The organism is Actinomadura sp. KC06, from assembly GCF_004348735.1.
Lineage (GTDB): Bacteria > Actinomycetota > Actinomycetes > Streptosporangiales > Streptosporangiaceae > Spirillospora.
Genome location: NZ_SMKT01000075.1, coordinates 1 through 41,273, shown reverse-complemented (window position 1 = coordinate 41,273; position 41,273 = coordinate 1). Strand labels below are relative to the sequence as shown.

General features: G+C 71.3%; 38 protein-coding genes. 21 read left to right on the top strand and 17 right to left on the bottom strand.

The window, feature by feature from the left end:
* Nucleotides 1-10: 10 nt before the first annotated feature.
* Nucleotides 11-1,258 (bottom strand): extracellular solute-binding protein, encoded by a 1,248-nt coding sequence (locus E1287_RS23530; protein WP_131967213.1) that lies wholly within the window; start codon nucleotides 1,256-1,258, stop codon nucleotides 11-13.
* A gap of 527 nt (nucleotides 1,259-1,785) precedes the next feature.
* On the opposite strand from E1287_RS23530, the gene E1287_RS23525 reads away from it, so the two are divergent.
* From E1287_RS23525 to hpnH, 13 genes are all read left to right on the top strand, one after another.
* Nucleotides 1,786-2,586, top strand: a complete 801-nt coding sequence (locus E1287_RS23525; RefSeq protein WP_131967212.1) for an SRPBCC family protein — start codon at nucleotides 1,786-1,788, stop codon at nucleotides 2,584-2,586.
* A gap of 14 nt (nucleotides 2,587-2,600) precedes the next feature.
* Nucleotides 2,601-3,680, top strand: coding sequence for an SRPBCC family protein (locus E1287_RS23520; RefSeq protein WP_243719363.1), 1,080 nt, complete (start codon nucleotides 2,601-2,603; stop codon nucleotides 3,678-3,680).
* 95 nt (nucleotides 3,681-3,775) lie between these two features.
* The gene (locus E1287_RS23515; protein ID WP_131967211.1) at nucleotides 3,776-4,621 is read left to right on the top strand and encodes a hypothetical protein; all 846 of its coding nucleotides are present in this window, start codon (nucleotides 3,776-3,778) and stop codon (nucleotides 4,619-4,621) included.
* A gap of 82 nt (nucleotides 4,622-4,703) precedes the next feature.
* On the top strand, nucleotides 4,704-5,144 hold the full coding sequence (locus E1287_RS23510; RefSeq protein ID WP_131967210.1) for a helix-turn-helix transcriptional regulator: 441 nt from the start codon (nucleotides 4,704-4,706) through the stop codon (nucleotides 5,142-5,144).
* 32 nt (nucleotides 5,145-5,176) lie between these two features.
* Entirely contained in the window at nucleotides 5,177-5,599 is a 423-nt protein-coding gene (locus tag E1287_RS23505; RefSeq protein ID WP_131967209.1) for a VOC family protein, read from the top strand.
* 522 nt (nucleotides 5,600-6,121) lie between these two features.
* Nucleotides 6,122-6,931: an SAM-dependent methyltransferase gene (locus E1287_RS23500; RefSeq protein WP_131967208.1), complete on the top strand. Its 810-nt coding sequence runs from the start codon at nucleotides 6,122-6,124 to the stop codon at nucleotides 6,929-6,931.
* Between the two features lie 158 nt (nucleotides 6,932-7,089).
* Nucleotides 7,090-7,974 (top strand): helix-turn-helix transcriptional regulator, encoded by an 885-nt coding sequence (locus E1287_RS23495; RefSeq protein ID WP_131967207.1) that lies wholly within the window; start codon nucleotides 7,090-7,092, stop codon nucleotides 7,972-7,974.
* Between the two features lie 283 nt (nucleotides 7,975-8,257).
* Nucleotides 8,258-9,115 (top strand): squalene synthase HpnC, encoded by an 858-nt coding sequence (gene hpnC / locus E1287_RS23490; protein WP_131967206.1) that lies wholly within the window; start codon nucleotides 8,258-8,260, stop codon nucleotides 9,113-9,115.
* A gap of 4 nt (nucleotides 9,116-9,119) precedes the next feature.
* Complete coding sequence (hpnD, locus tag E1287_RS23485) at nucleotides 9,120-9,980, top strand: presqualene diphosphate synthase HpnD (protein WP_131967205.1); 861 nt, start codon at nucleotides 9,120-9,122, stop codon at nucleotides 9,978-9,980.
* Nucleotides 9,977-11,347 carry a hydroxysqualene dehydroxylase HpnE gene (gene hpnE, locus E1287_RS23480; RefSeq protein WP_131967204.1) on the top strand — a complete coding sequence of 457 codons (1,371 nt, stop codon included), beginning with the start codon at nucleotides 9,977-9,979 and terminating at the stop codon, nucleotides 11,345-11,347. Before hpnD ends, hpnE begins: the two co-directional genes overlap by 4 nt.
* Entirely contained in the window at nucleotides 11,344-12,354 is a 1,011-nt protein-coding gene (locus E1287_RS23475) for a polyprenyl synthetase family protein (RefSeq protein ID WP_131967203.1), read from the top strand. The genes hpnE and E1287_RS23475 overlap by 4 nt, the downstream gene beginning before the upstream one ends.
* Before the next feature lie 29 nt (nucleotides 12,355-12,383).
* Entirely contained in the window at nucleotides 12,384-14,258 is a 1,875-nt protein-coding gene (gene shc, locus E1287_RS23470) for a squalene--hopene cyclase (RefSeq protein ID WP_131967202.1), read from the top strand.
* Nucleotides 14,255-15,259, top strand: coding sequence for an adenosyl-hopene transferase HpnH (hpnH, locus tag E1287_RS23465; RefSeq protein ID WP_131967201.1), 1,005 nt, complete (start codon nucleotides 14,255-14,257; stop codon nucleotides 15,257-15,259). Before shc ends, hpnH begins: the two co-directional genes overlap by 4 nt.
* A gap of 19 nt (nucleotides 15,260-15,278) precedes the next feature.
* Here the strand turns inward: hpnH and E1287_RS23460 are convergent, their stop codons facing one another.
* From E1287_RS23460 to E1287_RS23430, 8 genes are all read right to left on the bottom strand, one after another.
* Nucleotides 15,279-16,124: an SMP-30/gluconolactonase/LRE family protein gene (locus E1287_RS23460; RefSeq protein WP_131967200.1), complete on the bottom strand. Its 846-nt coding sequence runs from the start codon at nucleotides 16,122-16,124 to the stop codon at nucleotides 15,279-15,281.
* 106 nt (nucleotides 16,125-16,230) lie between these two features.
* The gene (locus E1287_RS23455) at nucleotides 16,231-16,638 is read right to left on the bottom strand and encodes a DUF1257 domain-containing protein (RefSeq protein WP_131967199.1); all 408 of its coding nucleotides are present in this window, start codon (nucleotides 16,636-16,638) and stop codon (nucleotides 16,231-16,233) included.
* Nucleotides 16,639-16,651: 13 nt separating this feature from the next.
* A complete protein-coding gene (locus tag E1287_RS23450) occupies nucleotides 16,652-18,262 on the bottom strand; it encodes an Hsp70 family protein (protein WP_131967198.1) in 1,611 nt (536 codons plus the stop codon).
* Entirely contained in the window at nucleotides 18,259-20,472 is a 2,214-nt protein-coding gene (locus E1287_RS23445; protein ID WP_131967197.1) for a hypothetical protein, read from the bottom strand. Before E1287_RS23445 ends, E1287_RS23450 begins: the two co-directional genes overlap by 4 nt.
* Nucleotides 20,473-21,273, bottom strand: coding sequence for an AAA family ATPase (locus tag E1287_RS44860; RefSeq protein ID WP_207934406.1), 801 nt, complete (start codon nucleotides 21,271-21,273; stop codon nucleotides 20,473-20,475). It abuts the gene before it with no gap.
* Nucleotides 21,195-22,037 (bottom strand): hypothetical protein, encoded by an 843-nt coding sequence (locus E1287_RS44855; RefSeq protein WP_207934405.1) that lies wholly within the window; start codon nucleotides 22,035-22,037, stop codon nucleotides 21,195-21,197. The genes E1287_RS44860 and E1287_RS44855 overlap by 79 nt, the downstream gene beginning before the upstream one ends.
* On the bottom strand, nucleotides 22,037-22,618 hold the full coding sequence (locus tag E1287_RS23435) for a 4Fe-4S cluster-binding domain-containing protein (protein ID WP_165969151.1): 582 nt from the start codon (nucleotides 22,616-22,618) through the stop codon (nucleotides 22,037-22,039). Before E1287_RS23435 ends, E1287_RS44855 begins: the two co-directional genes overlap by 1 nt.
* Nucleotides 22,615-22,818, bottom strand: coding sequence for a DUF2997 domain-containing protein (locus E1287_RS23430; protein WP_131967195.1), 204 nt, complete (start codon nucleotides 22,816-22,818; stop codon nucleotides 22,615-22,617). The genes E1287_RS23435 and E1287_RS23430 overlap by 4 nt, the downstream gene beginning before the upstream one ends.
* 212 nt (nucleotides 22,819-23,030) lie before the next feature.
* Between E1287_RS23430 and E1287_RS23425 the strand changes: the two genes are divergently transcribed.
* A complete protein-coding gene (locus tag E1287_RS23425) occupies nucleotides 23,031-24,143 on the top strand; it encodes a serine hydrolase domain-containing protein (RefSeq protein ID WP_131967194.1) in 1,113 nt (370 codons plus the stop codon).
* Here the strand turns inward: E1287_RS23425 and E1287_RS23420 are convergent.
* Genes E1287_RS23420 through E1287_RS23400 form a run of 5 tightly spaced genes read right to left on the bottom strand, consistent with a single transcriptional unit; the run spans nucleotide 24,121 to nucleotide 29,265 of the window.
* Nucleotides 24,121-26,322, bottom strand: coding sequence for a hypothetical protein (locus E1287_RS23420; protein ID WP_131967193.1), 2,202 nt, complete (start codon nucleotides 26,320-26,322; stop codon nucleotides 24,121-24,123). The two genes, E1287_RS23425 and E1287_RS23420, sit on opposite strands and share 23 nt — an antisense overlap.
* 57 nt (nucleotides 26,323-26,379) lie before the next feature.
* Nucleotides 26,380-27,159, bottom strand: a complete 780-nt coding sequence (locus tag E1287_RS23415) for an ABC transporter permease (RefSeq protein ID WP_131967192.1) — start codon at nucleotides 27,157-27,159, stop codon at nucleotides 26,380-26,382.
* Nucleotides 27,156-28,100 carry an ATP-binding cassette domain-containing protein gene (locus E1287_RS23410; RefSeq protein WP_131967191.1) on the bottom strand — a complete coding sequence of 315 codons (945 nt, stop codon included), beginning with the start codon at nucleotides 28,098-28,100 and terminating at the stop codon, nucleotides 27,156-27,158. The genes E1287_RS23415 and E1287_RS23410 overlap by 4 nt, the downstream gene beginning before the upstream one ends.
* A 29-nt stretch (nucleotides 28,101-28,129) precedes the next feature.
* Nucleotides 28,130-28,519 carry a VOC family protein gene (locus E1287_RS23405; RefSeq protein ID WP_131967190.1) on the bottom strand — a complete coding sequence of 130 codons (390 nt, stop codon included), beginning with the start codon at nucleotides 28,517-28,519 and terminating at the stop codon, nucleotides 28,130-28,132.
* Nucleotides 28,516-29,265 carry an ArsR family transcriptional regulator gene (locus E1287_RS23400; protein WP_131967217.1) on the bottom strand — a complete coding sequence of 250 codons (750 nt, stop codon included), beginning with the start codon at nucleotides 29,263-29,265 and terminating at the stop codon, nucleotides 28,516-28,518. The genes E1287_RS23405 and E1287_RS23400 overlap by 4 nt, the downstream gene beginning before the upstream one ends.
* Nucleotides 29,266-29,422: 157 nt before the next feature.
* Between E1287_RS23400 and E1287_RS23395 the strand changes: the two genes are divergently transcribed.
* Nucleotides 29,423-30,148: a trypsin-like serine protease gene (locus E1287_RS23395; protein WP_207934404.1), complete on the top strand. Its 726-nt coding sequence runs from the start codon at nucleotides 29,423-29,425 to the stop codon at nucleotides 30,146-30,148.
* A gap of 70 nt (nucleotides 30,149-30,218) precedes the next feature.
* Here the strand turns inward: E1287_RS23395 and E1287_RS23390 are convergent, their stop codons facing one another.
* Nucleotides 30,219-31,100 (bottom strand): helix-turn-helix transcriptional regulator, encoded by an 882-nt coding sequence (locus tag E1287_RS23390; RefSeq protein WP_243719361.1) that lies wholly within the window; start codon nucleotides 31,098-31,100, stop codon nucleotides 30,219-30,221.
* A gap of 468 nt (nucleotides 31,101-31,568) precedes the next feature.
* Between E1287_RS23390 and E1287_RS23385 the strand changes: the two genes are divergently transcribed.
* Nucleotides 31,569-32,912 (top strand): proprotein convertase P-domain-containing protein, encoded by a 1,344-nt coding sequence (locus E1287_RS23385; protein ID WP_207934403.1) that lies wholly within the window; start codon nucleotides 31,569-31,571, stop codon nucleotides 32,910-32,912.
* A 135-nt stretch (nucleotides 32,913-33,047) separates the two neighbouring features.
* A complete protein-coding gene (locus tag E1287_RS23380; protein WP_131967188.1) occupies nucleotides 33,048-33,902 on the top strand; it encodes a DUF6745 domain-containing protein in 855 nt (284 codons plus the stop codon).
* Between the two features lie 113 nt (nucleotides 33,903-34,015).
* On the opposite strand, the gene E1287_RS23375 is transcribed toward E1287_RS23380, so the two are convergent.
* On the bottom strand, nucleotides 34,016-35,671 hold the full coding sequence (locus E1287_RS23375; RefSeq protein ID WP_207934402.1) for a right-handed parallel beta-helix repeat-containing protein: 1,656 nt from the start codon (nucleotides 35,669-35,671) through the stop codon (nucleotides 34,016-34,018).
* Nucleotides 35,672-36,183: 512 nt separating this feature from the next.
* Here E1287_RS23375 and E1287_RS23370 point away from each other — a divergent pair.
* Together E1287_RS23370 and E1287_RS23365 are read left to right on the top strand one after the other, a co-directional pair.
* Nucleotides 36,184-37,398 carry a sensor histidine kinase gene (locus E1287_RS23370; protein ID WP_165969150.1) on the top strand — a complete coding sequence of 405 codons (1,215 nt, stop codon included), beginning with the start codon at nucleotides 36,184-36,186 and terminating at the stop codon, nucleotides 37,396-37,398.
* Nucleotides 37,395-38,081 carry a response regulator transcription factor gene (locus E1287_RS23365; RefSeq protein WP_131967186.1) on the top strand — a complete coding sequence of 229 codons (687 nt, stop codon included), beginning with the start codon at nucleotides 37,395-37,397 and terminating at the stop codon, nucleotides 38,079-38,081. Before E1287_RS23370 ends, E1287_RS23365 begins: the two co-directional genes overlap by 4 nt.
* Nucleotides 38,082-38,091: 10 nt before the next feature.
* On the opposite strand, the gene E1287_RS44850 is transcribed toward E1287_RS23365, so the two are convergent.
* Nucleotides 38,092-38,910, bottom strand: a complete 819-nt coding sequence (locus tag E1287_RS44850; RefSeq protein ID WP_207934401.1) for a hypothetical protein — start codon at nucleotides 38,908-38,910, stop codon at nucleotides 38,092-38,094.
* Nucleotides 38,911-39,078: 168 nt separating this feature from the next.
* Between E1287_RS44850 and E1287_RS23355 the strand changes: the two genes are divergently transcribed.
* Entirely contained in the window at nucleotides 39,079-39,624 is a 546-nt protein-coding gene (locus tag E1287_RS23355; protein ID WP_131967185.1) for a hypothetical protein, read from the top strand.
* A gap of 197 nt (nucleotides 39,625-39,821) precedes the next feature.
* On the top strand, nucleotides 39,822-41,273 hold a 1,452-nt coding region (locus E1287_RS23350; protein WP_207934400.1), incomplete at its 3' end, for a Gfo/Idh/MocA family oxidoreductase.

Genomic DNA, 41,273 nt, shown 5'->3' with positions numbered 1-41,273 from the left:
GGTCCTGCACTCAGCCGGCCTTCTCGGCCGTTTCCTGGATCTTGTCCAGGACCTTCTTCGGGTCTTCGTCCGCCACCGAACTGCCGAGGTCCTGCTTGACCGCGCCCGCGACCGCCGACCACGCCGGGTTGGACGTCGGCGCGAACTTCGACGTCGGGAGCGCGTCCACGAACTGCTTCATGTAGGGGTCGGCGCTGAGCGCGTCACCGGCGGATTTGGTCACCGGCAGGAAACCCTCCCCGGTGAGGAACTTGGACGTGTTCTCCTTCTGATAGACGAAATCCAGGAACTTCTTGATGGCGTCCTTGTTCTTGCCGTCGGCCTTCTTGAACGCGACGAGGACGTCCATGACGCCGAGTGTGTTGTGCTCGTTTCCGCTCCTGCTCGGCAGTGGCGCGACGCCGAAGTCGAGGTTCTTGGTCACCGGCTCGATGAATCCGGCCTTCGTGAAAGGACCGCCGATCGACATGCCGATCTTGCCTTGCGCGAACTGGTTGAACACCGTCTTGCGGTCGGTGCTCTCCGGGTTCGGCTGCGTCAGCCCGGACGTGTTGAGGCCCTTGAGGAAGGTGAGCGTGTCGACGTTGGCCTTCTGGTTGATGGCCCATTTCCCGGACGCGTCCACCCAGCCGCCGCCGTTGTTCATCGCCCAGCAGTGGAACTCGGCCTGGGCCTCTTCGGGACCGAGCGGCAGCCCGTAACCGAACGCGCCCGCCTTCTTGATCTTCTCCGCGTTCGCCTTGACCTCGTCCCAGGTTCTGGGTGGTTGGGCGATGTCGGCCTTCTTGAACAGGGCCTTGTTGTAGAAGAGGAGGCGGGCGCTGGAGATGAACGGAATGCCGTACTGCTCGCCGTTGTACTTGGCCTGCTCGACGAACGTGGGCGTGAAGTCGCCCAGCGTGGTCGGGGACACAACCTCGGACGCCTGGTAGATGAGGCCGTCGCGGGCGAAGTCGGAGAACGCGTTGTAGTTGAGGACGTCGGGGACCTGTTTCGTCTGGACGTAGGTCTTGACCTTGGCGTCCATCTGGGTCCAGTCGACCATCTCAAGATTGACCCTGTAGCCGGAGTTCTTGGACTCGAACTCCTTGATGAGGGCGTCCCAGTAGGGCTTGGTTTTGCTGCCGTAAATGGCAGCGACGAACTTGATGCTCTTCCCGCCGGAGTCGTCGCTCGACGAGCTTCCCTTGCCGCATCCGCCGACTCCGAGCGCCACGGTCAGGCCCGCGGCGACGACGCCTAAGAGGTGCCGCTTCATCTGTCCCCGCCTTCTCCCGGCGTGCATGGTTGACGTGGTCCAGCACGTGGAGGCGTGCGCGCGTCCCCGCCTCCCTCTGGCGTGCGTGAATAAATGTGCGCGATCCGATCGCTCACCGAGCACAAACGCGCGCATGTGGCCATGAAGATAAACACTGGTCCGAACCGGTTCAAGAGTTTTTGTTAAGTAAGTTTCTTAACTGCTATCGGAGTGCCGGGCGGACGTCGATCTCTGGTCTGGTCCGCACGCTGGGCTGGTCTGAACGGGGTGACGACGGGTGTCCGGCCGTTCGCGTCGAGTGCATCGCGTCCGGCGGGACGCGTCCTGATGTGGCCACCTGCGGCGATGTCTCGTCCGGCTGCTCGGGGGCCACCCGGAGGCCACACGTGGGTGGCCCGGCGGTCTTCTCGCCCTCTCCCTGGCCTGCGGTCTGTTTTGCCGTGCCTTGACCGGGTAATGCGGCGCCGTGCCTGGAACGGGCACCAGCGAAAGGGACCGGCAAGGCGGAAAGGGGCTGGCGAGGGGACATGAGCTTTCGGACAGGGCTGGCCGCCGGGGCCGGCGGAGCGGCCGCCGCGCTCTCGGCGCGCCGCCTCGGCCGCCGGGCGCCGGGCGGGCTCGTCCAGCGCCTGGTCCAGCGGCTTGAGCGGAGTCTGGAGCGCGCCGTCCGGCGTCTCACCGCCGCGGCCGAGCAGGGCGGTCCGCTCGTCAAGGCCGCCCTGGCCGGGGTCAAGGCGCTGCACGAGGGCAAGTCACCGTTCCGCGCGCTGCTGAGCTTCGGCTGGACGGCCCTGAAGGAGACCCTCGCCCGCATCTTCGGGCGTGGACGAAGGGGGAAGCCGACCAACATCGTTGAACAGACCGACGTGGGCGCCCCGCGCCGCCTCGTCTACGACCAGTGGACGCGGTTCGAGGACTTCCCGTCCTTCATGAAGAAGGTCGTCAGCGTCGATCAGGCCGAGGACGGGAAGCTGCACTGGAAGGCGAAGATCTTCTGGTCCAGCCGGACGTGGGAGTCGACGATCGTCGAGCAGGTCCCCGACCGGCACATCGTGTGGCGGTCCAAGGGCCCGAAGGGGCACGCGGACGGGACGGTCAGCTTCCACGAACTGGCGCCGAACCTGACCCGCGTCCTGCTCGTCCTCGAATACCGCCCCGCCGGTCTCTTCGAGCGGACCGGCAATCTCTGGCGCGCTCAGGGACGCCGTGCCCGCCTCGAACTCAAACACTTTCGCCGCCACGTGATGACGCAGGCGCTGACCCGTCCCGACGAGGTCGAGGGCTGGCGCGGCGAGATCCGCGACGGCGAGATCGTCACAACCCCCTAGTGAGGAAGCGAATCATGAAACGCGGAAACCGGATGGGCCGGTTGCCCGTCGGAACCATCACCAAACGGCTGCCCGGCCGCCGCAGCAAGCGGATCCCCGGCCTGGGCGGGCTGGGCGGCGTCACGAAGAACCTGCCTGGCAAGCGGACCGCCGGTACGGCCGGCGGCGTCCTGCTCGGCGCGGGCGCGGCCGTCGCCGCCAACCGCGCGATCAGCGGACGCCGCAACGGCCAGAACCCGTCCGACGAGCCGGACGAGCAGAAGCAGAAGAAGCAGAACAAGGGCCAGGCCAAGGCCTCTGAGGAGACCTCGGAGCAGTCGGGCCCGGGAGTGTTCGGACGCCTCAAGAGCACGGCCGCGGGCGTCAAGGGCACGGCCGCGGGTGTCAAGGACACCGCCACCGGCGTCATCCCCGGCATCGGCCAGAACGGCTCCAAGGACGAGGCCAAGGACGACGGCGGCAAGGGCGGCGGCGGCAAGGGCGGCGGGAAGAAGGTGAAGGTCACCAACATCGTCGAGCACATCGACATCGGTGCGCCGCGCCGCCTCGTCTACGACCAGTGGACGCAGTTCCAGGACTACCCGTCCTTCATGAAGAAGGTCGTCAGCGTCGACCAGACGGAGGACGGGAAGCTGCACTGGAAGGCGAAGATCTTCTGGTCGAACCGGACGTGGGAGTCCACGATCGTCGAGCAGGTCCCGGACGAGCACATCGTCTGGCGCTCCAAGGGCTCCAAGGGGCACGTGGACGGGACGGTCAGCTTCCACAAGCTGGCGCCGAACCTGACCCGCGTCCTGCTCGTCCTCGAATACCACCCGCAGGGCCTGTTCGAGCGGACCGCGAACATGTGGCGCGCCCAGGGCCGCCGCGTCCGGCTGGAGCTGAAGCACTTCCGCCGGTACGTGATGACGCAGTCGCTCACGCATCCCGACGACGTCGAGGGCTGGCGCGGCGAGATCCACGACAGCGAGGTCATCCGGACGCACGACGAGGCGCTGGACGAGGAGGAACGCGAAAGCAAGGCCGGCAAGGACAGCAAGGCCAAGGCCGGCAAGGCCGGCAAGGACGAGAAGGAGTACGAAGAGGCCCGCTGACCCCCGCTGACCCGCCCCCGACCCCTCCGGGCGAGGCATCCCGGATCCTCTGGTTGGCTGAGCTGAGGGATTCCTGGCGGGGGAGTTGAGGGACGGTGGCCGAGCCGATGCATGGCCCGCGCGTCGCGCGGGTCATCGTCGGTGTCGTGCTGACGTCGTTCGCCGGCGTCTACCTGCTGGCGGCCCCGTCGCGGACGGACGGCGGCGTCGCGCAAGTCGGGACGGCGGCCGTGCTGGTCGCGCTGGTCCTCGCGCTGCACCTGGTGTGGGTCGTTCCACGGTTCGAGCGGTGGCGCGGCGCGCCGGTCGTGCTCGGGCAGGCGCTGGCCGCGTACACCGCCGTGATCGCGTTCGGGACGTCGGTGGGGCTCCTCGGGTTCGTCGCGGGCGCGCTGCTGTCGGCGGGCGCGTGGCCGGTCGCGGCGGGGGTCGTGGGCAGCGCAGCGCTCATCGACGTCCTGCGGGACCGGGGCGGCGCTGCGAGCGTCGCCGACGTCACGATCACGTGCCTGCTGCTCGGGCTGCTGGTGTACGGGCTGGTCAGGCTGGCGGCGCGGGCGGACGACACGGTGGCGGCGCGGCTGCCGCTCACCATGGCGGCGGTCGAGCGGGAGCGGCTGCGGATCGCGGCAGAGCTGAACAAGGGCCTCGGCGACGGGCTCGCGACCATCTCGGAGGGCGCACGGCAAGCGGTCGATCGTCCCGACGCGATCGGGGACGTGCTGGCGGTCGCCCGGCGGTCGCTGAACGACGCCCGCGCCGCGGCGGCGGACTTCCGGAGCATGTCGCTCGCGCCCGAGGCGGCGGCCGCGCGGGCCCTGCTGGAGGGGCACCTGGGCGTGCTCGCCTGGGGCGGCCTCCTCGCCGCGATCGCGACCGTCCTGCCCGCCCGGCTGGCCATGGCCGCCCGCCCCGCCGACACGATCAACACCCGCGAATAGCCCGCCGTACCCGCTCGTCCCGTCGAGCCCGTCCGCCCGTCGTGCCCCCGGCCGTTGTCAGAGCCCGGGGCATACTGGTCGCATGGCGTCTGTGCCGCCCGCCCGCCACCTGCTGCGCGCCAAGGACCTCGCCGACGCGCGGTACTTCGAGCCGCTCACGGTGGCCGACCTGGCGGACGCCGCCGGGCTGTCCCGCGCGCACTTCAGCGAGCGGTTCCGGCGGGCGTTCGGCGAGTCCCCGCACGCCTACCTGCTGACCCGCCGCCTCGAACGCGCCGCCGCGCTGCTGCGGACCACCGACCGGTCCGTCGCCGACATCTGCGTCGGCGTCGGGCTGCAGAGCATCGGCTCGTTCACGACCAGCTTCACCCGCATGTTCGGGATGTCGCCGACGGCCTACCGCGCGGCGTTCCCGCCGGCGTCCGTCTACGCGCGGATACCTGGCTGCGTCCTGCGGATATACGGCCGCCCGAAACACCGGACGTTTCGAGAAGACGGGGCCGCCGCACCAGATCTAGCGTGAGGTTCCAGCGACCCGACGAGGGAGGAACCCCGGTGATCACGCTTGCCAGCACGCAGCTCTGGGTGCACGACCAGGACGAGGCGCGCGCCTTCTACACCGAGAAGCTCGGCATGGAGGTCCGCGTCGACGTGACCATGGAGGAGATGGGCGGTTTCCGCTGGCTGACCGTCGGCCCGGTGGGCCAGCCCGACGTCTCGATCGTGCTGATGGCCATCCCCGGGGAGCCGGTCATGGACGAGGCGACGGCCGCGCAGGTCCGCGAGCTCATGGCCAAGGGCTTCGCCGGGACGATCTTCCTCGGCACGGACGACTGCCACGCGTCCTACAAGGAGCTGACGGACCGCGGCGTCGAGTTCGTCGAGAAGCCGGAGGAGCAGCCGTACGGCATCGACTCCTCGTTCCGCGACCCGTCCGGCAACCACATCCGCCTGACCCAGGCCTACGCGAGGCCCTGAACGCCGCCGCGATCGCAAAGCCCCGCCTTTGCGTGCACTTGTGATCATTTCCCTTTGCTGACGGTGACGGCTAGAAATCCCAATTATCCGTTATGGATGGTTTTGCGGGGGCGTCATCCTTCCGGTGTGCGGCGCCCGCGAAAATGATCGCTCGGCGGGCGCAAGGGCGGGGCCGAGAAGGCATGGGCGGCGAAATGTCCGTTCGGCGGAGTGCGAACCCTGGTGCGGACGGGTCAGGGGATCGTGGCGTGGCCGTAACCGGCCGTTTCATTGCGAGGGCCCGGCGCGCGCTTCGCCGGACCCTCCGGATCTTCGCGGGATTCACCCCTGGTCACCGCCGTCACGCCAACCTCGGAGACATGCCCGCTCTGCGTATTCGTTAATGTCCTCAATGGCAATGCGGACAGGTCCGAATTTCGGATTTCTGGCCACCCCCGGAGTGCCGGGTCTAGGTTTGCCGTAACGCGTGCGCCGGCGCCCGCGCGAGCGGCGCGGCCGCCCCCCGAAAGGAGCGTCAGGCCGATGACCGATGGCACCCCCGGCCCGGATCAGGGGCCCGAGACGAAGATCAACACTGACGTTCCCCAGTCCGCCCGGATCTGGAACTACTGGCTCGGCGGCACCGACAACTACGAGGTCGACCGCATCGCCGGCGACGAGTACGTCTCGCTGTACCCGGGCATCGTGCCGCTCGCCCGCGCCGGCCGCTACTTCATGGACCGCGCGATCAGGTTCCTGATCCACGAGCGCGGCATCCGCCAGTTCATGGACTGCGGGACGGGCCTGCCCACGGTCGACAACACCCACGAGATGGCCCAGCGCGCCGCCCCCGAGGCGAGGGTCGTCTACGTCGACAACGACCCGCTCGTCCTCGCCCACGCGCGCGCGCTGATGACCGGCACGGACGAGGGCCGCACCGCTTACATCGACTGCAACCTGCACGATCCCAAGACGATCCTGGACCGGGCGGCGGAGACCCTTGACCTCACGCGGCCGGTCGCGCTGCTGCTCGTCAACGTCATGGGGCACATCGTCGATCCCGACGAGGCGATGCGCGTCGCGCGCGGGCTGATCGGCGGCCTGCCGCCCGGCAGCTACCTCATCCTGGACGACTGCACCGACGACAACGAGGCGTTCAACGCCGCGCAGCGCGCCTACGACGACACCGGGGCGATCCCGTTCCGGCTCCGCAGCCGCGAGTTCCTCTCCGGCTACTTCGACGGGCTGGAGATCGAGGAGCCGGGGCTCGTGACGGTCAACGAGTGGCGCCCGGACGTCGGCGTCGAGGTCGAGATCCTGCCGACGCTGTGCGGGGTGGCCCGCAAACCCTGACGCGGAGCCAGCCATCCGCCACGGAAAGATCGACGGTCTTCGGAGCCACAAGGCGGAGACCTTCCACGGAAGCGTCGCGGATCGTTCCCTTTCCAGCGCGTTCTGTGAAGGTATAGTCGATACGGCCGCTCACGCCGTCCCCCTTGATTGGAGTCCCCTTGGCCTCCGTCACGATCACCGGCAGAAGACAGTCCACCGCCGCGCACGGGGATCCCCTCGTCCCCAGGCTGCTGCTGGCGCGACGGCTTCGCGCGCTCCGCGAGTCGGCCGGCATCGGCCGGGCCGCCGCGGCGAAGGCGATCGGCGGATCCGACTCCAAGATCACGAGGCTGGAGCTCGGCCGCTCCGGCTGCTCGGCGCAGGACGTCGCCGATCTCCTCACCCTCTACGGCGCGGACGACGACGAGCGCACGACCCTGCTGGCGCTCGCCGAGCAGACCACGGCGCACCCCTGGTGGCACGCCGACGGCGACATCGTCCCGGTGTGGGTGCGGGCCTACCTCACCGCCGAGCAGGCGGCGAAGCTGGTCCGCACGTTCGAGCCGCAGTTCGTCCCCGGCCTGCTCCAGTCCGAGGAGTACGCCCGCGCCCTGATCCGCCGGGTCTCGCCGGAGGACGAGGTCGAGCGGCGGGTCGAGTTCCGGATGCGGCGGCAGCGCGTCCTGCGCCGCCGGCCCCGCCCGCTCAACCTGTGGGTCGTCCTGGACGAGCGGGCGCTGTGGCGGCCCATCGGCGGCCCGGCCACGATGCGCGCGCAGATCCGGCACATCATCGAGCTGTGCAAGCGGCCGAACGTCACCGTCCAGATCGCGCCCGGCGGGATCTGCGGACGGGTCGAGGGCGACGGACCGCTCACGCTCGTCCGGTTCCCGCAGCAGGGCCTGCAGGACATGGTGTACCTGGAGCGGACCGACAGCGCGCTCTACCCCGTCCGCCGGGTGGAGATCGAACGGCACTGGCACGTGTTCAACACGCTCGTCACCGAGGCCGCCCCGCCCGAGCACACGAGCCGGATTCTCGCCGGCATCCTCGCCACTTACTGACCGTTTCCGCCGGTCATCGCCTTATTTGGCCACTGCTGTACCGTTCCGTGCTCGCTGCCCGGGAATGAGCCTTGGCAAACGGCGCTCGCATGTCTCGTGGATCACATATTCCCGTCTGACCACTTCCGGTCTATATTCATAAATGACGGATATTCAGGAGGGTCCACGCGGTTACCAGGGGACGTACGCCACAGGACCCTCGTTGCCCGTGTTTACCGGGCGGGCACCCGGTTATCGGGCATGTTCGAACGCCCCGCACCACCGCCGCCCTCGAAGGAACGCCATGTCCGTCAGTGAGCGTTTGTGGAACGAGACAGAGGAACGCCGTTCTCGCGATGAACTGCAGACGGGGGAGAACTTTCCCGTCGCCAGCCGGCTCCTTCCGGCACGCCATCGCGCGCACCTGCTGAACGTGTACGGCTATGCCCGGCTCGTGGACGACATCGGGGACGAGGCGCCCCCCGGCGAGCGGGCCGGACTCCTCGACGCGGTCGAACGCGACCTCGACCGCGTCTACGCGGGCGCGCGCCCGGAGCTCCCGGCGATGCGCAACCTGGCCCGCACGATCACCGGCTGCGGGATCCCGGCCGAGCCGTTCCGCCGCCTCCTGCGGGCCAACCGGCAGGACCAGGAGGTCTCCCGGTACACGACTTTCGACGACCTGCTCGACTACTGCACCCTGTCCGCCGACCCCGTGGGGCACATCGTCCTGTACGTGTTCGGCGCCGCCACCCCGGACCGGCTCCGCCTCTCCGACAAGGTGTGCACGGCGCTGCAGATCATCGAGCACTGCCAGGACGTCGGCGAAGACCGCCGCAACGGCCGGATCTACCTCCCGCAGGACGACCTCCGCCGGTTCGGCTGCGCGGAGAGCGATCTCGACGCCGCCGTCACGCCGACCCGGCTGCGCGGCGTCGTCGCGCTCCAGGCGCGGCGGGCGCGGGAACTACTTGACGAAGGAGCGGACCTGACCGTCCGGCTCCGCGGATTCGCGCGCGTGGCCGTCGCCGGCTACGTGGCGGGCGGACTCGCGGCGCTGGCGGCATTGGACAAGAACGCGTACGACGTGCTGGGCGGCCCGTCACGACCGAGAAAACCGCGGCTCCTCCTCGAGTGGTCGCGGACTCTGGGAAGGAGATGAGGAGATGGACGAAGCCAGCGCGTACCGGCACTGCGAGGACGTGGTGCGCTCGCAGGCGCGCAACTTCTCGTACGGGATCCGCCTGCTGCCCCCGCCGAAGCGGCGCGCCCTGAGCGCCGTCTACGCGTTCGCGCGCCGGATCGACGACATCGGCGACGACCATGACGCGCCCGCCGCGACCCGGCTGGAGAAGCTGGCGGAGGAGCGCGCGCGGCTCGCCGACCCGGGCGGCGACCCGTCCGATCCCGTGCTGGTGGCGCTGGCGGACGCGGCGCGCCGCCACCCCATCCCGCTGGAGGCGTTCGGCGAGCTCATCGACGGCTGCGAGGCCGACGTCCGCGGCGAGACCTACGACACGTTCGACGACCTGCTCTGGTACTGCCGGTGCGTCGCGGGCGCCGTCGGGCGGCTGTCGCTCGGCGTGTTCGGCACGTCCGACCCCGGCACGGCCGGGCCGCGCGCCGACGCGCTCGGCGTCGCGCTGCAGCTGACGAACATCCTGCGGGACGTCCGGGAGGACGGCCTGAGCGGCCGCGTCTACCTCCCCGCCAAAGACCTCGCCAGGTTCGGCTGCACCCTGCACCTGGACGAGTCAGGTCAGTTCACCGACCCGCCCGACCACCTCGTCTCCCTCGTAAGGTTCCAGGCGTCGCGGGCGGCCGAATGGTACGAGACGGGGCTGCAACTGCTGCCGATGCTCGACCGCCGCAGCGCCGCCTGCGCCGGAGCGATGGCGGGCATCTACCGGCAGCTCCTGAAACGCATCAGGGCCGATCCGCTCGCCGCGCTGCAGACCCGGACGTCGCTGCCGGCCTGGGAGAAGGCCACGGTGTCCGCCAAGGCGATGGCGGGGATCCACCGATGAGCCCCGCGGCGGGGGACGGGCACGTCGCGGTCGTCGGCGGCGGGCTCGCGGGGATCACGGCCGCGCTGGCGCTGCAAGAGGCCGGGCTGCGCGCGACGGTCTACGAGGCGCGGCCCCGGCTCGGCGGCGCCACGCACTCCTTCGAACGCGACGGCCTCACCGTCGACAACGGGCAGCACATCTTCCTGAAATGCTGCACCGCCTACCAGGGGCTTCTCGGGCGGCTGGGCGCGGAGGACAAGGTGCGCGTCCAGGACCGCTTCGACGTCCGCGTCCTCACCCCGGAGGGCCACGGCGGGCGGCTGCGCCGGGCCAAGGCGCCGGGGCCGCTGCACCTGATGCCCGCGCTCGCGCGGTACGCGCTGCTTTCGCCGGGCGACCGGCTGCGCGCCGTCCGCGCGTCGCTGGCGCTCGACCGGCTCGACCCGGACGACCCGGCGCTCGACGGGTCGAGCATGGGCGGCTGGCTCGCCGTCCACGGCCAGCGCGAGCGGGCCCGGCACGCGCTGTGGGAGCTGTTCGTCACGGCGGCCCTGAACATGAAGCTGGACGAGGCCGCGCTCGGGCCCGCCGCGTTCGTGTGCCAGACGGCGCTGCTCGGCCGGTCCGACGCCGCCGACATCGGCGTCCCGTCCGTGCCGCTCGGGGAGCTGCACGGCACGATCGCGGCGGCGCGGATCGAGGAGAGCGGGGGGCTCGTCCGGCTCGGCGCGAAGGTCACGGCGATCGAGGACGGGCCGAAGCTCGTCGTGAACGGCGAGCCGGTGAGCGCGGACGCCGTCGTGGTCGCGGTGCCGCACCGGGTCGCGTCCTCGCTCGTCCCGGCGGACGCGTGCCCGGACCGGGCGGAGTGGGCGGGGCTCGGGTCGAGCCCGATCGTCAACGTTCATGTCGTCTACGACCGGCCGGTGCTGGACGAGCCGTTCGTCGCCGCGATCGACTCGCCCGTCCAGTGGGTCTTCGACCGGACGGCGATCAGCGGCCTGCCGTCCGGCCAGTACCTGGCGGTGTCGGTGTCGGCGGCCGACCGCTGGATCGACACGCCCACCGCCGAGCTGCGCGAGGTCTACCTCGCCGCGCTGGAGCGGCTGTTCCCGGCCGCCCGCCGCGCCCGCGTCACCGACTTCTTCGTGACGCGGGAACGGCACGCCACATTCCGCCAGAGCCCCGGCAGCGGCGCGCTGCGCCCCGCGTCCGCGACCCGGCTGCCGTGGCTGTTCCTCGCCGGCGCGTGGACGGACACGGGCTGGCCCGACACGATGGAGGGAGCAGTGCGCAGTGGTCTCAGCGCCGCCCGGCTGGTCCGGCGGCATCTGACCGGGACGGGCGCCGACGTGGGCGCCGGCGCGGGGGTGAGCCCCCGATGACCGCCGTGCCTGCCTCGATGACGGACGGGCGCGCGCTGGTGGACCGGGCGATGCGCGCGTCCGCCGAACGGCTCGACCCGTGGACCCGCCGCGTCGTCGCCTACCACCTCGGCTGGACCGACGAGCAGGGCCGTCCGGCCGCCGCCGGCGGGAAGGCGCTGCGCCCGGCGCTGGCGCTGCTGTCGGCCCGCGCCGCCGGGACCCCCTACGAGACCGCGCTGCCGGGCGCGGTCGCCGTCGAGTTCGTGCACGCGTTCTCGCTGCTGCACGACGACATCATGGACGGCGACCGGACCCGCAGGCACCGTCCCGCCGCGTGGACGGTGTTCGGCCCGTCCGCCGCGATCCTCGGCGGCGACGCGCTGCTGGCGCTGTCCGAGGAGCTGCTGCTTGAGGAGCAGACGCGCGGCGCGCACTGGGCGGCGCGCGCCCTGACCGCCGCGACGCAGCGGCTCATCTCCGGCCAGGCGCTCGACCTCGGGTTCGAGCAGCGCGACGACGTCACCCTCGACGAGTGCCTGACGATGGCGGCCGACAAGACCGGCGCGCTGCTCGCCTGCGCCTGCTCGATCGGGGCGATGCTCGGCGAGGGGCCGACCCGGCTGGTCACCGCGCTGACCGGGTTCGGGACCGAGATGGGCCTGGCGTTCCAGCTCGTGGACGACCTGCTCGGCATCTGGGGCAGCCCGGCCACGACCGGCAAGCCGGTGCTGGCCGACCTGCGGGCCCGCAAGAAGTCGCTGCCCGTCGTGTTCGCGCTGACCGCCGGGACCGCCGCGTCGGAGCGTCTCGCCGAGCTGTACGCCCTTCCGGGGCCGCAGCCGGAGGACGTCCTGCGGGAGATGGCGCGGCTGGTCGAGGCGGCCGGCGGACGGGAATGGGCCGCGGCCGAGGCGGACCGCCGGATCGCGTCGGCGGAGAAGCGGCTCGCCGACTCCGGCATGGACGACCACGTCCGCGCCGAATTCCGCGACATCGCCCTTTTCGTCACCTCCCGGGACCACTGAACCCCCCATACGCGGAAGAGGAGCGCTGTATGACAACGACCGACGTGTCCGGACTCACCGGTGCCGCCGCTGCCGCCGCCGGCGCGGCCCGCGACCATCTGCTCGGCCTGCAGTCGCCCGAGGGCTGGTGGAAGGGCGAGCTGGAGACCAACGTGACCATGGACGCCGAGGACCTGCTGCTCCGCCAGTTCCTCGGCATCCGGTCCGAGAGCGAGACGGCGGAGGCGGCGCGCTGGGTCCGCTCGCGGCAGCGCGAGGACGGGACGTGGGCGAACTTCCACGGCGGGCCGCCCGACCTGTCCACGACGGTGGAGGCGTACGTCGCGCTGCGCCTCGCGGGCGACCCCGTGGACGCCGACCACATGCGCCGGGCGGCGAAGTACGCGCGGGACGCGGGCGGCATCGAGGCCACCCGCGTGTTCACCCGGATCTGGCTGGCCCTGTTCGGGCAGTGGTCGTGGGACGACCTGCCCGTCATGCCGCCCGAGCTGATGTACCTGCCGAAGCGCGTCCCGCTGAACGTGTACGACTGGGCGTGCTGGGCGCGGCAGACGATCGTGCCGCTGACCGTGCTCGGGTCGCTGCGTCCCGTCCGGGCGCTGCCGTTCGACCTGCCCGAGCTGCGCAGCGGCGTCCGTCCGGTGAAGGACGAGAAGGGCTGGGGACGGTTCTTCAACGGCCTCGACCGCGTCCTGCACGTGTACGAGAAGCGCCCGGTGCGGCCGCTGCGGACGGCGGCGATGCGCCGCGCCGCCGACTGGATCATCGCCCGGCAGGAGGCGGACGGCTGCTGGGGCGGGATCCAGCCGCCGTGGGTGTACTCGCTGATGGCGCTGCACGAGCTCGGCTACGGCCTCGACCATCCGGTCATCCGGCGCGGGCTGGACGGTTTGGAACGCTTCACGATCCGGGACGAGAAGGGCCGCAGGCTGGAGGCGTGCCAGTCCCCGGTCTGGGACACCGTCCTGGCCATGAACGCGCTCGGCGACGCGGGCGCGCCCGCGGACGACCCGGCGCTGCGGCGCGCCGCCGCGTGGGTCGTCGGCGAGGAGGTCCGCGGGCCGGGGGACTGGTCGGTGCGGCGGCCAGGGCTCGCGCCGGGCGGCTGGGCGTTCGAGTTCGACAACGACGTCTACCCCGACACCGACGACACCGCCGAGGTGATCCTCGCGCTGCGGAAGGTCGACTTCCCGGAGGCCGAGGCACCGATCGGGCGGGCCGTCCGCTGGCTGGAGGGCATGGCGTCCCGCGACGGCGGCTACGGGGCCTTCGACGCCGACAACACCCAGGACCTCTGCAACAAGCTGCCGTTCTGCGACTTCGGCGCGGTCATCGACCCGCCGTCCGCGGACGTCACCGCGCACGTCGTGGAGGCGCTCTGCGGCGAGGGCCTCGCGGAGTCGCCGACCGTCAAGCGGGCCGTTGTCTGGCTGCTGAAGGCCCAGGAGGCGGACGGGTCGTGGTTCGGACGCTGGGGAGCCAACCACGTGTACGGGACGGGCAGCGTCGTCCCGGCGCTGGTCGCGGCAGGGGTCGGCCGGGGCAAACCCGCGATCCGTCGCGCGGTGGCGTGGCTGGAGCAGCATCAGAACGACGACGGCGGCTGGGGCGAGGACCTGCGCTCCTACGACGACCCGTCCTGGGTCGGGCGGGGCGAGTCGACGGCGTCGCAGACGGCCTGGGCGCTGTTGGCGCTGCTGGCCGCCGGCGAACGCTCCCCGGCCGTGGACGCCGGCGTCCGCTGGCTCGTCGACAACCAGCGCCCCGACGGGACCTGGGACGAGGACCAGTACACCGGCACCGGTTTCCCCGGCGACTTCTACATCAACTACCACCTCTACCGGCTGGTCTTCCCGATCAGCGCGCTCGGCCGCTATCTGTCCAAGGAGGTCCGACCATCATGAGCATGCCGCTTCGTCAAAGCGTCCGCATCGGAAGCTATATCCTCCGCAACAAGATTCGCGGCAGGGACAAGTTCCCTCTCATCGTCGAACTCGAACCGCTCTTCGCGTGCAATCTCGCGTGCGCCGGATGCGGCAAGATCCAGCACACGCACGACATCCTGAAGAAACGGATGCCGGTCGAGCAGGCCATCGCCGCCATCAAGGAGAGCGGCGCCCCGATGGTGTCGATCGCGGGCGGCGAACCGCTCATGCACCCGCAGATCGACGAGATCGTCGGCGAGCTCGTCAAGATGAAGAAGTTCGTCTTCCTGTGCACGAACGCGCTGCTCATCCCGAAGAAGCTCGACAAGTTCAAGCCGTCGCCGTACTTCGCGTGGGCGGTGCACATCGACGGGCTGAAAGAGCGGCACGACGCGTCCGTCTGCAAGGAAGGCGTCTTCGATGACGCGGTCGCCGCCATCAAGGAATGCCAGCGGCGCGGTTTCCGCGTGACGACGAACACGACGTTCTTCAACACCGACACACCGCAGACGGTCATCGACGTCCTCAATTACCTCAACGACGACCTCAAGATCGACGAGATGATGATCTCGCCGGCGTACGCGTACGAGAAGGCGCCCGACCAGGAGCATTTCCTCGGCGTCCAGGAGACCAGGGAACTGTTCCGCAAGGCGTTCGCGGACGGACGCCGCAAGCGCTGGCGCTTCAATCACTCCCCGCTCTTCCTGGACTTCCTGGAAGGCAAGGCGGATTTCGCGTGCACCGCGTGGGGAATCCCGTCCTATTCCTTGTTCGGCTGGCAGCGTCCCTGCTACCTGATGTCGGACGGCTACGCCCAGACCTACAAGGAGCTCATCGAGGAGACCGACTGGGACGCCTACGGACGAGGCCGCGACCCGCGCTGCGCCAACTGCATGGCGCACTGCGGCTACGAGCCCACCGCCGTCCTGAGCACGGTCAGCTCGCTGAAGGAGTCGATCCGGGCCGTCCGCGAGAAGTGAGTGTCGCCGGCTCGCCGCGTCACGGTCGGCCCACTCCGGGGACGTCCACCCGCGTGACGAGTACCTGACCGCTGCCCGGCGCCACCGGGTGCTCCTCGGTCATGCCGAGGAACTCGGCGGCCACGATGAACAGCGACCTGCCGTCGGGGCCGCCGAGTGCGCAGGCGAATCCGCCGCGGTCCAGAGCGACCGTGTCCAGGACGGCACCGCCCTCGGCGACGCGCACGCACCGCTCGTTGGGCACGTCGGCGTACCAGACGGCGCCTTCGGCGTCGAGGCAGATGCCGTCCGGGGTGCCCTCACCCAGGTCGGCCCAGATGCGCCGGTTCGACAGGTCGCCGTCGGCTTCGATGTCGAAGGCCAGCAGGCAGTGCCGGTACGAGTCCGCGACGATCAGGGTGGAGTCGTCGGGCGTGACCGCCATCCCGTTGGGGAAGGCGATGTCGTCGGCGACCTGCCGCACCGAGCCGCCGCCGGCGGCGGCCAGCGAGACGCTGCCCGGCTTGGAGACCTGCCCGGTCATCGGGTCGAAGCCCACCCGGTTGACGTAGGCGTTTCCGCGCCCGTCGAGCGCGATGTCGTTCCAGCCCGGCTCGCCGAGGTCCGCGTGGACGGCCAGGTTCCCGCCGCGTTCGCGGCGCAGGATGCGTCCGTCCGAGGACGACACGAGCAGCAGCCGCCCGTCCGGAAGGAAGGCGGTGCACAGTGGCAGCGACTTCACGCGCGCGACCACCTCGTTGCGGCCGTCGAGGTCGACGGCGACGACCTCGCCAGCCGTCCAGTCGGAGAAGTACAGGCGGTCGTCGTGCCAGCGCGGCGACTCCACCAGTCCGCGTCCGTCGAGCAGCGTCCGGACCTCAGCCATGAGCGTCTCACCCCAAACCGTTGCGCGCCTGCCCCTGTGGCGGCGTCTCACCTCCTACACGAACGGCCACCGCCCGGATCGACATTGGCCGGAGAGATTTTTGGGGTCAGGTGTAGCGGCGCAGGACCATGCGGCGCTCGCCGTTCTCGCCGAGGACGTCGGAGTCGATCTCGTAGCCGTTGTCCTCGGCGTAGCGGAGCGCGGCGGCGTGCCCGTAGGCGCGGTTGAGCTTCGCCAGCCACGCCTGGTCGAAGCGGCTCCTGTCATAACCGCTGATGATCGCCTCGAAGGCGCCGTCCGGGCGGCGGCGGAACCCGAGGTCGTTGCTCAGCCTCCCGATGTGGCGCCGGCGGACGATCACCTCGGCGCGCTCCGGACGGGCGTCGCCCTGGTACCCGTACAGCGTCTGCGGCTCGTCGTGCGTCTCGATCGAGGGGAACCCGACCGCCGCGAGCGCCGCGGCGAGCAGGTCGGCGTCGCGGAGCGTGGTGCGTACCCGGGTGAAATGTGACATGGCGGTCCTCGCTTCAGGCCAGCCGGACGACGGGCTGCCGGTCCAGTACCAGCACCTGGCGGTGCAGGTCATAGGCGGTGACGGTCAGGCGCTTGTGCGCGTCGACGCGGAACTCCAGACGGAAACGGTCCTGGCCCGCGACGGCGGGCGGATCGGCGACCAGGAACGTCGGGCTGTCCTCGTTCAGCCACAGCATCGAGCGCTCCTGGCGCTGCTGCGGGGTGACGGCCACGGCGCGGGCGCCGCCGCTCGCGTCGAAGGCGATCTCCAGCTCGGCGCCGGTGTCGCGGTAGGTCGCGTGCGCGAGCTCGTAGACGGCCAGGCCGAGCCGCCGCTGCCGGTCGTGCACCGCCTTGACGGTGATCGTCCGGACGGGCTCGGGCGTCGGGTACGCGGTGCCCGCCTCGACCAGCGTCTCGAACTCGTACGCGCCCGTCTCGCCGTCGACGTGCCGGATGGCGTAGTCGTGCTGGACGTGGTCGTACAGCTCGCTGCCTCCCGCGATACCGGCCGCGCCGGTGGCGACCGCCTCCAGCGGACGGTCGAGGCGGACCACGTCCGGGTCGAAGTGCAGGGCGACGAGGTCCTGGACGGCGGGGATGAGGCAGCTCCCGCCGACGAGGAACACCCGCCGGAGGTCGTCCACGCCGAACCCGCGTCCGGCCGCCGCCTCCAGGCACCCGCGCAGCGCCTGGTTGACGCGCCGCAGCACGCCCTTGTCGCGGAGCAGCGCGTCGAACTCGGCGCGCGTGACGGTGACCCGGTGCGTCTCGCCGGTGCGGGCGTCGTCAGCCTCGATCTCGGCCCGCGGAGCCGTGGCGAGGGCGCGTTTGGCCTGCTCGGCGGACGCCAGGAGGCGGCGGAACACCCGGTTGTGCCCGATCTGGTCGCCCGCGGGGAGGGACAGGCGCGCGACGGCGTGCTCGGCGAGGAGCGCGTCGATGGTGTTGCCGCCCAGGTCCAGGCCCCTCTTGGCGATGGTGCGCACCCCGGCGCCCGCGCCTGCCGCGTCGGGCTCCTGCACGCGCACCACCGACACGTCGAGGGTGCCCGCGCCGAAGTCGACGACCGCGAACGCGTCACCGGGGTTGAGGCGGGCGTGGTAGCCGACGGCGGCGGCGGTGGCCTCGTCCACGACCCGCAGGCGGGCGGCGGGCAGCCCGTCCCGGACCTCGCGCACCAGCCAGTCGCGATAGCGGTCGAACGACTCGACGGGCGCGGTCGCGACGATCTCCAGGTCGTCGTCCTCGACGGCGAGCAGGGCGAGCGCCATGACGTCGCCGAGGAACCGCGTCGCGGCCTCCCTGCCGGTGATCGTGCGGCCGCCGACCTTGCGCGGCGCGTCGTAGGCGTGCCCGGACACGTTCGCCTTGGTGGACGCGAACACCGTGACGCCCGGCGTCTCGAACAGCTCCGGAGTGACCTGGGAGCCGAGACGGCGGGCGCCGCCGTCGTCCGCGTAGGCGATCAGCGACGGCACGACCCGCTGCATCGGCCCGGGACCGGCCTCCCGCAGCACGTCGACGCCGGGGAGCGGGATCGGCGCGCCCCGGCCGTGCTCGGCGTCCCAGCCCGCGACGACCGTGTTCGCGGTGCCGAAGTCGATGCCGATACGGGTCGTCATGCGTCTCCGCCCTGCTGCCGGGACAGCGCGATGTCGGTGGGTCCGGCCGCGGGCGCCGGGCCGGTGCCGAGTGCGATGTCGCCGCCGAAACGGTGCGCCAGGCAGTTGCCCAGCAGATCGAGCGCGTCCCGCACGGCGGGGTCAGCGATTTTCAGGCGGAGTTCGCGCGTCCGTTGGAGATCCTGCGGGGTGCAGTGCAGAAAGGGCCGCTCAAGGAACGCGCGTGCCGTGGGCAGGTGGCGGCTGTGGATCTCTAGGGTCTCGTGTTGCATCTCGCCCGATGACGTGACGAGCATGTCTCCGGCGAGCGGCATGGCGAGGAACCGGCGGAATTTCTCCCGCGTGGCCTGCAGCCAGGGAATGCCGGGATGGACGCCGCCGAAATGAGGGGTCACCAGATTGGCCGTGAGCACCTGGTGGGCGAAGAACGGGTCCAAGGACGATCCCTCCCACTCCTCGACGGGCCAGCGGTCGCGGACGGGGCCGTCGTGCGCGCCGGTGCGGTGCGGGGCGCCGTCCGGCGGGAGCTCCCAGATCTCGGTGTGCTGGCTGATGGTGAGTCCATCGCGCGCGTGCCCGTGCACGGCCAGGGTGTTCGGGCCGAGGAAGGAGAGCGCGTCGATGGAGCAGTCGCCCGCGAACTCGTCCGCCGGTATCTTCCGGACGTCCGCCCCGTCCTCCGTCGTCACGAAGATCTCGTTGCGGAGGTCGGAGAAGGCGATCAGGCGGGCGGCCGGAAGCGTCGTCAACTGGCACCGGTTCTCAAGCGAGACGGCCCTGCCGGCCATCATCTTCCGGAACGAATGGACGGGCACGAGCCGCAATCGATCGGCGCCCGGATCGGCGAACGCCAGGCCCTCCAGATGAATCATCACCGCGCCGCGCGACGTCCTCCGCAGGTGCGGTGACATCCCCTCGGGCGAGTCGAATGTGTGCCGTTCAGGGAAGACCCGATCGAGGTGCCAGCGGAGATCGGTCCGGCGGCTGAGGAGGATCTCGTCGCCGAGGTGCAGCAGCGGATGGAGAAATCCGGAATCCGTTCTGCCGGTGAAATGCAGGGTGCTTTCGCCGGCGCCGATCCGCACTGTCTCCACGTGGAGGGTCGTCGGCGTGGACCGGTCTTCCGGCCAGCTCACGGCCAGTTCGGCGGAGTCCGGAGAGATGGAAGCCGCCATGCTGTTCCGCGGCGTCCCGAACGTGGTCAGGTGCTCGGCGGGCAAGCGGCCGACCGTCGCGCGCAGCTCCTGCCAGGGCCGGGCGGTCAGCAGCGCGAGCAGGTCGGCGTCGTCCCCGGTGCGTTCGTCCTCCGGGAGGAGCCGCGCCGCGGCGGCGGCCTTGGCGAGGGGCAGGTCGCGGACGAGGCCGCGCAGCTCCGGCCAGCGCCGACACTCCGCCAGATGGTGCCCGAGGTAGTCGAGCTCGGCGTCGGACATCTCGGCGACCCGGTCGCGCCGCTCGCCCGCGACCACCACCCGGATCAGGTCGGAGTCGCCCTCGGCGGCCATGATCGTGCGCAGGCGGGCGCGGACGTCCGGGGCCGCCGTCCGGTAGGCCATCGCCAGTAGCGTGCCGTCGCCGTCCAGCGCCCGATGCTGCTCGTGCTGCCCGGTGCGCACGAAGAACGCGGCGCGCTCCACCGGATCGGACGGGGCGAGATGGTGCGCGACGCAGAACGCCGTGAGATCCGGCGACTCGACGGCGACGGCGCACAGGGTTTCCACGGCGTCCGGTTCGGGGTGCGCGGCCAAGCGGGCGCGGGCCCGGTCGCCGATCGGGTGGTCGAAGCGCGCGGCGGCCTCGGCCAGCACGTCCGGGGCGAGGTCCGCGTCATCGTCTCCGCGCGCAAGCCTGCTGAGGGACGCGACGCGAGGAGCCGCGTCAGGTGCGGCGGCCCGGCCCCAGCCGTCGAGGAGTGACCACAGGCGGTCGTCGTGTTCGTCCAGCCAGTCGGTCCAGGCGGCGTTGACGAGCATGTCCGGTGGAGGCGACAGGACGTCCAGCAGCGGGGACGCCCAGCGCTGTAAGGAGACGTCCAGCCACGTCCGCCACATCGTCTCGCTCAGAGGAGACCCGGTCGCCTGCGCGAACGCGCGCACGGCCGCGGGATCACCCGCCTCCGCCGCACGCACCACGGTACGGACGGCCCTCGTCCGCGCCGCGCCCCGACGCGGATAGACCCTGAGCAGCAGCACGGCGCCCCGGACGTTCACCTACACCTCCAGCACCGGCACCTGGTGTCCGGCCGCCAGCTCGGCCTCGGTGAAGGACGCCGACTGCGCGCGTCCCTCCCGCAGCCAGGTGCGCAGGTCCTCGATGACCTCGCGCTGCGACGTGCTCAGCGGGACGGTCCGCGCCGCCGCCCGCGCGATGTCGCCCGTCGTGATGTCGCGCTCCTCGGCGAACGCCTCGTACATCGCGTCCACGATGACCTGCTCCAGCTCGGCGCCGACGAACCCGTCGCAGTCCCGCGCCAGCCGGTGCACGTCGAACGCCTCCGGCCTGCGGCCGCGTTTCCGCAGATGGACGGTGATGATCTCGCGGCGCTCCTCCTCGGTGGGCAGGTCGAGGAAGAAGATCTCGTCGAACCGCCCGCGGCGCAGCGTCTCCGGCGGCAGCGCGCTGACGTCGTTGGCCGTCGCGACGACGAACACCGGCGCGGTCTTCTCCTGCATCCACGTCAGCACGGTCCCGAAGACGCGCTGCGAGGTGCCGCCGTCATGCCCGCCCGCGGCCAGCGCCTTCTCGACCTCGTCGATCCACAGCACGCACGGGGACACGGTCTCGGCCAGCCGCAGCGCGCGGCGCACCCGCTCCTCCGACTCGCCGACCAGCGAGCCGTACAGCGCGCCGACGTCCAGCCGCAGCAGCGGCAGCCGCCACAGCCCGCCGATCATCTTCGCGGTGAGGCTCTTGCCCGTGCCGGGGATGCCGATCAGCGCGATCCCCTTCGGCGCGGGCAGCCGGAACTCGCGGGCCGCGTCGCCGAAGGCGCGCTCGCGCAGCCGCAGCATTCCTTCAGCACGCCCAGGCCGCCGAGGTCGTCGGGGCTCTCCTCGGCGGTGTAGAACTCCAGCGCCTCGCTCTCCCGGATGACGGCCTTCTTCTCCGCCACGACCGCGTCGATGTCGCGGTCGTCCAGCACGTCGTCCCGGACGATCGCCTTCGCGAACGCCTGCCGGGCGCGCGCCGCGGTGAGGCCCAGCGCCGCCTGCGCCAGCCTGCCGCGGCCCGCCGGGGTGAGGGTGCACTTCACGCCCTTGGTGTTGTCGATGAGGTGGTCGAGCTCGCGGCGCAGCGCCTCGCCGTCCGGGAGCGGCATCTCCACCACCACCGCGTCGTCGCCCAGCTCCACCGGAACGGCCCGCAGCGGCGTCGTGACGATCAAGGACGAGCCGGTGTAGACGAGCTTGTCGGCGAGGTTGCGCAGCCGCCGCCGGACCACCGGGTCCCGCTCCCAGAACGCGTGGAAGTCCTTGAGGACGTACAGGTCGCGGCGTGCGGGCTCCTTCACCGCCAGGTCCTGGATCTTGGCGAGCACGTCCGGTGGCGAGACCGCCTTCGGGAGCTGCCGTCCTTCCGCCGATTCCAGGCCGGAGGCGACGTCCCAGGTGATCAGATCGGCGGACGGGTCGCGGTCGCGGCGCACCCGGTCCAGCATCTGCAGCGCCCGCCGCTCCTCGACGGTGACCAGCACGATCAACGCGACGCGGGCGCGGAGGTACAGCCGGATCTCGTCCTGGACGGCGTCGCTGCCCATCGGAGGCTCGCTGTCCATCAGAGGCTCCGGCCCGGCGCGGCCATCCCGGTGACCGTGACCGTCCCGCCGGTGATCGTGATCTCCAGCTCGGGGACGGCCGCCAGGTCGTCCGGCCCGTAGCGATCGGTGCGCATCCAGTACTCCTTGTTCGACGAGCCGCGCAGCCCGCGGGCCACGCGCAGCCGCTCGTTGTAGCGTCCGGCGATCACCAGGTCGGCGTCCGCGACGGCCGCCGCCCGCGCCGGATCGGTCTCGATCTCCCGGCGGGCGAAGCCGGTCAGCACGATCACGCCCAGGCCGCTGCGCGCCTTCACCTCGGCGCAGAACGCGGCGATCGCGGCCGGTTGCTCCAGCGGCTCCCCGCCGGTCAGCGTCACGCCGTCCAGGTGCGCGGCGTCCGCCAGCACGTCCGCGGCGACGTCACCGGCCGTCCGGACGGACGCGCCGCCGCCGTCCTCCGCATGCGTCTCGGGGTTGAAGCAGCCGGAGCACCCGAGCGCGCAGCCCTGGCTCCAGATCACATACCGCGTGCCCGGCCCGTTGGCGACGCTGCGCGGCAGGACGGCGTGCACCCGCCACGGAACCCGCGGACCGGTCATCCCTGCCATTGGCGGGCCTGCTCGTCGGCCTCGGCCTGCTGGTACGCCTCCTCGGTGAGCTCGTGATGTTCGACGTCCCCGCCGAGCGCCTGGACGAGGGGGCCGGTGTCGTCCAGGCACCGCGTACCGGCCACGCCCTCGACTCTCAGCTCCACGGCGCCGTCGGGTCGGATGACGATCTCGATCTTCTCCTCGGCCATCGCGCACACCCCTCAGCGGAACCGGGCCGTCCCGAACATCTCGTCCATTCTCCAGCAAATCCGGCCGCGAAGGATGTGATCTAGATCTGACGTAGTACGGATCGCCGAGCGCGGAGTACGGAGTGCCCAGCGCGGAGCCGATACCCGAGAGGGACGCCCATCCGGTCCGCCCGCTCCTAGCGTGATGATCACGTGAAGAGACGGGAGAGGCCATGCTTCGCAAAGTGATCGCCGCCGCCGGCATCGTGGGACTGGCGGCGGCGGGGACGGTGACGATGCCGGGAGCGTCCGCGTCCGCGGACGACGATCATCGGAGGCTCAGGCTCCTGATCCAGCGGATCGCCACGCAGGACGGGGCGCCGGGCGCGATGGCGCGGGTCGAGGAGCGCGACGGGCGGAAGACGGTGATCAGGAGCGGCGTGGGCGACCTCGGGACCGGCGCGCCCATCCCGGAGGACGGCCACTGGCGGATCGGCAGCATGACCAAGCCGTTCGTCGCGACCGTGGTGCTCCAGCTCGTCGGCGAGGACGAGGTCGAACTGGACGCGCCCGTCGACCGGTACCTGCCCGGCCTGGTCGACCGCAGGATCACCGTCCGGCACATCCTCCAGCACACCAGCGGCCTGCCGGACTACCTGAAGCACCTGTCCATGCCGGACATCATCGCGAATCCGCTCACCGGCCACGACCGGCGCGACCTGCTGGCCACGGCCCTGAAGCATCCGCCGCTGTTCAAGCCCGGCAAGGGGTGGTCGTACGGCAACACCGGCTACCTGCTCGCCGGGATGCTGATCGAGAAGGTCACCGGGCGCCCGTACGGCGAGGAGATCAAGCGGCGCATCCTCGAGCCGCTGGAGCTGCGCCACACCTACGTGCCCGTCGAGGAGTCGTTCCTGCCGCGGCCGCACCCGCGCGGCTACGTCCGCACCGCACCGGACGCGGCGCCGCTCGACCGGACGCGGCTCAACCCCTCGGTCGCGCCGTCCAGCGGGAACATGGTCTCGACGGCGTCCGACGTGAACCGCTTCTTCGGCGCCCTGCTCGGCGGACGGCTGCTCGACCGTCCCGAGCTGCGCGAGATGATGACCACCCGCCGCACCGGACGCGAGTCGGGCTCGAGGTACGGCCTCGGGCTGGAGCGCGTCCGGCTGCCCTGCGGCGGCCACCTGTGGGGTCATGCCGGGGACTTCATCGGGTTCTCCACCCGCAGCGGCGTCAACGCGGACGGCAGGACGGTCACCATCATGGCCAACCTCAAACCCGGGAACACCGACGCCCAGGACGACGACCTGGCCGCCGCCCTCACGACGGCTCTCTGCGACTGAGGTCCGTCCTCGCCCCGGTCGTGGTTCCGCCACCCGATCGGGGTTCGGCGGCGGCCTGCGCTCGGGCCGCGGGCGCCCGGGCGCAGGTGAGGGCCACCAGCGGCAGCAGCGTGACGAGCCCGAACGTCACCAGCCGGATGCCGTAGTCGTTCACCACCGCGCCGATCGCGCACGTGGTCAGGACCGCCGCGAGCGTGGGACGCAGCGTCGGCCACGCGCGCAGCGCCGCGTCGAGGTAGCCGGGCGAGAACCGGCCGGGCCATGCCAGCGTCACCACCAGGACGGCCAGGACGAGCGCGGTCCCCCAGGCCAGGGGCCCGCCCGCGAGCGAGCCGAGCGCGTACCCGGCCTTGCGCTCGACGAGCTGCCAGGCCTGCCCTTCGAGGACGTCCTGGACGAACCGTCCGGCATGGGTGCGCGAGGCGGCAGGACGCAGCCAGTCCGCCACCGCGACGGCCGCGACCGCAAACACCGCCGCCGACCCGACCGCGACCAGCCGCGCGAAGGTCAGCCGCACCCCGGCGACCGCGAAGGCCAGCACCGCGACGCCCGGGATCAGGGCCAGCCCGCCGCCGACGTCCGCGCCCCAGGACGGCCACGTGTCGACGCCGGCGGCCACGACGCCGATCAGCACGACCGCCGCGGTCGCGGCCCGCCGCCGTCCGCGCTCGATCAGCTCGGCCGCCGCCGCTCCCGCCAGCACCAGCGCGGCGACGGAGAACACGGCGAACGTGGAGTTGCCGAACCCGTAGTACCGCCCGCCGTACAGCGCGGACGGGCCGAACGGGCTGGCGCGGTGCAGCAGCGTGCCGGTCGCCGCGTCCACGACCAGCACGCTGAAGGTCAGCAGGCTGACGGCCAGCGGCACCCGCCACAGCGGACGCGCGGGCAGCAGCCACACCGGCACCGCCGCGACCGCGAGGGTGAACACGAGGGCGCCCCACAGCGCCGCGCCCTGGAACGGGGCGTGCCACCACCGTGTCAGCGACATCAGATACACCGACACCGGAAGCACCGAGAAGACAAGCGCCGCGTGAATGAAGCCGCGCTTCTGCCACGGTCTCGGCGTCCGGCCGCGGCGCGACGTGATCACCGCGGTGCCGTACAGGACGAACTGGGCCGTCGCCACGACCAGAAGGAGCAGCCCCGCCCAGCGCCGCAGCGTCTGGTCGGTCGTGGTGACGGCTCCGAGCTCGTGGACGGTCGTGGTCGGGTCGGCGGGACGAGCGCGGCCCAGCGAGATCGGCGCGCCGCTGAACTCCGCGGGCTCGGGCGCGCCGACCGCGTCGAGGAGGGTGCTCGGGACGTCCAGCAGCCGCACCACCCCGCCCCAGCGGGTCGAGGTGACCGTGAGCAGCGCCGGGTCCTTGCGCGACGCCGTCGCCGGGCCTGCGACCATGCTCACCGCCAGATGCGGCGTCCCGCCCGGCGGCTCGGTGACGCCCTGGACCAGCACGGTGGTGCCGCCGTCCAGGCGTTCCAGCACATTCCCCGCGAACGCGTCGATCTTGGCCAGGGAGTTGAGCCGTCCGGAGCCGGACTCCACGACCTGGCCGCCGTCGATCACCGTGACGGGGCAGCGGAGCGCGGCGTCGTCCACGGTGGCGCTGTAGCGTGCGACGGTCCCGTCGGGACGGGCCAGCGCGACGGCGGCGCCGGGGCCGATGGCCGTCTCGCATCCTTCGTGCTCGGCCAGCGCCCGACCGAGTTCCCCCGGATGCGGGGAGAACTCCGACCGGGACTGGGCTTCGACGAGCTCGTCCCATCGCCCCACGCGCGCCTCGCCGTCGCCCGCGATCCGGGGGAGGGGCTCGCATTCGCCCTCGTCCGAGCGGGGCCCCGCGCTGGACTGGCCCGCCGACAGCGACAGCCACCCATCGGACGCGCACGCCGGGCCGCCCGTCGTCCGCACCGTCGCGGCACCCGCCGCCGCGCCCGTGGCGCCGCCGGAGGGCGCGCCGCCGGTGAGGAGCCGCCACAGGTGCGGGGTCTGGTCCTCGCGGATGTCGCCCCACGCCAGCCCCGCGACGCCGATGACCACCACCGGCGCCCGCACCGGACGGACGTCCCCGCCCGACCGTCCCGCGAGCTGCGCCGCCGCCGACCCGACGACCAGGCACAGCAGCACGGCCGACCACGCCACCGCGATCCCGGCCCGCCTCCGGCGCTCTTCGATCATGAAGCCAGAGTCCAGGCGCCCGGATGGCTCCGCAACCGGAAAGGACGAATCACACCTTTACGTGATGTCCCGCCGGACGGTCGTGACCGTGGCGATGGCCGCGAACGCCAGCCCGTATCCGAGGAGCAGCAGCACCCCGCCCCAGGCCGGCAGCGTGTCCAGCTCGCCCGGCCCGCCGAACACCGACGTGGTGAACGTGATCGCCCGCACCGCCCCGGCGGGCAGCCACTGCCCGACCTGCGGCAGCGCGACGGTGACGATGCCCTCGACCAGCTGGACCCAGCCCACCGCCACGATGATCGCCGCGATCTGGTTGCGGATCAGCGCCCCCAGCCCCAGCCCGACCAGCGCGTAGAGCGCCATCGCCAGGACCGTGCCGCCGAGGATCAGCGGGACGTCGTGGTCCAGCAGCGAGGTCGAACCGCCCTTGATCGCCAGCGCGGGCAGCGCCACCGCCACCGTGACCAGCACCGTCGCCAGCCCGAACCCGGCCCCGAACAGGAAGTAGGAGATCAGCTTGGCCGCCAGCACCCGGCCGCGGACGGGCGTGACGAGGAACGTCCCGCTGATCGTCTGGTGCCGGTACTCGCCGGTGATCCCCATGATGCCGAGGATCATCATGAACAGGACGCCGGCGCTCGCGCTGGCGTAGAACGCGCGGACGGTCGCCGGGTCGGTGACCGGCGGGATCGCGGCCTCCCCGTCCATCTCGACCCCGGCCAGCGCCACGTACAGCGCCAGGCCCATCAGGCTGAAGCCCAGGCTGAGGGCCAGCATGCCGAGCCACATCCGGGTGGAGCGGATCTTCAGCAGCTCCGCCCTGACCAGGTTGATCATGCCTGCCCGCCCTTCACCGAGGCCGTCTCTCCCAGCTCGGCGCCGCCGGGCGCGGGCCGGCCGTCCAGCTCCGCCATCGTGAGCTCCAGGAAGATCTTCTCCAGCGCGGAGCGCTCCCGGGAGAGCTCGGTGAGCACCGCCTGGGTGTCCAGGGCCGCCCGGCCGACGTCCTCCGGTTCGAGCCCGGTCACCCACAGCCGGTCGTCCTCGCGCCTGACCCGCCCGCCCGCGTTCTCCAGCGCGACGGCCAGCTCCCCGGCCTGCGCCGTCCGGACCCGGAGCTCCCCGCCGGCGCCGACCAGCTCGGCCAGCGGCGCGTCCCGGACGAGCCGCCCGTGCGCGACGATGACGACGTGGTCGGCGGTCTGCTCGACCTCGGGGAGCACATGGCTGGAGACCAGGACCGTGCAGCCGTCCTCCGCAAGATGGCGCAGCAGCGAGCGCAGCCAGTGGACGCCCGCCGGGTCGAGGCCGTTGGCGGGCTCGTCCAGGATGAGGACCCGCGGCTCGCCCAGGATCGCGGTGGCCAGCGCCAGCCGCTGCCGCATCCCGAGCGAGTACCCGATCACCCTGCGGTCGGCGGCGCCGGTGAGCCCCGTCCGCTCCAGCACCGTGGCCACCCGCCCCTCGGGGAGCCCGGCGGCCGTGCAGGCGATCCGCAGATGGTCGCGGCCGCTGCGGCCGGGATGGAACCCCGTCGCCTCCAGCGCGGCCCCGACCTCGGTGACCGGACGCTCCAGCTCCGAGTACGGACGTCCATTGACCAAGGCCCGCCCCGAGGTGGGCGTCACGAGCCCCAGCAACATCCGCAGGGTGGTCGTTTTTCCAGCGCCATTCGGCCCGAGAAAACCGGTGACCATTCCCGGCCGCGCGGTGAAACTCAACCCGTCCACGGCACGGACCGCCCCGAAGTGCTTGGTAAGCCCCTCAACCGAGATCATGCGGGCATTCTTCCAGCCCGCACGTCCGGTCACCGGCCGGGGGCGGTGGCGGGTTGGAAGAGTTCTATGAGGTTGCCCGCCGGGTCGGTGAGGAGGATCTGGCTGCCGCCGGGGCCGGTGACGACGTCGCCGGTGAAGGTCAGTCCGGCGGCGCGGAGGCGGGCGATCTCGGCGTCGAGGTCGTCCACCATGAGGTGGATGCGGTTGCGGCCGGGGACGGCGGGGTCGGGCGTGGCGCGGGCGCCGGAGCTTGCGGGGCCCGAGAGCAGCAGCCGCAGCGGCCCGCGCACCACGTCGGCGAAGGCGGAACCGGCGCTGGTGCGCAGCGTGAACCCCAGGTGGGCGGTGTAGAAGTCGGCGGCCGCCTGGACGTCGTCGACCAGGTAGCGGACGCTGGCGAGCTCATCGGGTGCGGTCATGGCGAGACCTCTCGTGATGGATGGACGAGACGGGGCAGCAGGTAGCGGATGCGGGTGTCGATGTCGGCCGCTGTCTGGACGAAGGCGGCTCGGTCGGCGCCGCCTTCTGCGGCCGGGTCGGGGAGGCTCCAGTGGACGCGCCGGGCCTGGTCGCCGAAGTCGGGGCACACTTCGCGGACCTTGTCGCAGAGGCTGATCACGTAGTCGAAGCGCCGTCCGGCCAGGGCGCTCAAAGGCCGTGGGCGCCGGTCGGCCACGTCGATGCCGTAGCGGTCGCGCAGCACCTGTACGGCGTCCGGGTGCAGCCGCTGTTTGGGGTGGCTGCCCGCGCTGGCCGCCTCGACGCGGCCGCCGGTGCGGTGGTCGAGGAGCGCCTCGGCGATGGGGGAGCGGGCGCTGTTGCCGGTGCACGCGAACAGCACGGCCGGACGGAATCCGGACGTGGCCGGGGCTGGGGCGGGGCCGAGCGCGGGGTGCAGGGCGGTGCCGGCCGCGGTCAGCGCGTGCGCGCAACGCTCCAGGTCGAGGTGGTGGTAGCTGTCCCGGGCGTCGAAGCTGCTGCGCCGCGCGGTGACCAGCCCGGCGTCCCGCAGCAGCCGCAGATGGTAGGAGACCAGGTTCTGCGGCTCGCCGACCGCGTCCACCAGTTCGCGGACGCGGTGGTCGCCGCCGGCGAGCTCGCGCAGCAGCCGCCACCGCAGCGGATGCGCGGCCAGCCGGACGAAGGCCGGGACGGCGTGATCCATGGACTCCACGGGATCCAGGGTACATCAAACCAGTTTGATGTATCTACAGGAAGAGTATTCACACTGAAAAATTGGACCTGTCTAGAAGCGCCCCAGAAGTGCGCCGCTGGTCTACTTTTAAGGAGCTTTTGCGCATTACGCGGCAAAGGAGCTGTGCATGCCCACCCCACGCACCATTCCTTTGGCCAGTGCAGTACTGGCCGTGCTTGTCGGAATGGCCCTTCCCGTCGCGGCGGCCGAGGGAGCCGGCGAGGCCCGCCCGCCGGCGGTCCGGGCCGCGCCGCCGATCATCGGCGGCTACCTCGTGACCGACGCCGACGCCCCCTGGGCCGCCTCGATCTATCGCAATGGAGCGTTCACATGCTCCGGGACGGTCATCGCCGCGACCTGGGTCCTCACCGCGGCCCACTGCGTCGGCAGCGGCCTCACCGTGCGGGTCGGCAGCGTCCACCGTGATCGGGCGACCACGGTCAACGTGAGCGAACACCTGGTGGCGCCGAAGGGCGATCTGGCGCTGGTGCACCTGGCCGGCGGCCACGAGACGACCTACTCCAAGCTCGCCGACACCGATCCGCCCGTCGGCTCGACGAACCAGATCTGCGGCTGGGGCCGTACCAGCTACAACGGGCCGCTCTCGGAGCAGCTCAAGTGCGCGGACGTCCGCGTCACGTCCGTGGGCGGCACGTGCCTCGACCACCGCTACGGCCCGGCGATCTGCACCACCAGGATCAACGGGAACGCCTGGAGCGGCGACTCGGGCGGCCCGCAGCGCTACAACGACCAGCAGGTAGGAGTCGCCTCCACCGCCGACGGCCGGTCCGACCAGACCTACGGGAGCGTGCCCGCGGCCCGCTCCTGGATCCGCTCGGTGGCCGGCGTCTGAGACCCCGCCCCCCGCCCGGATCGCCCGGCCGGAACCTCGTTCCGGCCGGGCGTTTCCGCACGGCGCGGGATCAGTCCCATTCCCAGCGGATCCCGTGCACGCCCGGCCGCACCTCCAGATCGGCCATGTGGACGCTGTGCCAGCCGGACAGCCGCAGTTCCTGCACGTCGGCCGAGGGCGTCGACACGTTGGGCTGCCAGGTGCGGTGGAAATGGGTCGGCAGCGCGTCCGGCTCGAACTGGACGCGCAGCAGATAGGTGTGCACGGGGAAGCGGAACCAGCGCTGGTAGAACGTGGCCTCCGGCCCGTCGTCGCTGTAGCCGAACTCGTACTCGACCATGTAGGTGTCGCCGCGTTGCAGCGGGTGCTCGAACAGCAGCTCCGCGGCGGTGACGCCCCCCTCGGTGCGGACCCGGCCCAAGCGGCAGTAGGACGTCCGGCGGATGTCGGGCAGCATGTCGTTCTCGCAGTAGTACACGGCGACGTGCCGGTCGACGCCGTCGGCGCGCGCCTGGAACACCACCTGCGTCCGCACTGACCGCTCGTCGCGCTTGGCGCCTACGCGGACGGTCTCCATGCAGTTGACCCAGCGCAGCTGACCGTCCAGCGGGTTCTGGATCTGCCCGAGCAGCCTGTCGACCTTGGAGTGCACCTCGCAGACGTCGCGGTACGTCAGCCCTCCGTGCACCGCCCGGACCCACCGGCCGCGCGGGCGCCGCGGGCCCAGCAGCGCGGCCAGGGAGTAGGGCGCCAGGTCCAGGATCTCTTCGAGGGCGCGGACGGCGCGCAGCGACTGGGAACGTTCCGGACGGCACCGGCCGCGCTGCCAGTTGCTCAGGCTCGCCATGCTGACGTGGATGCCCCGCTCGGCGAGCTTGACGTGCAGCCGCTCCAGGCTCAGCCCCCGCGCCCGGATCGCCCCGCGCAACGCGTGATCGAACGAGTCCGCCATCGTGGGTCCTCCTGACAGCGTCATGCCGCCGCTTGCCCGGTGGACGCGAGACCGGCCCGTCGTGACCGGCCGTCCGCCGTCAAGGGCTGAGAGCAACGCCGAACGTACTGGAGCGGCGGCGGCCCGTCCAGGGGTGATCCGCGAGGTCGCGCCGTCGCGGGCCAGGCCGTGCCGCGACGGGCGGAGGCGCGGCTTTTCATGATTCTAAAGATTCAACTCCCCTGCGCCGCTCTGCCCTGCCGTTCGCCGGCGATCGGCCGGCCGGCGGCGGTCACGTCGCCTTTCACCAGCGACGATGCCGTGCCGATCACGGCGGAGCGGGCCGGGGTTTCAGTGTTTTGAACTGAATATTTAGAGTTTTGCCGCTCTGTGCCGCTCTCGCCTTGCCCGTCCTGTTGCGTCGGGCGCAATCTACGGCGCGGCGGTGTCTGGGGGCACGCCGCCGGTCCCTCGACCGAAGGAGTAACCGTGTTCCACCACAGACGGGCGGCCCTCTGCGCGACGGTCACGCTCGCCGCCCTCCTCGCGACGGCCGCACCGGCCGCACCCGCCGCCGCTGCGCCGTCCGCCGCTGCGCCGTCGTCCGCCGCCGCGGATCTCACGCAGGCCGTGACCGCGGCCATGCAGCAGAAGCTCGGCGCCAAGGCCAGATCCTCCTACGGCGTCGCCGCGGGCTCCCACCTGCGGACGCTCGTGGAGCCGCAGCGCTGGTCGTCCGACCGGGCCTGGTCGTTCGGCAGCTCGGTCTTCCTGATCCCCAAGGGCATCGAGACCGCGCCCGTGACCTCGCTCTTCGTGGCGCGGCTCGCGGGCGGCGCCTGGAAGGTCGGGCTCCAGGGCACCCCGGACTTCGCCGCCCTGTCCCACCAGGCCCCGGCGTCGGTCGTCAAGGACGCCGAACGCGGCCCGTTCGCGCGGACCGTCCAGCCGCGGGCCCTCGCCGCCGACACCGGCCTCTCGCTGCCGTGGCGGCAGGGGACGGGATGGGCGCACTGGGGCGTGCACGGCAACAGCGGCCAGTCCCGCCCGTACAACTCGATCGACTTCTACGGCGGCGACGGCAACGTGCTCACCTCCCGCGCCGGCACCATGTACCGGCACTGCACCAGCGGCGGACGCTGGCCGTACATCACCGTGATGCACGACAACGGTTACACCACCGGCTACTACCACCTGCGCGACACCACCTCGAAGGCCAGCGGGAGCCAGGTGAACCTGGGCGAGTACCTCGGCCGCATCGCCGAGGAGCTTCCCTGCGGCGGCTCGGCGAACGGCGACCACACCCACTGGACGCTGTGGTCGGGCTCGGACGGGAACACGCCGGTCGCCGTCCAGGGCAAGAACATCGGTGGCTGGACGTGGTGGGAGGGCGCGTCGGCCTACACCGGCTACGCCGAGCGCAACGGCACCCGGATCTACCGCAACGTCTGCTGCAACCTCATCAACTACGGCGGCGGGGGCGACCCCGGACGGACGTTCGAGAACACCGCCAACGTCGACATCCCGGACCAGGGCACGGCGGAGTCGTCCATCACGGTCAGCGGAGTCCCGGGCAACGCCCCGCGGTCGCTGTCGATCTACCAGGACATCCACCACACCTGGCGCGGCGACCTGCAGATCGACCTCATCGGGCCGAGCGGCCGCGCCTACCGGCTCCGCGACCAGGACGCCGACGACGAGGCCGACATCGTCCACGAGACGGACGCGGTCGACGCCTCGGCCGAGACCGCCAACGGCGTCTGGAAACTGCGGGTCACCGACATGGAGGCCAACGACAGCGGCTACATCGACGCCTGGAGCATCACCTTCTGACCGGCGGCCCTCCCCCGATCCGGCTCCGGTCCCCGCCGTCCGCGCAGGGTTGCGCGGACGGCGGGGCGCAGGCCATCATCGAAACATGATCTCCAACCGGAAGGGCGGCGACGCCCGCGCGCGGTGACCGCGCCCATGCGGCGCGAAGACGCCGCTCGCCCCGCGGCCGATGTCCGCGGAAAGAACGCTCAGGACCGGTGGCGGGAAGCAGTCAAGATCCGGCAGGAATGGCTGGAGTACGGCCTGTCCACGGATCCCGCCGACCGGCAGACCACCGAACGCAGCCTCACTGCGATCTACGCACGGATGTCCCGTCCACGGCCCAGGTTCGTGTGGGCCGACTCTCCGGCGCAGGCGATCCCGCTGGTCGCGGGCCTGCCCACGCTGGACGAGATGTACCGGCAGATCTGGGACCCGCGTGCGCCGGGACGGTCCCGGGTCGCCAGCGACCTCGCCATGATCGCGTCCCGGCTCCGCGGCGCGCTCAGCGCCGGGGTCGACTACATCGATCCCGAGCTGGCCCCGGCGCGGATGGGCAAGACCGGTGAACGCTGGCCCGAACTGCCTCCACTGGAGGCGCTCCGCGCTGGTGTTCCACTGGTCGTGATCCTGCACCGGGGCGTCCATACCGCCCTGCACCGGAGCCTCGCCCACGGGTTCCGCTCTCCCGTCAAGGCCACGCTGACCGCCCGCGGGCCCGTACCGGTGTGCTGGTACGGGCAGCAGGACGCGGGGTGGATCGCCTACTACGACGTCCTGCACCGGCTCGGCATGGCGCACTACGACCCGCCTCAGCTCGATCACCTCGGCAACTGGGCCGCGGTGGCGCGCTCGTGCGGATGGTGGTGGCCCGGCGAGGAGGTGTGCGTCGTGGTCGAACGGCCCGACCGGATCCGCACCGAAGCGGTTCCCCGGGCATGGCATGACGAGGTCCGGCTCGCCCGCGACGGCGTCCGCTACCGCGACGGCTGGCAACCGCAAGCCGCCTGACCCACCGGGCGGGCCGGGACGAGTCCGACGCTCTCGTCCCGGCCCGCCGTCATTTACCGGAACGCGGAAGGCAACGAGATCAGCCTCGGCGGCTGAGGGTTTCCGCGAGTGCGCTACGGCGCGTCCAGGAGATGGCGATAGGACGGGAGCAGCCCGGCCTTACGCACGATCGCGGCACAGGCGAGACTGCCGGCGCATGCCTGGCCCGGGTTGGCCGGGTTCAGTTTCGTGTTGTTCGCGAATTGCAGTTCCCGGGGTTCGCCGCAGCCTTCTTCCGGGTTCTGCTCGTCGGCCGGAGGCCAGGCTCCCGGATACTCTTTGCGCTCCAACCATCCGGGGACGGCGTCGTCCCAGAAGTTCCCCCGGAACCGCACGTTCTGGACGGGCCGTCCGCCCCACTCCTCACTGCATCCGCCGATGGAGGCCACGTAGCCGTAGACGACATTGCGGTCCACGGTCATCCACTTGGAACTGTCGTCGGTGTAGATGCCGACATTCCATTCGGGGTTGAACTTGCTTTCGGTGACGGCGTTGCCGCTGACGACGGCCCCGTCCCCGTATGAGGTGCCCTGCTCGCCCCGGAGATAGATCCCGCCTCCGTCCGCCAAGAGCCGGTTGGTCCGGAATACGCGATTGTTGAGGACGCGGTTGCCGTGCATGATGCCCCGCAGATCCTCGCTGGGACCGGACAGGATGCCGATGTACGGCACGTCGTTGACCTGGTTGTGGGCGATCGTCGTCTGCTGAGTTGCGGTGTCCCAGATGGCGGACGAGGCGCGGTAGTCCATTCCGGTGCCGTGAATCCAGTTGTTGCTGATCCGGTTTCCGCGGTTGACGCCCTTCATGTCGGGCGGGACGACGCCCATCAGGATGCCTCCGTCCGACACGTCGGTGACGACGTTGCCGTCCACGACGTTGTACGAACTGTTCTCGGAGAACTCCAGGGCCTGAGCGCCCAGATGGACAAACCGGTTGCCTTCGATACTGATCCGTTCCGCGGTGCGGAATGCGACGTTGCCCGGCACCGTCAGCGGCGTCATGTCACCGTTCTTCGCCGGACGCATGTACATGCTCCACGCGGCGGCGAATCCGGCCGGCTCGCTGGGCGCAAGCCAGGTGGCGTGCGCGAACGTCAGCCCTTTGAATGCGACATCGTGCAATGGACGTCCGGCCCGGCCCGTACCGCTGACGAGAGTCTGAAGAACGGGAGCGGTGACCTGGACGCGGCGCATGTCCTCTCCAGGCCGCGGCCGATAGAGCAGCACATGCCTCCCGGATTGAGACCGGTCGAGATACCAGCTGCCGGGCTTACTGGCGAAGCTCGGGGAGTTCTCCACCTCGAACCATTCCTGGGGCGTTTCCGGGCCGTACAGCTTCCGGAGCATGTCCCAGCAGGGCTGATCCATGGTGATCGTGGTGCGCCCGGCGTCGCCGGAGATCCCGGCAACGCCGCACCGTCCCTCGACATAGCCGTACCGGTACACGAACTCGATATCGGCGGGATTGCGCCAGGTTCTCGGGATGGGACTCGTGGTGGTGTAGCCGGTCTTCGTCACTTTCAGCTTGTCCGCGAGACCCGAGTTGCCGCGGACGAGACGCGAGCCCCGCCTGTCGTTGACGTAAAGCTGACGGATATCGAGCCCTCCGACGTCGGCGCGCCAGAATCCTTTTTGCTTCTCGTCGGGCCCCCAGCCGGTGATCTGACGGCCGCCGCTGACCGTCACCTTCTCCTGGCGGGACGTCCCGTACCCGAACGCCTGATAGATCACCCGATGACCGTTGCGGCCCGAGTCGCCCGCCCCCTCCGTCAGGGCGAGCGGCGCCGCCAGCCGGTACGTCCCGGTCCGGAGGTTCACGACGATGTCAGACGCCATCCGCGCCGTCCGCTCCCGGACGGCCTTCTGCGCGCGCGCCGGTGTGGCGAAGGGCCGCTCGACCGTGCCCGGCCAGGTGTCCTTTCCCCACGGCGCGACGTACAACTGCTCAGGTCTCTGGCCTGCCCGCGCCGCAGCCGATGCCGACGACGGTCCTGCCGCGACGGGCATCCCGATCACCAGTACCGCCGCGGCCGCACCCGCCCGCGTCCCCCTGATCCCCACTCCGCCTCCCGGTCGATTCGATGAGCCTTCGTCCCAACCCTCGGGGCGGGCAGGCTGGGCGCGCGTCGGCTGAACGTCGATCGCGCAGTCGTCCGCAGGTATCGAGCTGTCTCGTCTTCTGGTGCGAGAGGCCGCGACGATCGTCGGATTCGCCCGGGCCCCCGGTTGGTTACGCTCGCGCCGTGGAGTCTGCGCGGACGATGTCGCCGCAGGGCAGGGCGTTGGAGCCTATAGCCCGGCTGGCCGATCGTGTCGCGCCGGGTGCGCTGGGCCTGCTCCTGGCGGGCTTCGTCCTGCTCGACTACTACGGTGAGCGGCCCGGCCGAGCCGGGGGCGCACTGATCATCGCGTTCGCCGCCATCACGGGAACGGCCGCTGCGACGGCCAGGCACCGCCTGTGGCCGATCTTCGCCGTCACCGCTCCGGCCTCGTTGCTGTTCTCGTGGTGGCCGGGCTTCATCGTCGCGTCCTACTACGCGGCGACGACGCTGCGCCGCCGGGCCCACCTCGCCCTGTTCACCGCCGCGTCGGCCGTTGCGCTCCTGGGGCTGCCCGTCCTCTACGACACCTCCGGCCTGGAGTTCGCGCTCGGCCCCGGCTTCCCGACGTCGGCGTTCGACGGCGTCCTCGCCGTCCTGTTCCTGGTCGGCCTTCCGCTGGTCGCGGGCCTGTGGATCAACGCCCGCCGGCAGGTCCTGGCCGGGCTCGCCGAGCGCGCCGAACGGCTGGAACGCGACCAGGCCGCCCGGACCGAACGGGCCCGCGCGGCCGAGCGCACCCGCATCGCCCGCGAGATGCACGACGTCGTCGCGCACAAGGTCTCCTTGATCGTCCTGCATGCCGGGGCCCTCGAGGTCGGCACGTCCGACCAGGACGCGCGGGACACGGCCGAGCTCATCCGCGCCACTGGCCAGGCTGCGCTGACCGACCTGCGCGACGTGCTGGGCGTGCTGCGCTCACCGCCCGCCGGACGCCCGAGCACCGCCCTTCCCGTGCTCGGGGAGCTGGGGCGGCTGCTCGACCAGTCCCGGTCGGCGGGCCTGCCGGTCCGCCGCCGGGACGAGGGCACGCCCCGACCGCTGCCCGCCGCCGCCGAACGCGCCGCCTACCGGGTCGTGCAGGAGGCGCTGACGAACGTCCACAAACACGCCGGCGGGGCCGCGACGGAGGTCGTCCTGCGCTACCGGCCGGACCACCTGGAGCTGACCGTGGCCAACGAGCCGCCCGCCGACACTCAAGGCGCCGCCGGGCCGCCGCCGCCCGGTGCCGGTCTCGGCCTCATCGGCCTGCGCGAACGCCTCGAACTGGTCGGCGGACGGCTGGACGCCGGCCCGCGTCCGGACGGCGGCTTCACCGTCCGCGCCCGCATCCCCACCACCGCCGAGGAGCCCGCATGATCCGCGTGCTGATCGCCGACGACGAGCGCCTGGTCCGGTGCGGCCTGCGCCGGATCCTGGAGAGCGACGGCGGGATCAGCGTCGTCGCCGAAGCGGGCGACGGGGCCGAGGCCGTGGCGGCGGCCGCGCGGTGCCGTCCCGACGTGGTGCTCATGGACGTGCGCATGCCCGGCACCGACGGCCTCACCGCCGCCGGTCAGATCGCCGCCGCAGGCCGGAACGCCGCCGCTGGACGGGGCGCCGCCGCCGCGCCCGCCCCTCCGAAGGTGGTCATGCTCACCACGTTCAACCTGGACGAATACGTCCACGAGGCGTTGCGCGCGGGTGCCGTCGGGTTCCTCCTCAAGGACACCCCGCCGCGCGACCTCACCGCGGCCGTCCACGTCGTCGCCGCCGGGCACGCGATGCTCGCCCCCACCGTCACCCGGCGGCTGATCGAGCATTTCGCCGAGAGCGGCGCGTCGAGGTCGGCGGCGGCCCGGGAACGGCTTGCCGTTCTCACCGACCGCGAAATGGACGTGGTGCGAGCCGTCGCGCGAGGGATGTCCAACACCGAGATCGGCCGTGCGCTCACCATGAGCGAGGCCACCGTGAAGGCGCATGTGAGCCGTGCCTTGGCGAAACTCGGCCTCGCCAACCGCGTGCAGGCGGCCATTCTCGCCCACGATGCCGATCTGGCCTGAGCCGAGGCCCTTATGCGTCCGGGCCGTCGATGTACCGCGCGAGCCAGGCCGGTACGCGCGGACGGGGATACGCCTCCAGATCGCTCCGGTAATCCTCGGGCGGCAGCATCTGGTCGTGCGGGAAAGGACCGTCGCCGTAGTCGTAGTTCACGGTCGTCTCGCCGCGGTTCGTGACGGTCAGTAGCAGCCGCCACCACGGCCCGGCCGACATTCCCGCCGCGACGTGCCTTTGCTCGCGGACGAGCGCGGCCACCGGCTCCGGAACCGGAACGACGACTGATCGATGGTAGGACGAGAAGCGCAGGTGGGCGATCTCGGCGGAGACGGTGAACGCGAATTCCGCCCACAGCCACTCCCACTCGGACGGGCCGAGCAGCGCCAGCTGCTGCACGATCGGCTCGATCAGCCGCGACGCCTCCGCGGCGATCACGTCGTCCGGGCCGCCTTCGCCGCCGGGGCCGACAATGGTGAACCCGCTGATGGACGGCTCGTCCGCCGATTCCTCCTGCTCCAGCCACTGCACGAACTCGGCCATGTAAGCGTCGGCGTCCTTCCCGCCGTTGGCGCCCTTTCCGCCGCTGGCGGTCCGTTCCCGCGCGGTGAACTCGTCTTGCGCGTGCTGCGGCGGAACCGAGGACGACACCTCCTCGATACGGCCGGAGTCGCCCACCAGGAACACCGACCGTCCCACCGGCATGTCGAGAAATGCCATGGGGTCGCTCTCGTCGACCTCCACCGGCGCGTAGACGCTCCACCCGGCCTCAAAGCGATCCGCCGTCAATCCCGTGGTGGGATAGTCCAGGCCGCGCGCCCGGATCCAATCCACCACCAAGGAAATCGCTTGCGCCGCGTCCATTCGCCTGGCCTCCCGCATGTTGGTCCAGGGCACCCTACGTGATCGGCCGACGACGCGGAAGTACGACGCCGACCCCGGCAGCGGCGAATCTCACAGCTTGTCGACCTTCCGCACACGCCTCCGAAGGACGACCCTGAACCGATGGAGGTCGACTTCGCGGAGGACCGCATCTGCTTCCTGCGCTACGACTTTCGCGGCGCCACAGTCCACCCCTTCGGAATGGTCACGCCCGCGCAGATCCGCGATGCCGACTGGAAGGCCATCAGGCCCGAAATACGAACGGCTCACGGCGAGACGCTGTTCATCCCCAAACGGCAGCAGTCCGACCTCGAACAGTTCTGCGGCCGCCACGGAATCGCCTGGAAACTCCGCCAAGATACCTGGGGCGACCTCCTAGAGCCGTTCCTGGATACGCAGTTCGCCCCCGAAGACGAACGCGCGACCATCCTCCGGTTGGGCGAAGCCGGATTCTCCCCGGAAGAGGTCACCGGCATCCGGCGACGCCTCACCCCGCTCATGCACGCCTACAACTTCGACGCCATGCTCTGGGAATGGTCCTACCTCGGCCTGTTCGACCTCCTCAACGCCGCCAACGCCCCCATCGTCGAGCCCAGCCTGCAAAAAGCCCTCGGCGACCCGAAAGCGTTCTACGACTGGACGATGAAGATAGCCGAACGGCATCGCTGACCATAGACAGAACCGTGGTCGCCATCCGGAATGCATTCCGGCACGACCGTAATCACGTCGCGGCGGCCTCAACTGGCTGAACTTACATCCATCGAGCACACCTGAAAATCATGACCGGTTCCGGACATTGTTGGACGCACGCGCTTGATCGATACTCACGTCCGCCGAAGGAACCCATTTCCTCAGGAGTGGTCAGCGTGCTCCCTCACGTGCCCCCCGCCGTCCCCCCGCACGATTCCGATGACGGAGCCTCCGACGGCTCCCGCCCGTCCCGCCGCGACATTCTGAGAACCGGCGCAGGCGCCGGCGTCACCGCCGGGCTCGCCGCCGGCCTGACCGGCTTCGCCGGGCTACCGGCGATCGCCGACGACTCCACCGGCCGGGAGCCGCCCCGCGGCCGCGAGAAGACCATGACCGACGTCCCCTTCGAGGGATTCGACACCGTCCGCGTGGCGATCATCGGGCTCGGCAACCGCGGCGCGGGGCAGCTTCCGCTCTTCTTCCCGATCCCCGGCGCGCGGATCACCGCGCTGTGCGACATCCGCCGCGAGCAGACCGAGCGGGCCGCCGACCGGGTCGAGACCGAAGGCGGGCAGCCCCGCCCGGCCACCTACAGCAAGGGCGAGGACGACTACCGCAATCTCGTGACCCGCGACGACGTGGACCTCGTCTACATCGCCACCCCCTGGGAGTGGCACTACCCGATGGCCAAGGCCGCGCTCCGGCACGGCAAGCACGTCGCCGTCGAGCTGCCGATCGCCACCCGGCTGGACGACATCTGGGACCTCGTCCGCACGTCCGAGCAAACCCGCAAACACTGCTGGCTGCTGGAGAACTGCAACTACGGACGCGAAGAACTGCGCGTCCTGACGATGGTCAAGCAGGGCCTTTTCGGCGACCTCCTGCACGGCTCGGGCGGCTACGTCCACGATCTGCGCAACCCGTACCTCTTCCACGGCGCGTACTACCCCGAGGGCTGGCGCCGCAAATGGCACACCCGGACGAACGCCAGCCATTACCCCATGCACGGCCTCGCCCCGGTCGGCGCCTGCATGGACATCACCCGCGGCGACCGCTTCGTCCGCCTGGTCTCGGTGGCGTCCCCGGCGTTCGGGCTGGCGCTCTACCGCAAGGAGCACATGCCGCGCGACCACCCGTCCTGGAAGGACGACTACATCTCCGGCGACCGCAACACCTGCTTCATCGAGACCGCGAAAGGACGCTTCCTGCGCGCCGAGCACGAAGTGTCGACCCCGCACCCCTACAGCCGGGCGAACACCCTCGTCGGAACCCGCGGGGTCTGGTCCGGCGACCCGCAGCGCATTTATCTGGAGACCCTCGGCCACACCAACCACACCTGGCGGAACTTCAACGACGACTTCAAGAACCACGACCACTGGCTGTGGACGGACGTCGGCCCGGGCGGTGGCGGCCACGGCGGCATGGACTACATCTCCCTCTGGCGCACCATCCAGCTGATGCGGCTGGGCCTGACCCCGGACATCGACGTCTACGACTCCGCGTCCTGGTGCTCGGTGATCCCGCTGAGCGAACGGTCCCTCAAGATCGGCAGCCGCGCGGTCGCGGTCCCGGACTTCACCCGCGGCCACTGGAAGAAGCCCCGCCCCGGCCTCTCCCGAGGCCGCCCC

Coding starts and splice junctions, on each gene's coding strand:
- E1287_RS23530 (WP_131967213.1), bottom strand. CDS start 1,258: ATGAAGCGGCACCTCTTAGGCGTCGTCGCCGCGGGCCTGACCGTGGCG.
- E1287_RS23525 (WP_131967212.1), top strand. CDS start 1,786: ATGAGCTTTCGGACAGGGCTGGCCGCCGGGGCCGGCGGAGCGGCCGCC.
- E1287_RS23520 (WP_243719363.1), top strand. CDS start 2,601: ATGAAACGCGGAAACCGGATGGGCCGGTTGCCCGTCGGAACCATCACC.
- E1287_RS23510 (WP_131967210.1), top strand. CDS start 4,704: ATGGCGTCTGTGCCGCCCGCCCGCCACCTGCTGCGCGCCAAGGACCTC.
- E1287_RS23500 (WP_131967208.1), top strand. CDS start 6,122: ATGACCGATGGCACCCCCGGCCCGGATCAGGGGCCCGAGACGAAGATC.
- hpnC (WP_131967206.1), top strand. CDS start 8,258: ATGTCCGTCAGTGAGCGTTTGTGGAACGAGACAGAGGAACGCCGTTCT.
- hpnD (WP_131967205.1), top strand. CDS start 9,120: ATGGACGAAGCCAGCGCGTACCGGCACTGCGAGGACGTGGTGCGCTCG.
- hpnE (WP_131967204.1), top strand. CDS start 9,977: ATGAGCCCCGCGGCGGGGGACGGGCACGTCGCGGTCGTCGGCGGCGGG.
- E1287_RS23475 (WP_131967203.1), top strand. CDS start 11,344: ATGACCGCCGTGCCTGCCTCGATGACGGACGGGCGCGCGCTGGTGGAC.
- shc (WP_131967202.1), top strand. CDS start 12,384: ATGACAACGACCGACGTGTCCGGACTCACCGGTGCCGCCGCTGCCGCC.
- hpnH (WP_131967201.1), top strand. CDS start 14,255: ATGAGCATGCCGCTTCGTCAAAGCGTCCGCATCGGAAGCTATATCCTC.
- E1287_RS23460 (WP_131967200.1), bottom strand. CDS start 16,124: ATGGCTGAGGTCCGGACGCTGCTCGACGGACGCGGACTGGTGGAGTCG.
- E1287_RS23455 (WP_131967199.1), bottom strand. CDS start 16,638: ATGTCACATTTCACCCGGGTACGCACCACGCTCCGCGACGCCGACCTG.
- E1287_RS23450 (WP_131967198.1), bottom strand. CDS start 18,262: ATGACGACCCGTATCGGCATCGACTTCGGCACCGCGAACACGGTCGTC.
- E1287_RS44860 (WP_207934406.1), bottom strand. CDS start 21,273: ATGCTGCGGCTGCGCGAGCGCGCCTTCGGCGACGCGGCCCGCGAGTTC.
- E1287_RS44855 (WP_207934405.1), bottom strand. CDS start 22,037: ATGGACAGCGAGCCTCCGATGGGCAGCGACGCCGTCCAGGACGAGATC.
- E1287_RS23435 (WP_165969151.1), bottom strand. CDS start 22,618: ATGACCGGTCCGCGGGTTCCGTGGCGGGTGCACGCCGTCCTGCCGCGC.
- E1287_RS23430 (WP_131967195.1), bottom strand. CDS start 22,818: ATGGCCGAGGAGAAGATCGAGATCGTCATCCGACCCGACGGCGCCGTG.
- E1287_RS23425 (WP_131967194.1), top strand. CDS start 23,031: ATGCTTCGCAAAGTGATCGCCGCCGCCGGCATCGTGGGACTGGCGGCG.
- E1287_RS23420 (WP_131967193.1), bottom strand. CDS start 26,322: ATGATCGAAGAGCGCCGGAGGCGGGCCGGGATCGCGGTGGCGTGGTCG.
- E1287_RS23415 (WP_131967192.1), bottom strand. CDS start 27,159: ATGATCAACCTGGTCAGGGCGGAGCTGCTGAAGATCCGCTCCACCCGG.
- E1287_RS23410 (WP_131967191.1), bottom strand. CDS start 28,100: ATGATCTCGGTTGAGGGGCTTACCAAGCACTTCGGGGCGGTCCGTGCC.
- E1287_RS23405 (WP_131967190.1), bottom strand. CDS start 28,519: ATGACCGCACCCGATGAGCTCGCCAGCGTCCGCTACCTGGTCGACGAC.
- E1287_RS23400 (WP_131967217.1), bottom strand. CDS start 29,265: ATGGATCACGCCGTCCCGGCCTTCGTCCGGCTGGCCGCGCATCCGCTG.
- E1287_RS23395 (WP_207934404.1), top strand. CDS start 29,423: ATGCCCACCCCACGCACCATTCCTTTGGCCAGTGCAGTACTGGCCGTG.
- E1287_RS23390 (WP_243719361.1), bottom strand. CDS start 31,100: ATGGCGGACTCGTTCGATCACGCGTTGCGCGGGGCGATCCGGGCGCGG.
- E1287_RS23380 (WP_131967188.1), top strand. CDS start 33,048: ATGCGGCGCGAAGACGCCGCTCGCCCCGCGGCCGATGTCCGCGGAAAG.
- E1287_RS23365 (WP_131967186.1), top strand. CDS start 37,395: ATGATCCGCGTGCTGATCGCCGACGACGAGCGCCTGGTCCGGTGCGGC.
- E1287_RS23355 (WP_131967185.1), top strand. CDS start 39,079: ATGGAGGTCGACTTCGCGGAGGACCGCATCTGCTTCCTGCGCTACGAC.